The sequence below is a fragment of the Microvirga zambiensis WSM3693 genome (genome assembly GCF_016735695.1).
Taxonomy (GTDB): domain Bacteria; phylum Pseudomonadota; class Alphaproteobacteria; order Rhizobiales; family Beijerinckiaceae; genus Microvirga; species Microvirga zambiensis.
In genome coordinates, this window is record NZ_JAERQD010000005.1 from 112,252 (window position 1) to 168,946 (window position 56,695).

Annotated in this window: 56 protein-coding genes and 1 pseudogene (1 of these 57 cut by a window edge); 17 read left to right on the forward strand and 40 right to left on the reverse strand. The window is 59.9% G+C overall.

All coding sequences use genetic code 11. The features are described 5' to 3' along the window. Positions 1 to 185: 185 nt before the first annotated feature. The 11 genes from leuD to JKL46_RS06190 form a co-directional block, all read right to left on the reverse strand. Positions 186 to 812 carry a 3-isopropylmalate dehydratase small subunit gene (leuD, locus tag JKL46_RS06140; RefSeq protein WP_201830887.1) on the reverse strand — a complete coding sequence of 209 codons (627 nt, stop codon included), beginning with the start codon at positions 810 to 812 and terminating at the stop codon, positions 186 to 188. A gap of 12 nt (positions 813 to 824) precedes the next feature. Then, positions 825 to 2,258, reverse strand: coding sequence for a 3-isopropylmalate dehydratase large subunit (gene leuC, locus JKL46_RS06145; RefSeq protein WP_201830888.1), 1,434 nt, complete (start codon positions 2,256 to 2,258; stop codon positions 825 to 827). A 62-nt stretch (positions 2,259 to 2,320) separates the two neighbouring features. After that, positions 2,321 to 3,235: a methylisocitrate lyase gene (gene prpB, locus JKL46_RS06150; protein ID WP_201830890.1), complete on the reverse strand. Its 915-nt coding sequence runs from the start codon at positions 3,233 to 3,235 to the stop codon at positions 2,321 to 2,323. Positions 3,236 to 3,270: 35 nt separating this feature from the next. Next, complete coding sequence (locus JKL46_RS06155; protein WP_201830891.1) at positions 3,271 to 5,334, reverse strand: hydantoinase/oxoprolinase family protein; 2,064 nt, start codon at positions 5,332 to 5,334, stop codon at positions 3,271 to 3,273. Positions 5,335 to 5,350: 16 nt separating this feature from the next. Beyond that, entirely contained in the window at positions 5,351 to 6,265 is a 915-nt protein-coding gene (locus tag JKL46_RS06160; RefSeq protein WP_201830893.1) for an ABC transporter ATP-binding protein, read from the reverse strand. Beyond that, positions 6,262 to 7,290 (reverse strand): ABC transporter ATP-binding protein, encoded by a 1,029-nt coding sequence (locus tag JKL46_RS06165; protein WP_201830894.1) that lies wholly within the window; start codon positions 7,288 to 7,290, stop codon positions 6,262 to 6,264. Before JKL46_RS06165 ends, JKL46_RS06160 begins: the two co-directional genes overlap by 4 nt. Further along, entirely contained in the window at positions 7,280 to 8,086 is an 807-nt protein-coding gene (locus tag JKL46_RS06170) for an alpha/beta fold hydrolase (RefSeq protein ID WP_201830895.1), read from the reverse strand. Before JKL46_RS06170 ends, JKL46_RS06165 begins: the two co-directional genes overlap by 11 nt. Continuing rightward, complete coding sequence (locus JKL46_RS06175; protein ID WP_201830896.1) at positions 8,079 to 9,929, reverse strand: hydantoinase B/oxoprolinase family protein; 1,851 nt, start codon at positions 9,927 to 9,929, stop codon at positions 8,079 to 8,081. Before JKL46_RS06175 ends, JKL46_RS06170 begins: the two co-directional genes overlap by 8 nt. 12 nt (positions 9,930 to 9,941) lie before the next feature. Continuing rightward, entirely contained in the window at positions 9,942 to 10,850 is a 909-nt protein-coding gene (locus JKL46_RS06180; RefSeq protein ID WP_201830897.1) for an ABC transporter permease, read from the reverse strand. After that, a complete protein-coding gene (locus JKL46_RS06185; RefSeq protein ID WP_201830898.1) occupies positions 10,843 to 11,721 on the reverse strand; it encodes an ABC transporter permease subunit in 879 nt (292 codons plus the stop codon). The genes JKL46_RS06180 and JKL46_RS06185 overlap by 8 nt, the downstream gene beginning before the upstream one ends. Positions 11,722 to 11,756: 35 nt before the next feature. After that, on the reverse strand, positions 11,757 to 13,499 hold the full coding sequence (locus tag JKL46_RS06190; protein WP_201830899.1) for an ABC transporter substrate-binding protein: 1,743 nt from the start codon (positions 13,497 to 13,499) through the stop codon (positions 11,757 to 11,759). 1 nt (position 13,500) lies between these two features. Between JKL46_RS06190 and JKL46_RS06195 the strand changes: the two genes are divergently transcribed. Next, on the forward strand, positions 13,501 to 14,316 hold the full coding sequence (locus tag JKL46_RS06195; RefSeq protein ID WP_201830900.1) for a GntR family transcriptional regulator: 816 nt from the start codon (positions 13,501 to 13,503) through the stop codon (positions 14,314 to 14,316). 274 nt (positions 14,317 to 14,590) lie between these two features. Here the strand turns inward: JKL46_RS06195 and JKL46_RS06200 are convergent, their stop codons facing one another. From JKL46_RS06200 to JKL46_RS06225, 6 genes are all read right to left on the reverse strand, one after another. Next, positions 14,591 to 14,863 (reverse strand): hypothetical protein, encoded by a 273-nt coding sequence (locus JKL46_RS06200; RefSeq protein WP_201830901.1) that lies wholly within the window; start codon positions 14,861 to 14,863, stop codon positions 14,591 to 14,593. Between the two features lie 249 nt (positions 14,864 to 15,112). Beyond that, positions 15,113 to 16,174 carry an ABC transporter ATP-binding protein gene (locus JKL46_RS06205; RefSeq protein WP_201830903.1) on the reverse strand — a complete coding sequence of 354 codons (1,062 nt, stop codon included), beginning with the start codon at positions 16,172 to 16,174 and terminating at the stop codon, positions 15,113 to 15,115. 8 nt (positions 16,175 to 16,182) lie between these two features. Continuing rightward, entirely contained in the window at positions 16,183 to 16,977 is a 795-nt protein-coding gene (locus JKL46_RS06210; RefSeq protein WP_201830904.1) for an ABC transporter permease, read from the reverse strand. Continuing rightward, positions 16,974 to 17,855, reverse strand: a complete 882-nt coding sequence (locus tag JKL46_RS06215; RefSeq protein WP_201830905.1) for an ABC transporter permease — start codon at positions 17,853 to 17,855, stop codon at positions 16,974 to 16,976. The genes JKL46_RS06210 and JKL46_RS06215 overlap by 4 nt, the downstream gene beginning before the upstream one ends. After that, positions 17,852 to 18,892, reverse strand: a complete 1,041-nt coding sequence (locus JKL46_RS06220) for an ABC transporter substrate-binding protein (RefSeq protein ID WP_201830906.1) — start codon at positions 18,890 to 18,892, stop codon at positions 17,852 to 17,854. Before JKL46_RS06220 ends, JKL46_RS06215 begins: the two co-directional genes overlap by 4 nt. Before the next feature lie 43 nt (positions 18,893 to 18,935). Next, positions 18,936 to 19,859 carry a succinylglutamate desuccinylase/aspartoacylase domain-containing protein gene (locus JKL46_RS06225; protein ID WP_201830907.1) on the reverse strand — a complete coding sequence of 308 codons (924 nt, stop codon included), beginning with the start codon at positions 19,857 to 19,859 and terminating at the stop codon, positions 18,936 to 18,938. A gap of 167 nt (positions 19,860 to 20,026) precedes the next feature. Here JKL46_RS06225 and JKL46_RS06230 point away from each other — a divergent pair, with 167 nt between their 5' ends. Then, a complete protein-coding gene (locus JKL46_RS06230; RefSeq protein ID WP_201830908.1) occupies positions 20,027 to 20,779 on the forward strand; it encodes an IclR family transcriptional regulator in 753 nt (250 codons plus the stop codon). Positions 20,780 to 21,532: 753 nt separating this feature from the next. On the opposite strand, the gene JKL46_RS06235 is transcribed toward JKL46_RS06230, so the two are convergent. From JKL46_RS06235 to JKL46_RS06280, 10 genes are all read right to left on the reverse strand, one after another. Beyond that, positions 21,533 to 21,964 (reverse strand): cupredoxin domain-containing protein, encoded by a 432-nt coding sequence (locus tag JKL46_RS06235; protein ID WP_201830915.1) that lies wholly within the window; start codon positions 21,962 to 21,964, stop codon positions 21,533 to 21,535. A 26-nt stretch (positions 21,965 to 21,990) separates the two neighbouring features. Then, the gene (locus JKL46_RS06240) at positions 21,991 to 22,245 is read right to left on the reverse strand and encodes a hypothetical protein (protein WP_201830916.1); all 255 of its coding nucleotides are present in this window, start codon (positions 22,243 to 22,245) and stop codon (positions 21,991 to 21,993) included. Between the two features lie 244 nt (positions 22,246 to 22,489). After that, complete coding sequence (locus JKL46_RS06245) at positions 22,490 to 22,870, reverse strand: hypothetical protein (RefSeq protein ID WP_201830918.1); 381 nt, start codon at positions 22,868 to 22,870, stop codon at positions 22,490 to 22,492. Between the two features lie 59 nt (positions 22,871 to 22,929). Next, entirely contained in the window at positions 22,930 to 23,208 is a 279-nt protein-coding gene (locus JKL46_RS06250; protein WP_201830920.1) for a formate dehydrogenase subunit delta, read from the reverse strand. An 85-nt stretch (positions 23,209 to 23,293) separates the two neighbouring features. Further along, positions 23,294 to 26,137, reverse strand: a complete 2,844-nt coding sequence (fdhF, locus tag JKL46_RS06255; RefSeq protein ID WP_201830922.1) for a formate dehydrogenase subunit alpha — start codon at positions 26,135 to 26,137, stop codon at positions 23,294 to 23,296. A gap of 12 nt (positions 26,138 to 26,149) precedes the next feature. Next, positions 26,150 to 27,706, reverse strand: coding sequence for a formate dehydrogenase beta subunit (locus JKL46_RS06260; protein WP_201830924.1), 1,557 nt, complete (start codon positions 27,704 to 27,706; stop codon positions 26,150 to 26,152). After that, complete coding sequence (locus JKL46_RS06265; protein ID WP_201830926.1) at positions 27,703 to 28,179, reverse strand: formate dehydrogenase subunit gamma; 477 nt, start codon at positions 28,177 to 28,179, stop codon at positions 27,703 to 27,705. Before JKL46_RS06265 ends, JKL46_RS06260 begins: the two co-directional genes overlap by 4 nt. 194 nt (positions 28,180 to 28,373) lie before the next feature. Then, positions 28,374 to 28,952 carry an S-(hydroxymethyl)glutathione synthase gene (gene gfa / locus JKL46_RS06270; protein WP_201830928.1) on the reverse strand — a complete coding sequence of 193 codons (579 nt, stop codon included), beginning with the start codon at positions 28,950 to 28,952 and terminating at the stop codon, positions 28,374 to 28,376. 179 nt (positions 28,953 to 29,131) lie between these two features. Continuing rightward, positions 29,132 to 30,244, reverse strand: a complete 1,113-nt coding sequence (locus JKL46_RS06275) for an S-(hydroxymethyl)glutathione dehydrogenase/class III alcohol dehydrogenase (protein ID WP_201830929.1) — start codon at positions 30,242 to 30,244, stop codon at positions 29,132 to 29,134. A gap of 137 nt (positions 30,245 to 30,381) precedes the next feature. After that, on the reverse strand, positions 30,382 to 30,744 hold the full coding sequence (locus JKL46_RS06280) for a hypothetical protein (RefSeq protein WP_201830930.1): 363 nt from the start codon (positions 30,742 to 30,744) through the stop codon (positions 30,382 to 30,384). Positions 30,745 to 30,987: 243 nt separating this feature from the next. On the opposite strand from JKL46_RS06280, the gene JKL46_RS06285 reads away from it, so the two are divergent. After that, on the forward strand, positions 30,988 to 31,977 hold the full coding sequence (locus tag JKL46_RS06285; RefSeq protein ID WP_201830931.1) for an MBL fold metallo-hydrolase: 990 nt from the start codon (positions 30,988 to 30,990) through the stop codon (positions 31,975 to 31,977). Between the two features lie 44 nt (positions 31,978 to 32,021). Here JKL46_RS06285 and JKL46_RS06290 read toward each other — a convergent pair whose 3' ends face one another. From JKL46_RS06290 to JKL46_RS06305, 4 genes are read right to left on the reverse strand one after another with little or no spacing between them, the layout of a single operon-like run. Next, positions 32,022 to 32,228 carry a hypothetical protein gene (locus JKL46_RS06290; protein WP_201830932.1) on the reverse strand — a complete coding sequence of 69 codons (207 nt, stop codon included), beginning with the start codon at positions 32,226 to 32,228 and terminating at the stop codon, positions 32,022 to 32,024. 60 nt (positions 32,229 to 32,288) lie between these two features. Continuing rightward, positions 32,289 to 33,020: an ABC transporter ATP-binding protein gene (locus tag JKL46_RS06295; protein ID WP_201830935.1), complete on the reverse strand. Its 732-nt coding sequence runs from the start codon at positions 33,018 to 33,020 to the stop codon at positions 32,289 to 32,291. Beyond that, positions 33,008 to 33,772, reverse strand: coding sequence for an ABC transporter permease (locus JKL46_RS06300; RefSeq protein WP_201830939.1), 765 nt, complete (start codon positions 33,770 to 33,772; stop codon positions 33,008 to 33,010). The genes JKL46_RS06295 and JKL46_RS06300 overlap by 13 nt, the downstream gene beginning before the upstream one ends. A 1-nt stretch (position 33,773) precedes the next feature. Beyond that, entirely contained in the window at positions 33,774 to 34,763 is a 990-nt protein-coding gene (locus JKL46_RS06305; protein ID WP_201830940.1) for an ABC transporter substrate-binding protein, read from the reverse strand. 237 nt (positions 34,764 to 35,000) lie between these two features. On the opposite strand from JKL46_RS06305, the gene JKL46_RS06310 reads away from it, so the two are divergent. The 3 genes from JKL46_RS06310 (at position 35,001) to JKL46_RS06320 (ending at position 37,446) form a co-directional block, all read left to right on the forward strand. After that, a complete protein-coding gene (locus JKL46_RS06310) occupies positions 35,001 to 35,765 on the forward strand; it encodes an ABC transporter ATP-binding protein (protein ID WP_201830941.1) in 765 nt (254 codons plus the stop codon). Further along, positions 35,762 to 36,604, forward strand: coding sequence for an ABC transporter permease (locus JKL46_RS06315; protein WP_201830947.1), 843 nt, complete (start codon positions 35,762 to 35,764; stop codon positions 36,602 to 36,604). Before JKL46_RS06310 ends, JKL46_RS06315 begins: the two co-directional genes overlap by 4 nt. A 242-nt stretch (positions 36,605 to 36,846) precedes the next feature. Then, the gene (locus JKL46_RS06320; protein WP_201830948.1) at positions 36,847 to 37,446 is read left to right on the forward strand and encodes a hypothetical protein; all 600 of its coding nucleotides are present in this window, start codon (positions 36,847 to 36,849) and stop codon (positions 37,444 to 37,446) included. Between the two features lie 103 nt (positions 37,447 to 37,549). On the opposite strand, the gene JKL46_RS06325 is transcribed toward JKL46_RS06320, so the two are convergent. From JKL46_RS06325 to JKL46_RS06360, 8 genes are all read right to left on the reverse strand, one after another. Continuing rightward, a complete protein-coding gene (locus JKL46_RS06325; protein WP_201830949.1) occupies positions 37,550 to 38,020 on the reverse strand; it encodes a nucleoside deaminase in 471 nt (156 codons plus the stop codon). A 182-nt stretch (positions 38,021 to 38,202) separates the two neighbouring features. Next, positions 38,203 to 39,057, reverse strand: coding sequence for a substrate-binding domain-containing protein (locus tag JKL46_RS06330; RefSeq protein ID WP_201830950.1), 855 nt, complete (start codon positions 39,055 to 39,057; stop codon positions 38,203 to 38,205). Further along, positions 39,026 to 39,508, reverse strand: coding sequence for a c-type cytochrome, methanol metabolism-related (locus JKL46_RS06335; protein WP_246529181.1), 483 nt, complete (start codon positions 39,506 to 39,508; stop codon positions 39,026 to 39,028). The genes JKL46_RS06330 and JKL46_RS06335 overlap by 32 nt, the downstream gene beginning before the upstream one ends. Positions 39,509 to 39,665: 157 nt before the next feature. Beyond that, positions 39,666 to 41,540 carry a methanol/ethanol family PQQ-dependent dehydrogenase gene (locus JKL46_RS06340; protein ID WP_201830953.1) on the reverse strand — a complete coding sequence of 625 codons (1,875 nt, stop codon included), beginning with the start codon at positions 41,538 to 41,540 and terminating at the stop codon, positions 39,666 to 39,668. 315 nt (positions 41,541 to 41,855) lie between these two features. After that, entirely contained in the window at positions 41,856 to 42,335 is a 480-nt protein-coding gene (locus JKL46_RS06345; RefSeq protein WP_201830955.1) for a hypothetical protein, read from the reverse strand. Between the two features lie 97 nt (positions 42,336 to 42,432). Further along, on the reverse strand, positions 42,433 to 43,392 hold the full coding sequence (locus JKL46_RS06350; RefSeq protein ID WP_246529182.1) for a YVTN family beta-propeller repeat protein: 960 nt from the start codon (positions 43,390 to 43,392) through the stop codon (positions 42,433 to 42,435). Positions 43,393 to 43,438: 46 nt separating this feature from the next. After that, the gene (locus JKL46_RS06355) at positions 43,439 to 44,614 is read right to left on the reverse strand and encodes an ABC transporter substrate-binding protein (protein WP_246529175.1); all 1,176 of its coding nucleotides are present in this window, start codon (positions 44,612 to 44,614) and stop codon (positions 43,439 to 43,441) included. 200 nt (positions 44,615 to 44,814) lie between these two features. After that, complete coding sequence (locus JKL46_RS06360; RefSeq protein ID WP_201830961.1) at positions 44,815 to 45,426, reverse strand: DUF938 domain-containing protein; 612 nt, start codon at positions 45,424 to 45,426, stop codon at positions 44,815 to 44,817. A gap of 151 nt (positions 45,427 to 45,577) precedes the next feature. Here JKL46_RS06360 and JKL46_RS06365 point away from each other — a divergent pair, with 151 nt between their 5' ends. The 3 genes from JKL46_RS06365 (at position 45,578) to JKL46_RS06375 (ending at position 47,250) form a co-directional block, all read left to right on the forward strand. Further along, complete coding sequence (locus JKL46_RS06365; protein WP_201830964.1) at positions 45,578 to 45,973, forward strand: hypothetical protein; 396 nt, start codon at positions 45,578 to 45,580, stop codon at positions 45,971 to 45,973. A 365-nt stretch (positions 45,974 to 46,338) separates the two neighbouring features. Beyond that, positions 46,339 to 46,686, forward strand: a complete 348-nt coding sequence (locus tag JKL46_RS06370; protein WP_201830966.1) for a hypothetical protein — start codon at positions 46,339 to 46,341, stop codon at positions 46,684 to 46,686. 75 nt (positions 46,687 to 46,761) lie between these two features. Then, positions 46,762 to 47,250, forward strand: a complete 489-nt coding sequence (locus JKL46_RS06375; protein WP_201830968.1) for a c-type cytochrome, methanol metabolism-related — start codon at positions 46,762 to 46,764, stop codon at positions 47,248 to 47,250. A gap of 986 nt (positions 47,251 to 48,236) precedes the next feature. On the opposite strand, the gene JKL46_RS06380 is transcribed toward JKL46_RS06375, so the two are convergent. Then, on the reverse strand, positions 48,237 to 48,578 hold the full coding sequence (locus tag JKL46_RS06380) for a hypothetical protein (RefSeq protein WP_201830970.1): 342 nt from the start codon (positions 48,576 to 48,578) through the stop codon (positions 48,237 to 48,239). A 600-nt stretch (positions 48,579 to 49,178) separates the two neighbouring features. On the opposite strand from JKL46_RS06380, the gene JKL46_RS06385 reads away from it, so the two are divergent. From JKL46_RS06385 to JKL46_RS06415, 8 genes and pseudogenes are all read left to right on the forward strand, one after another. Beyond that, on the forward strand, positions 49,179 to 49,544 hold the full coding sequence (locus JKL46_RS06385) for a site-specific integrase (protein ID WP_201830972.1): 366 nt from the start codon (positions 49,179 to 49,181) through the stop codon (positions 49,542 to 49,544). Between the two features lie 283 nt (positions 49,545 to 49,827). Then, a pseudogene (locus JKL46_RS36815) lies at positions 49,828 to 50,244 on the forward strand (Arm DNA-binding domain-containing protein); the annotation flags it as partial. A gap of 57 nt (positions 50,245 to 50,301) precedes the next feature. Then, positions 50,302 to 51,282 carry a tyrosine-type recombinase/integrase gene (locus JKL46_RS35395; protein WP_343074024.1) on the forward strand — a complete coding sequence of 327 codons (981 nt, stop codon included), beginning with the start codon at positions 50,302 to 50,304 and terminating at the stop codon, positions 51,280 to 51,282. Further along, complete coding sequence (locus JKL46_RS06395; protein ID WP_201830984.1) at positions 51,283 to 51,876, forward strand: hypothetical protein; 594 nt, start codon at positions 51,283 to 51,285, stop codon at positions 51,874 to 51,876. Positions 51,877 to 52,065: 189 nt separating this feature from the next. Beyond that, positions 52,066 to 52,374: a helix-turn-helix transcriptional regulator gene (locus JKL46_RS06400; RefSeq protein ID WP_246529176.1), complete on the forward strand. Its 309-nt coding sequence runs from the start codon at positions 52,066 to 52,068 to the stop codon at positions 52,372 to 52,374. An 85-nt stretch (positions 52,375 to 52,459) separates the two neighbouring features. Next, on the forward strand, positions 52,460 to 52,600 hold the full coding sequence (locus JKL46_RS06405; RefSeq protein WP_201830986.1) for a hypothetical protein: 141 nt from the start codon (positions 52,460 to 52,462) through the stop codon (positions 52,598 to 52,600). Next, positions 52,597 to 54,507: an AAA family ATPase gene (locus JKL46_RS06410; protein WP_201830994.1), complete on the forward strand. Its 1,911-nt coding sequence runs from the start codon at positions 52,597 to 52,599 to the stop codon at positions 54,505 to 54,507. The genes JKL46_RS06405 and JKL46_RS06410 overlap by 4 nt, the downstream gene beginning before the upstream one ends. 1,278 nt (positions 54,508 to 55,785) lie before the next feature. After that, a protein-coding gene (locus tag JKL46_RS06415) for a class I SAM-dependent DNA methyltransferase (RefSeq protein ID WP_201830996.1) crosses the window boundary here: on the forward strand, positions 55,786 to 56,695 show its beginning. Its footprint extends 1,955 nt past the window's final position; the window shows 910 of its 2,865 coding nt (coding positions 1-910); its start codon is at positions 55,786 to 55,788; its stop codon lies off the right edge, out of view.

The window sequence follows — 56,695 nt, forward strand, 5'->3', positions numbered from 1 at the left end:
AAGCAACGAGGGTCGAGCCCGGGATATCGATGACCAAGGCCGCTCGTAGCGACCTATTAGCCTGACGCCGGAGTGCTAGAGGGCGCAGACTATTCAACGGGAATCGTCGCGTGTGTCCATGCGGCGCGTATCTTCATTGCCTTAACTTTGCGAGCTTGCTGCATTTCAGCCCCAGGAGGACTGGTCTACTGGCTATCCGGCCTTTCGCTCGGCTGCATCCAAGGCCGTCGTTCGCGGTCAACTTTTGCAAAATTTGCGATCACGGAGGTATAACTCTGCGTTAGATCGATATCGTCCCAACCGTTGAGCAGCTTGGTGCGCCATACCGGATCGACCGTGAAGGACAGGATGAGATTGGCAGACCAGATCGTCAGCGCTCCAAGGTCAACGGTCGCAGTCAATGCACCGTCACGTAGAACGTTGAGCAACGCTTCGCAATTTTCCTCACTGACAATCGCCGGCAAGAGACCATTGTTCACAGCATTGGAGGAAAAGATATCCCCGAAGGAAGGCGCAATGACGCAGGCGATCCCATAATCTACTAGCGCATAGACGGCAGCCTCCCGCGACGAGCCGCAGCCGAAATTACGGCGGGTGACAAGAATCCTGGCGCCCTGTCGTTCCGGATCGTTGAGCGGGGAATTTGACATTTCCGCGCCCGTTTCGTCGAACCGCAAGTCATGCAGCAGAAAGCTGCCATAACCGTCTGCTCGCGAGCGCTTCATGAAGCGGGCGGGAATGAGCTGATCTGTATCGACATTCGACAGCGGCAGTGGACAGGCTACAGCATCAAGGCTCTTGAACGGTTGCATGAGCATCCCCCTTCAATCCCGCGCCGGAACCGGTTCACGCATCAGAAGCCGCATGTCGGTCAGGTGTCCGGTAATGGCGGCTGCCGCGACCATGGCCGGGGACATCAGATGCGTGCGCGATCCAGGTCCCTGCCGGCCTCGGAAATTTCTATTGGTGGTCGAGGCACAGCGCTCGCCGGGAGGCACGAGGTCGCCGTTCATGCCGACGCACATGGAACAGCCTGGATCGACCCATTCGAGCCCGGCCTCAAGGATAATGCGGTCTAGCCCTTCGTCTTCGGCCTGTTTCTTGACCAGCATCGAACCGGGCGAGACCAGGCCCGGCACCTTGGCTTTGCGGCCGACAAGGATCGCTGCCGCCGCCCTGATATCCTCGATGCGGCTGTTTGTGCAGGAACCAATGAACACCCGGTCGATGCGGATATCCGTGAGGCTCTGGCCAGGCTTAATATCCATGTAGTCCAGCGCATCGCGGACTTGCGCGGCGCGGGCCGGATCGGGGATCTGCGCCGGATCGGGCACCCGGGCCGTAATCGGCGAGGCATCCTCAGGCGTGATACCCCAAGTGACCACCGGCGCGATCTCGGCGGCATTGAGCGTGATCTCGTGGTCGAACACGGCGTCAGCATCGCTTGCCAGAGCCAGCCAGTATTGCGCCCCACGCTCGAAGGCCTCGCCCTTCGGCGCAAACGGGCGATTGCGCAGGTATTCGATGGTTGTCTCGTCCGGCGCGATCATGCCGAAGCGTCCGCCGGCCTCGATGGAGAGATTGCAAAGCGTGAGCCGACCTTCCATGGAGAGGCTGCGGATGGTGGAGCCCGCATATTCGATCGCATGCCCGACCGCACCGCCCGTACCGATGCGGGCAATGGTCGAGAGCGCGAGATCCTTGGCCGAAACGCCTGGCGTGAGTTCGCCATCGACGCTGATCCGCATGCGCTTCGGCTTCTTCTGCCAGAGCGTCTGAGTCATCAGCACATGTGCAACCTCGGAGGCGCCGATGCCGAAGGCGATCGCCCCGAAGGCGCCATGGGTCGCAGTGTGGCTGTCGCCGCAGACGATGGTAAGGCCGGGGAGCGTGAGGCCCTGCTCCGGGCCGACGACATGCACGATGCCTTGAGCGGGATCGTCGAGACCGAAGCGACGAACACCGTGGCGCTGGCTGTTGCCGCGCAGCTGTTCGATCATGCCGCGGATGGCTGGGTCGATCCTGCCGAGATCGCGCGTGCGAGTCGGGACGTAATGGTCCTCGATGCCGAAGGTTAGGTCCGGGCGAGCGACTTCGGCGGAGCGTTCCTTCAGCTTGTTGAAGGCATGGAAGGAGCCCTCATGAAGGAAGTGCCGGTCGATCCAGAGGAGGCACTGGCCGTCCTCGCGCTCGACGATCACATGTGCGTCGAAGACCTTGTCGAAAAGCGTAACATGCTTACGGTTCGGGGTATACATTCTATTATACCAGTTCGGCGGGAGGCTCTACGGCTAGCAGTCGTCTGGTTGCCGCATCAAGGTCATGCCGTCGTGCCCGGGATAATGGTTCGCACAATCGAAGAGTCGAGACTCTCGTATCCCGAAAGATCGATCAGGTCGTAGAGCTCCGCGCGGGTGAACATCTCGCCGACTAGGCTGCTGGCGCTTCCACTCGCCGCCAATGAGCTGAAAAGTTTCTCCTGGGCACGGGTGGCAACGCGCAATGCCGAGACCGGCCAGATAACCATCTTATATCCCATCGCCTCAAATTCATCGGCAGAGAAGAAGGGAGTTCTTCCGAATTCGGTCATGTTCGCCAGCAGGGGCACACCCGGCAAACGCTGTGCGAACTCTTTGAACATCTCCGCTGTGGTCAGGGCCTCTGGGAAGATCGCATCGGCGCCGGCTTCCAGATACTTTTTCGCGCGATTGACGGCGGCATCCATCCCCTCTGAGGCAACTGCATCGGTTCGGGCAATGATGTAGAGCTGCTTCCGCGCCCGGACTGCGGCCGCGACCTTTGCGGCCATGTCCTCTGCAGACGCAAGTTTCTTGTCGTTGAGATGCCCGCATTTCTTCGGCAGGATCTGATCCTCGAGATGAACAGCGCCCGCGCCAGCCTCCTCGAATACGCGCACCATATGCATGGCGTTGAGCGCTTCTCCATACCCCGTGTCGCCGTCAACCAAAATCGGCAAACCGGTGGCTCGAGAGATCTGGCGGATGAAGAAGGCGACTTCATCGACTGTGATAATGCCCAGATCGGGAAGTCCCATCGAGGAACTCATGCCTGCGCCGGACAGGTAAACTGCCTCAAAACCGGCACGCGCTGCCTGAAGGGCGGCGAGCCCATTATGCGTACCCGGCATCCGCAGAATATGACCACGCTCGACGAGATTTCGGAATCTCAGGCCCGCGGGCTCCGAGCCCGTCGATTTCAAGGTGAGGTATGACATGACGTCTCCATAGTCCCCATGACGCGAAGGTCGCGCTATCTTTGCTCGCGGATGATCAGGTTGCCCGACTCCTCGACAATGCAGATCTGTCCGGCAAGAACAAAGGTCGTGGCATCCATCTGCTCAATGATGGCGGGGCCGGGGATGATCGTATCCGTCGCAAGCAGCGAACGGTCATAGATGGGACAATCGATCCACCCACCGGCGTGATAGACCTTTTGCTGTCCGGTCCTGGCGTCACCTGCATCGGGCTGCACAGTCTTGAAGTCGGGCTTCTTAAGCCTGCCGACGGCGCTGACGCGCAGGCCGGCGAGTTCGACCGGCGCATCCTTCTGGTCAAAGCTGTAGAGTTGACGATGCTGATCGTGGAAGCGCTTGATGGCTGCCATCAAGCTCTCACGGTTTGCAGCCCCTTCCCACGGCACATCCAGTTCATAACCCTGGTTTTCGTAGCGGAACGCGGCTGCCCAGCGCAGTTCCGCCTGATCTGGCGAGATGCCCTCGGTCTTCAGCCATGCCATGGCCTGCACCTGCAATTCGGAGAATAGGACCGAAAGCTGGCTGAGATCGTCATAGGGGGAACGCAGCAGCAACGTACGGCTGAAATCACTGCGCAGATCGGCGATGAGCAGGCCCTTGCTCGACAGAACGCCACATCCCTGACCGACGATGATCGACTTCATTCCCAATTCGCGAGCGATGAATCCGCCATGCAGCGGTCCTGCACCTCCGAACGGCAGGAGGGAGAACTCCTTTGGATCGTAGCCCTTCTCGACTGAGACGACGCGAATGGCGCCGATCATGTTGTTGTTCGCCACGTCTATGATGCCACGGGCGGTCTCATAAAGGCCAGTGCCAAGCTTTTGCGCGAGACGCTCGACGGCGCGCATGGCGGCGTCCTTGTCGAGCGTCATCGCGCCGCGCAGCAGATGCTCTGGCAGATGCCCCAGGACGAGATGAGCATCCGTGACGGTAGCTTCGATGCCCCCTCTGCCATAGCATGCGGGGCCGGGCACTGCGCCGGCGCTGGCCGGCCCCACGGCAAGCCCGCCGCTGGCCGAATAGGCGATCGAGCCTCCGCCCGCACCAATCGTGTGAATTGCGATCATCGGAACGTGAACGGGCCACGTGCCTACCGAGCCCTCCGTCGTGATCGCGGGCTCCGCGCCGTCGATCAAGCAGATATCGGCAGACGTGCCGCCGATATCCAGCGTAATGAGTTTCTGCTCCCCGGAAAGGTCGCCGGTATACCGGGCTCCGATCACGCCGGCGGCGGGCCCGGATAAGGCAGTCTGCACAGGTTCGTTGCGAATGGTCGCGGCGCCCGTCACGCCGCCATTCGACTTAACCAAAAGTAGCCGGGCATCCTTGATTCTTTCGGCGCGCAGCCCTTCCTCAAGCCGGCCGACGTAATCAGAAACAAGCGGCATGACATAGGCATTGAGTGCCGTCGTCATGCTGCGCTCGAACTCACGGTATGTTGGGAGGACTTCACTCGAGAGGGATATCTGGAACGAGGCGTCCTCTTCGAGGAGGATCTCGCGTGTCCGGCGCTCGTGAGCAGCATTCGCATAGGAGTGCAGGTAGCACACCGCAACGGAGCGAATACCCTTCGCTCTGATGCGCAGTGCAGCTTCACGAATATCCTCTTCCGAGAGCGGCGTGATCTCCTGCCCGTCGAACGACATGCGCTCCGTTATCTCGAAGATGCGCTGAGGAGGGATCGGGCGCTGCGGCTTGACCCAGGAAAACATATTCGCCTGCCGGGGAATATCATGCCTTCCGATCTCAAGAACATGCTTGAAGCCGCGGGTGGTTAGAAGCGCGCATTCCGCGCCGCGCATTTCCAGAATGGCATTTGTCGCGACGGTCGTGCCGTGGAGGACGTGGCTCACGCGCTCCGGCGTCACATTGGCAAGCTCGAGGACGCTGCGCACGCCGTTGACGAAGCCACGGGACGGGTCGTCCGGCGTCGATGGCACCTTGGCCTTCCATTCCTGCCCCGTGGAACGGTCGACGAGGGAAACATCGGTGAACGTTCCGCCGGTATCGATGGCGAGGGAAAAGGTGGGATCAGTGGAAAGCTCGTCAAGCGACATGGTGCGCCTTCTAATTCTAGAGAAATTCAGGGGTTGACGGGGCTGCGAAATGTCCGGCGCGGACTTCGGTCATTTCAGCCGGGTAGCGTCGCCGAATGAACGTTTCCGCGCTCCGCTGCCTGGTCATTTCGATGACAGGATCCGGGATGGGCGCCGCATCAAGCAGCGCTCGCGTGTAAGGGTGCTGGGGATGTGCAAACAGGGAATCCGTCGGCGCTAGCTCCACTAGCCGCCCGAGAAACATTACGGCAACTCTGTCAGCTACATGCCGCACGACGGCAAGATCATGAGCGATGAAGAGGCAGGCGAAACCAAGCTGGCGTTGCAGATTCATCAGCAGATTAATGATCTGCGCCTGGATCGATACGTCCAGCGACGACACAGCCTCGTCGGCGACGATCAGACGCGGGCGCAGAGCGATGGCACGAGCGATCCCGATGCGCTGGCGCTGCCCACCCGAGAATTCCTGCGGGTAACGCGACGCAGCACTTGCCGGAAGGCGCACCATATCGAGCAGTTCTTCAACGCGTGTCTTTATGGCAACCTTTCCGCTGAGTTCGCCTGCAATGATTTGGGGCTCCGCGATGATCTCAGCGACCTTCATGCGCGGGTTCAGCGACGATTGGGGATCCTGGAAGACCATCTGCATATCGCGCCTCAGGGGACGCAACGCGCTATTGGAAAGACTGGTGAGCTCAGTGCCCTTTAGATAAACCTTTCCGGCAGTCGGGCGGTCGAGCTGAAGCAGAGCGCGTCCGAGAGTGCTCTTGCCCGACCCGCTTTCACCGACAAGTCCGAGGGTCTCGCCGGGGGCGATCTTGAGGCTTACCTGGTCCACCGCCTGGACGGCCAGACTGGGATAGCGCCCAGACCGCGGTCCGGGAAAATATTTGCAAACATTCTCAGCGGTCAGGATGGGCTGCGTCTTCATGACCCGCTCCTCATGGCCGGAGCATCGGCTTGATCATCGAGAGGCAATGAAGCGATCTCTCGCGCGCGCCAGCAGGCCGCCTCGTGGCCAGCGGCTATCGATTCAAGAGGCGGCTTCTGGCTGCATTTGTCTATGCGGAAGGCACAGCGCGGCTGGAAGGGACACCCCTTGGGACGCGTGAGCACTGAGGGCGGCAGCCCTTCGATCGCGCTGAGTCTTCCCATGCGAGGACGGTCAAGGCGCGGCATGGAGTTCAGGAGACCGCGGGTATAAGGATGCGCAGGCTTGGCAAACAGCGAGTGGACGTCTGACCGCTCGACGATTCCGCCGGAATACATGACATTGACCTTCTGCGCATAGCGGGCAACGACACCCATGTCGTGCGTAATGAGCAGCGTTGCGGCGCCAAATTCTGCCATTCGCGCCTGCATGAGATCCAAGATCTGCGCCTGTGTCGTCACGTCGAGAGCCGTCGTCGGCTCGTCCGCGATCAGAACCCGTGGCCTGGCAGCGACTGCGATCGCCACCATCACCCTCTGGCGCATCCCGCCGGAAAGCTGATGCGGATACATGTCGATCCGGCTTTCGGGATTGGTGATGCCAACGCTCTTGAGCAAGGCTATGGCGCGATCCCGCACGCTGGATGCGGCAACGGGATTTCGCCTGATGCTCTCGGCAAGCTGGGTTCCGATCCGCAGCACGGGATTGAGTGAAGTCATCGGCTCTTGAAAGACGACGGCTATATCCCTGCCGCGAAGCTGGCGCATGCCTTTTTCACTGAGGCTGAGAAGGTCCTTGCCATTGAGCAGGACCTTGCCAGCCACGGTCCGAAGCCGAGGGCCGAGCAAGCGTGCGATGGAAAGCGCCGTGACGCTCTTTCCACTGCCGCTTTCACCGACAAGCGCAACCGTCTCTCCCTCGCGAAGCTCCAAGTCGACGCCGGTGACGACGTCAAAATTGTTGCCATCGCTTCCGAGCGCTGTGCGAAGTCCTTCGACCCGCAGCAACGGCGTGTCAGTCACCATGTTTTTCAAACCAGTCGAGAATGAGCGCCATGTATTCGTCGTGGCACTCGCCGGTATATCCATGCGATGCGCCCTCGAAGATTTTAAGGACCGAGTTCGGAATTTCCTCATGCACGGCCCGCGCATATCGGGGACCCGTGAAGAGATCTTCGACGCCACCGCAGGTGATGAGGGTGGGGCACTTGATGTTGCGGGCCCGGCCACGCAGATCGAGGGCCAGCATGGCATCCACGATCCTGTCATAGGAGTGAGGTGCTGGGAATGTATCCTCGCCCGCGCGTCCCCGGAACGCCGCCTCGGGAATCTCGGGCCGCTCTATGTAGGTCGCCGGCGTATAGCACCAGAGCGTGACTTCCTCCGCCCAGAGCTCCGGATCCAGCGCACGAAGCCGCTTCCACATCCGTGCAAGCGATGCGCTGAAATGGTCCGACTTGAGCACCGCCGATCCGAGTTCGAGCACCGAAATGCGATCGGGGTGGCGTATGGCCAACTCCATGGCGACGCGCGCGCCCATGCCGCCGCCGCCGATCATCCGCGTCCTGTCGATCTTGAGATGGTCCAGCAACCCGGCAAGGTCGTCCGCCATCTGAGCGATCGTCCACGGCCCATCGGGGGCATCGGTACGTCCCATGCCGCGATGGTCATGGCGGATGCAGGTGTACTTCCGGGACAATATCGGATGGCTCTTGCCGAAATTGCGTCCGGCAAGCGACCAGCCGCTGCTCATGAGAAGCGGAGGGCCTTCGCCCGCGACCTCATAATACATTTCGATATCGGAGACCTTTGCCTTAGGCATGGTGAGCGTCCTTCAGGTTGTATGATGCCTCGTACCAGGCATCTTCATCATAATATCCGTTTCGGTGGACGAGCTTCGTCGACCAGCGGCGATCACGCCGGATCGCCTTCGTTGCGGCGAGATCCACCTCATCGTTGTCGAGATCGACGACAACCCCGTAATCCTCAAGCGCGCTTTCGACGCTGATGAATTCACCAAGAACGTCGCGCAGCACCAGTTCGACCGGGCGGTCGAATGGATGGCCAACGCCGCCGCCGCCAGGAGTCTCGACCCTCAAGATGTCGCCACAGCGCATCGGCACGCCTTCTGCAAGCATCGGGAGCATTTCCTCCTGCGGCGTGCCCGGGTTCATGGTGAAGCGCCCAGCGCGACCCGACATGCCGCCGTTGATGCCGAAAGGTGGATGAACGCAGTTGGTCAGGCGAAGCATGAGGGAAGCGTCGTCACCGAGCAGCTCGATCTCACGCACGATACCGCAGCCGCCTCGCCAGCGTCCGGGACCGCCCGAATCCCGATGAATCCCGTATCGCCTGATTCTTACGGGGAAGTTCATCTCGGAGAATTCGATCGGGAAATTACGCTGAGCGATATAGTAGACGGCGTCGATGCCGTCGGCGTAGGGACGCGCTCCCTGCCCAACGCCGAAGCCCATCGTCTTGAGATAGGGCTTTTCACTGCCTTCGCGAAGACCGGATATCTTTCCAAGAGAGTAGGCCGAGCTGGACGCGTGACCCGCATCCGGATCGGCAACACCGACGAGTCCGTAGCAGGTGGTATGAACCCTGCGGGATACAGTCGCCCGCTGGCCCAGCGGCGCCGGAAACTTTGGCTTCAGAAGGCTGCCGGGACGTAGCTTTAGATCGTCGATGCACTGCAGCAACCCTTCGTTCGGCAGAAGGTCCGGCTTGTCGGCCGTCATGAACAGGCCGAACACCATGCTGGGGATAACACTGCTCATGAGAAAGTTGATCGGCCCGTCCGTCTGGTCATCCGACGCCGTTGCGTCCAGGACAAGGCTCTCTCCGTCGGACTCCATCGTCATGCGGATGGCCAGCGGTCCGGAGCCTTTTCCGTCGTCGTCGACCACGTCGGCGAATTTATACTGCCCTGGCGGAAACGCCGCATGCATGCGCTCCGTCACCGTCTGCTCGGTGTGGGAGATGAGGGCTGAGAAAGCCTTGTGAGCAGTCTCCGTTCCATATCGGCCGAGGACCTCGCGGAGGCGCTTTTCGCCGAGCTGAACGGCGGCGATCATCGAGCGCGTGTCGCCGCGGACAATTTCGGTGAAGCGCGAATTTCTGATGAATATTCTCAGAATATCATCGTTGATGACCCCGTTCTCGCAGAGGCGCACAACCGGAATGATGATGCCTTCCTGGAAGATATTCTCGGTGTCAGGCGTCGTGGAACTCGGATGCGACCCGCCGATATCGAGGAAGTGCGCCCATGCGAAGACGAAGCCTTCGACCTTGCCATCGATGAAGACCGGGTTCACGAAAACCATATCGGGGGAGTGGGATACCGCGCCGTCCGTGGCGTAGCAGTCATTGTAGAGAAAGATGTCGCCCGGCCGCATTTCCGAGATCGGAAACTGCTTCAGGACCGGTGGCACCACACGCCCTCCGGACGGCATGCGGGTGCCAATGAGAAGGTTCAGGTCCCGGTCAACAATGCCGGTAAAGTAATCCTGCTTCTCGCGGATGACCGGTGACATCGCAGTCCGCTCCAGGAGTGAACCCATCTCGAGCTGGGCGGAGCGCAGCGCACCGCGGATGATTTCCAGGGTAATCGGGTCGACGGACGCAGGCTGCAGGCTTGTCGCCTTGGATACGGAGATGTTCATAGCCATTCCTGATTAATCAATGTCGGAAGACGGGCCGACGCGCTTTCGAAGTGCTTCGCCGAGAATGTTGATGCTGAGGATCGTCCCCATGATCGCGAGCCCTGGGAATGTCGCGACCCACCACGCCTGCTCAAGAACGCTGCGGCCAGCGGCCAGCATCGAGCCCCACGAGATCTGGTCTGGCGGCAAGCCCAAGCCAAGGAAGCTCAGAGCTGCCTCATACATGATCATCTGAGGCACGGCGAAAGCCGCGACGACGATCAGCGGGGTCAATGCGTTGGGAAGGATGTGTCGGAAGATTATCCGCCCATGACCTGCGCCCATAGAAGTCGCCGCAAGCACAAAGTCGCTCGAGGCATGGCGCATGGCTTCGGCACGCGCGACGCGCGCATAGATCGGCCACTTCGCCACGATGAGGACAATAATGATGTTGAGCAGCCCCGGACCGAGGATGTACATGATCATGATAGCGAGCAGGATGAACGGGAACGCGAGCTGGACGTCGACTAGCCGCATGACGACTTCGTCCGTCCAGCCGCGTGCGTATCCTGCGATCAAACCGATGATGATCCCGAGTACGCCGGCGCCGAGCACTGCGGCGAGCGCGACAATGAGCGACACGCGCGTGCCGTAGACGATGCCGCTGAACACATCCCGGCCCAGCACGTCGGTCCCAAGAAGGTGGGGCGGTCCTCCGAACTCCGAACTCAGGGAGGGGCTCAGTAGATTGGAAAGGATATCAGCCTCAGTAGGATTGAACGGAACAATCCACGGGGATAGCAGCGCGAGCACGATCAACACCGCCAAAAAGGCGATGCTCAATATCTCGCTGAACAGCATGCGTGTTCCGTAAAGGCGTGGCAGGCGAACCCTGAAGCCCTGCTTCTGAGGATATGTGTTGATCTGCGTCGCATCATGCATAGCGGATCCTCGGATTGATGATCGCGTAGGTGATGTCGGCGATGAGACTGGTGAGGACGACGACGAGCGCTACGACGAAGGCTCCAGCCTGCATGATGGGAAAGTCGCGGTGGGAAATCGCGTCGATCATGAGCCGGCCCATTCCCGGCCACGCAAAGATGGTCTCGGTGACGACCGCGCCGCCCATCAATGTCCCGAAGTCAACGGCAATCACGGTCACCAAGGAGATCGCGATGTTGCGAAGGCAATGGCGCACCAAGATCAGCCACGGCGCGATGCCCTTGCTTCGCGCTGTCCTGATGTAGTCCTGGGAGAGAACATCGAGCAGCTCGGCCCGCACCAAGCGTGTCAGGCGCGCCAGTGGGAAGAGGCCCAAGGCAATCGCTGGCAGCACGAGGTGGCTCCCAGTCCCATATCCGGCTGGGGGCAGCAGATGGAAATGCACCGAGACCACCAGGACGAGCATGAGGGCGAGCCAGAAATTCGGCACCGACTGCCCGAAGAGCGTGAGACTCATCAACGTGCGATCGAGCATGCTGTCCCGTTTGATGGCGGCTAACGAGCCGAGCACCAATGCCAGCAGCAAGGCCCCCAGAAGTGCCGCCGACGTCAAAAGGAGCGTTGCCGGAAGGCTTTCAAGGACCAAGCCGAGAGCAGGCTGTCCCTGCCAGATGGAGAGGCCGAAATCACCGGTGAGGGCAGAGCCGAGAAATCTTATGAATTGCTCCGGTATGGGAGCATCCAAGTTCCAGATGGCGCGCAGTTCTTCGATATCGGCCACCGTCATTCCCGGCTGGATCATCAGGGCGATCGGATCCCCTATGAGTCGTGACAGGACGAAAATCACCGTCACGACTCCGAAGATGACCACGCCGGCACTCAACGTACGGCGGAGTATGAAACAGCTCATTTTTCGGCCGGTCCCATATCCTGAATAATGATCTGGTCGTCGGCCCGTGCCTTCCAGGCGATCTTGTTGCTGACGGCCCAGACAGAAAGCGGCTCATACAGGAACAGCCATGGCACATCTGCGCGGACCTTGGCCGAAAGCTTCTGAAGCGCTTCCTGGCGTGGTCCCTGGTCGAATGACTTTTGCGCCTGATCCCAATAAGCATCGACTTGGGCGTCGTGGTAATATTGCCAGTTCCAGTTGCCCTTGCTGTTGGTCAGGGATCGGATTGTGGTCTCGGAACCGGGCCCGCCCTGGTAGAAGTAGATGAACAGGTCGCCGACATCCTTGCCCTTGTTGTCGAAATCATAAAGCTTCGCCGAGAACTGAGATGCCTCGTCGATCCGGATCGATACATTAAAGCCCACCTGTTTGAGGTTGGCAGCAATGATCTGGGTGAGTTCGTTCGCCTGAGCGACCGGACCCTGCGGAGCATGAAGAGTGATCGACATGTCCTTCACGCCCGCTTCCTGCAGCAGGCTCTTAGCCTTCGCGGGATCGTAGGGCATCGGCCCGATGGCTGGGTCGTAGCAGTACATGGATGTCGCGCAGAGCTGCCCCATCGGCTTGCCATATCCGCGCAGCAACCTATCGACGATGGCCTGCCGGTTGACCGCCAGGTTCACGGCTTCCCGAACCCGCCGATCTTGGAAAATCGGACGGTTCATCATCATCCCACCCCAGATGGGACGGTTGCCACCCTCGCTGGCGGAGATCCGCGCCGTCGCCGAACTTTCGAAACGCGGCGCCTCGAGCGGAGCAATGGCAGTGCCAAGCGTTGCTTCCCCGTTCAGGACTGCGGCAGCCCGCGCAGAAGCATCCGGAACCACCCAGAAGACCACACCATCCGCTTTCGGCGCACCGCCCCAGTATTCAGGATTGGACTCGAGAACGATGCGGTCGCCGCGACGCCAGCTCACAAACTTGTATGGACCGGTTCCGACAGGCTTCAGACCGAATTCTTGAGCGCCGACCTGTTTGTAATAGGCAGGCGGCAATGCCGACATGCGGTCTGCAATTGTGTCGATGAAATAGGCGACAGGTCCGTCTGTGACGATGTCCAATGTGTGGTCATCGACGACCTTCGCTTCCGTGATCAGGGCGAGAGAGCCACGAGCCTGGGAATCAGCCTTCTTGCCTTCATCGATCCAGAGCTTTACCGCCTCAGCCTTGAACGGCTCGCCGTTCTGGAATTTTATGCCCTCGCGTAGCTTGAAGCGCCAAGTGTTATCGGCAATCCTTTCCCAGCTTGTGGCAAGTGCGGGCTTGATTTCGTTGTTCTCGTCGAGAGTGATGAGCGGGTCATAGATGTTGCGATAGACCCAGCGGTGCCATCCTGTGACGTTCTTGGAACTGTTAAGCGTCAGAAGATCGAGCTGTGTTGCGATCGTAATCGTACCAAGCTCCGCGGCGAGGGCCGACGTGCCGACCGATCCCATCATGAGCGATGCCACGAGGGGAGCGGATTTCAGCAGAGAGTATGCATGGTGAGCTTTCATATATCCCTCTCTTGTTGTGCTTATCAGCACGATTGTTGATCTATGAGAGCCGTTCACAGATATGGATGTCAAGCTGTATATACATATATATAGGTAAATATGTTGTTGCGTTTGGGGAAGGCTTGGCGCACATGCAACCGAAAGAGGAGCGAGCCAGAGGGGGCGGCTATTGGCTCGGCGGAATAAGGATCTGATTTTCAATATGAATTCCGAACCACAACAAACATCCCCGCTGCCAATCTATTGGCGGATCTACTCGATTCTGAGGGAAGAGATCATTGATGGACACTATAACGTGTCCGTAGCGCTCCCGAGTGAGGATGCCATAGCAGAGCGCTTTTCAACCTCGCGTTTGACTGTCCGCAAGGCAATGGACCTCTTAAAGTCCGAAGGCTATCTCGCCACCCGTCGTGGCGTCGGAACCTTCGTCGCTGCAACGCTTCCGCCGGGGAGCGAGCCCCATAGCTTCACGTCAAATCTTACCGATATGTGGAAGCAAACGGAGACAAAGCTCCTTGAGTTTGGAATGATAGCCGCACCAGCCGACGCCGCAGCAGCATTGGAAGTTGAACAAGGCGATTTGGTCCATAAGGCTATTCGGCTTCGGAGCTATAAGGGCCGCCCCATTGGATTGCTCACGACGTTCATCCAAGAACGTCTCGCAAAGAATTATACCCCCGATGACTTCATGGGAGCTCCGTTGTTCAAGTTGTTTCTGCGGGATGGCTCTCCATCGGTAACGGCTCGCCAGCGCATCAGCGCGCGTTCAGCGGATCCATTCTCTGCTGAACATCTGGAAGTCGAAATCGGCTCGCCCATTCTTTGCGTGCGGCGCATTTCCTACGATATTGACGGAAAACCAATAAGTTTCCTGCGCAGCCATTTCCGCCATGACCGATATGAAATCGAGTGGGACCTGGAGGTCGATACCGTATCCCAGAAAGCGATATGGCGGGGTGCAGGCTCTGACCAGAAGGATATGCCAAACACAGCGCTGTTCGATCTAGACCCGAATTAACTTCCTGGAGGCCGATCTGGCCCATGTGGGTGATCTAAAGCAATTTCGGTGATCATATCAGGAGAGTCCGACCAGTTCTGCCTGCTTCAACGTTAGACGGCAGTTCGCACGAATCCACCGTAGTTGATGTGGTTACACCGAGCTACAGCTTAGGAATCGAGGATTCGTCCCGTTGTTGCAATTTACGCAGATTACCAGTTTTTCAGCCATTCGAACGGCAGAAAGATGCGCAGCATAAAGCGAGCGAGATTGCAGCAGCAGTGGTGACGGGCACTTACGCCCCCACACCTGCGGTGGAAAACAATACGGCTGAAACGTTCTCTGCTTTCGGCTGATTAAAAAACCCGGATGGAACAACCTTTCCGCGATACTCATGGTTCGCGATCCTCTGAGGTTTAACGACCAAGCGGTCCTCTTCGAGCTCGTAAAGCCTGCAGTGATGGAGTTCTGGAGCCTGCAAGGCGGGTCCTGGACACAGAAAAGGTTGAGCAAAGAGGGGGATATCGTCAGCAAGCATGCTGAGGTGGCGCGCCAGAATGGCAAACATGGCGGGCGTCGCATTTTAAGCCGATTGCCTACGGCGCGTAAGGAGCACTTAGGTTTTCTGGACGTCCGTTTAGGGCGCAGCAGCAGACGGAACCCTTACGTCCGGGGAGTGCCAGGAAGAGACATTCGCGATTTATTACTACGCCTCGTGCTGAAGCTCTCTAATTTATGACCGATCCTATGCTGTTTGAACCGCTTAACATCGCTTCCACAGGACCCTCTGGACTCTTCACGTCTGAGTTCGCTTCAATCAATGCCTGAACACAGTGACGGACTCCGGCTGCAGCGACGCGAAGACTTTACCACCAGGACTCATCCAGCCGGCCTCACGCCCCTTGCACTCGGCCATCAGGGTCAGGCCGCTCGGCAGGCGTATGATCGCGTGCGCGGTCGCGCCCTGATAGGAGATCACGTCGACGACGCCCTGGAGGGATTGTAGTGCCGGATCAGCCGTCAGCACCACATTCTCCGGGCGAATCATCACCTCGACATGCCGGGCATCCCGCCCGACCTTTGACTCCGGCACAACCAGCGCACCCGCGGAGGACAAGTCGATCCTGACGCCCGAAGCCGATCGGTCGACAACCGAGCCCGTCAGGAAATTCGCCTTGCCGATGAATTCCGCCACGAAGCGGGTCGCCGGCGTTTCGTAGATTTCCGACGCAGACCCCAGTTGCTCGATGACGCCGCCGTTCATGACGGCAATCTTGTCGGCAATCGCCATGGCCTCGTTCTGATCATGGGTCACGAAGATGGACGTCAGACCGAGCTCCCGCTGAATCCTGCGCAGCTCGATGCCGGTGCTCTCACGCAGCTTCGCATCCAGGTTCGAGAAGGGCTCGTCAAGCAACAGGATTGCCGGATTGATGACGAGCGCACGCGCAACGGCAACGCGCTGCTGCTGTCCGCCGGAAAGCTGCTTCGGATAGCGCTGTTCGAGGCCCTTCAGCTTGAGCTTCTCGACCATGGCGGCGATGCGCGCCTTCTGCTCTTCGCGGGGAATGCCCCTCCGGTTGAGCCCGAAAGCGATGTTCTCCGTCACGGTCATGTGCGGAAACAGGGCGTAATTCTGGAAAACGAGGCCTGAGTCGCGCTTGTGCGGCGGCAGCCTCGTCACGTCCTGGCCGCGGACTAGGATGGCGCCGGACGTGGGCCCGATGAAGCCTGCCACCATGCGCAGAGTCGTGGTCTTGCCGCAGCCCGACGGGCCCAGGAGCGCGATCATCTCACCCTTTTCGAGGGAGAACGAAAGGTCGTTCACGACCTTCGTGGCGCCGAAGGATTTTGCGAGATTGCGAAGTTCGATTTCCATCTTATGCCTCAATCCTGTCGGGCCACGCCGAGTATCTGATACAGCACCATGAACACGCAGGTCAGAATCACCAGGAGGCCGGAGACAGCCGCGACGGTCGGCTCGAATCCCAACTGCACGGCGGAATAGATTATCACCGGAAGCGTCGGTTCTCCGGGGCTGGCTAGGAAGAGCGCGAGCACGACCTCGTCGAAGGAGGTGATGAACGCCATCACGCAGCCCGCAATGATCCCGGTCTTGATGACAGGCAGCAGGATCAGGAAGAACGATTGAATGGGCGACGCGCCGAGGTTCTGCGCGGCTTCCTCAAGGGTCCGGTCGAACCGTCGCAGCACAGGCAGCGTGACCCGAATGACATACGGCGTGCAGACGATGATGTGCGCAAGAACGAGACGTCCCGTGCCGGTCAGCAGGCCGGTCCTTGTGAAGAACAGCGAGAGGCTGACGGCCAGAACCAGTGTAGGAAGGATCAGCGGGGAGAGAAACAGCGCTTCGATCAGCGAGCGTCCAGGAAAGTCGTAGCGGCTCAGCCCGTAGGCTGCCAGGACGCCGATGATCGTCGACAGCAGGGCAACGGCACCGCCGATCTGCAGGCTCGTCAGGAAGCCGCTCAGATAACGAGTGTCGTCCAGTGCGGCCGCATACCACCGCAGCGTGAAGCCTTTTGGTGGAAATGCGAGATAGCCGGTATCGCCCAGCGGCGCGACCACCACTACGAGGATGGGCAGGATCAGATAGGCGAAGGCAATGATGCAGATCGCCGTAAGCAGAAGACCGAAGGGGGAACGCGGATCGATGGTCATGCCACAGACTCACTCTTTGCCCGCCGGTCCAGGGCGGCCCCATAAAGAAGCGACAATGCGAGGACAAAGACCAGGAGGACGGTCGCGAGCGTAGAAGCGAAGGGCCAATCCAGCATCTCGATCGTCTGCTCGTAGATCGCCGTCGCCATGACGTTCGCTCTTGCTCCGCCCACGAGCCCCGGCGTCGCGAAGGCGCTAATCGCGAGGGAGAACACGAGCAGGGATCCGGCGACGATTCCGCTGCGGGCCAGCCTCAAGGTCACGAGGCAGAGCGCCAGCGGGGGCGATGCACCAAGGCTCATCGCGGCGAACTCGAGATCGGGATCTATCGACTTGAAGACACCGTGCAAGGTGAGCACCATCAGCGGCAACAGCACCTGCGCCAGAGCGATGATGACGCCCGTCAGAGTGTACATGAGCTGGAGCGGGTGATCGACGAGGCCAAGTGCCTGCAGCGTGTTGCTGACGATGCCGTCCCTGAAGAAGAGAACCATCCAGCCGAAGGAGCGGACAACCGCGCTCACCAGCAAGGGAAACGTCGTCAGGATCAGCAGCAATGCGGCCATGCGCGACTGCATTCGGGCGAGAACATATGCGACCGGCACACCCAGAACCAAGGTGATCAGGGTCACGCAGACGCCGAGCAGAAGGGTGCGGCCCAACAGCTCCCAGTAATATTCATCGCCAAGAAACCGGACGTAGTGAACACCGGAAAGCTGGCCCTTGTCGAAGGCGCTGGTCGTAAGAAGGGACAGTTGCGGCCAGACAAATAGCACCAGATAGACGATCAGGCACGGCGCGAAGATCAACACGGGGACAACGGCTGGTGAAGGGCCGCTACGTCCCTTCTGCCGTGCCAGATCGCCTGTGGCCGTCATCGCGCGATCTCGCGGTTCCAGCGCTCGGTCCATTCAGGACGCTTCTCGTTGATGATCGCGCGGTCCAGCTTGGCAAGCTGTGCCACGTTCGGAACCTCCGAGGCGAGATCGTCCGGCAGCTTCGTGTTCGGGTTCGAGGCCGTCCATCGCATGTGGCGGGCGATCTCGATCTGGGCTTCCGGCCGCAGCATGTAGTCGATCGCGGCGTTTGCCACGTCCGCATTCTTCGCCCCCTTGGCAACCACTGCCGTGATGTTCACGGCCGGGCTGCCCTCCTCTGGGGTCGCGAAAGCAACGGGCAGGCCGCTGCTCTGCACCTTGAATGCGTTTCCGGTATCGTACGGCATGATCCAGATATCCCCCTGCCCGAACAGGGAAGGAAGATCGGACGCTGCCTTGAAGATCGTTTCGCCTTTGAGTTTGCGCATGGCCTCAAAGCCGGGCTCGATGTTGACTTCTCCGCCGCCGAAGGCACGTGCCAACATGACGAGGAAGTCCATGCCGTAACCGTTGGTGATGGCAGGAAAAGCAACGTGCCCCTTGTATTCAGGCTTGAGGAAATCCTTGTAGCTGCGCGGAGGCTCCTTGATCTTGTCCTTACGGTAGACGATGCCTTCGCCGATGACGGCCCACGTTACCCAATGGCCGTCGGGATCCTTCATCTCGGCAGGGATTGCGTTCAGCTGAGCAACGGAGGTCAGGGGCTGCGTCAGACCCTCCTTCTTGGCGGCGTCTTCCTGACCGCCGGAGAACTGGAACATATCGATCTGCGGATTACCTGCCTCGGACTTGAGACGTGCGAGAGCGGCAGCCGACTGCATCGGGACCTGGGTGCTCTTGGCGCCTGTCGCCTTGTCAAAGGGATCGAACACAGCCTTATGAATGATATCCATGGTCGAACCGCCGAAGCCCGAAGATACCAAGCTTCGTCCGGAAAAGCTCTCCGCGGCCGACAGCCGCGAGGACAGCAGCGGCAAGGTACCAAGAGCCGCCAACCCAGTTAGAACCTGGCGGCGGGAGATATGATCGAAAGTCATGACTTTTCCCTTCTCGTTCGATATTCGTGCCGGAATTCAAAGGTTAGGCTGGCTCATAGCCCTTGGTCTCGACGAGTTCGAAGACCTGATCGCCATTGTAGATCGGCATATGCGGGCGACGGATCGAGCCGACCCACGCATTTTTGAGCGGGCAGCGGATTTCCTGCACGACGTCGCCGAACAGATCCACGAGATCGGCAAGATGCTGCCCTTCCCTGACATCGTCGCCGGGGCCGACATAGGGAATGAACAATCCTCCACGCGTGCATTTGACATGGACGGCATCTCCGCCGAGGCGAATCCGGTCCAACTTCGGCGGGTCGCCGGGCAAGATGTTTATCGCTTTGCACACTCCGAAGATCGCGCCCGTCAGCCGGTCGAGATCCTCGGCCGTGACGCGGGCGCCGCCTCCGCTCTCCACGATGAGGGAAGGCTTCCCGCGCTTCGTATAATTCGCGAAATGGGCACCGCTCAGGAAAGGCTCTAGCGAGTTCCAGACATTGGGCGTGCCCGTCGCCCTCGCGAGCCGCTCCGATTCCACGCCGGCGGCTGTGCCGTCATTGTGGAACAGCGTGTAGTGGCAGGTGATTGTGAGATCGCCCCCGGAATGCAGGTCGAGCATCGCGTCGGAGTGCTCAAGCGACAATTCGAGGAGCCGGTGAGCGAGTTGCTGGCTGTGATGCCCCGCCGGATCACCCGGGAACACGCGGTTCAGGTTGAACCCGTCCTGCGGGGTGAGCCTGTTGTAGCCACGAAAACCTAGCGGATTGGCGAGCATCAGGCATATGACGGTGCCGGCCATCTCCGTCAGGTCGACCGTCTTCAGGAAGCGCTGGATGCTCAGCGGACCGACGACCTCCGGACCATGAATGCAGCTCTGGAGCCACAATGTCGGCCCGTCCTTCTTCCCCGAGGCGATGACCACGGGCGAGGTGAGAGGGCCGTCGGGATATGATCCCAGCTCCACATGACCTCGTGTAATGCTTCCCGGTTCCCGATGTGCTGTTCCGACCACCATGATTGCCTCTTCTGAACTCCTGTAACGACCGGCTAGGTCCGGCCCGGCCTTTGTGGTACCAGATATATTAGTTTCACCTGAGTCAACACAGGTGATGTATATGGAACGACCAAAGTATGAGCTCGATTGACAACGGATTGCGCATTCTTGCCCTTTTGGCAGACAACCGGCCCTGCCTGAGGGTTGGGGAAGTGGCGCGCGATCTCGACCTGCCGAAGGCCTCAGTTTCAAGGCTGCTGAAGACGCTCGCCGATTCCGGCCTTTTGGAGCGTGACGACCATGAGGGAGGATATTACATCGGCCAGCGGGCGTTGGACCTGGGCCGGCTGTACTTGGCGCGACACACGCTGCTTGAGTTGATCGGCGATGCGCTCGACGATCTGGTGGCTGAATTCGGCTTTACCGGCCATGCCGGCATCGTCTCGGCGGGCGATCGCGTTCTTCTGATGGCGAAGCAAGGTTCGTACCCGCTTCAACACACCGGCGCGATTGCTGAACGAAAGCCAGCCTATGATTCGATCATCGGCAGAGCCATCCTTGCTCGCATGCCCGACGAGCAGGTCCTGCAACAACTGGGATACGTCGACGTGGAAGATACGAAATCAGGAATAACGGGGCACCAGGTGCTTAAGGAGATGCATACGATCCGCGAACGCAGGATCGCCTATTCGTCAAGTCTGGTGACGCCGGGCATCTCGTCTGTCGGTGGTGCAGTCGCGGATCCAGGTCGCAATGAGATAGTGGGTCTTTGTCTTTCCTACCCGACTGCCGCGGCAGATGATCGATTAAAAGATCGAATGACGGAAACAGTAAGCGGTAAAATCATGGAAATCGGACGGCGCCTTCGCGATCCTTTCTGGCTGTCATGACTGCGTGTGTCTAAGCGAGACATAGAGCCCACGTTCAACAGAGGCAAAATTCGGCTTTGGATCAAAGAGTAACGAACAGCAGGTGAAATAAAAGTCTGCCCCTCATGAGCAGACCATAGTATTTCTTCCGGAATGTGCCAACAGGAGACCTTCCAAACCCTCACTCAGCTTACGGCGGTTGTACTCCCGTAGGAGTGAATGGCATTACCCTTTCGGCCAACCTCCATCTGAGAAGAAGCCGTTAAATTGGACTCATGCAATTCCATTGCCGGTCGGAAAAACTCATGTGAAAGCTACCTTCATTTAGCAACATGGCCAGGTCCCGCAGACCACAGGCGGTATGTCGATACAAGTGCTCCTTCGCTCGCACACCGTTCCAGGAATCCCCAGCACGTCCTTGCACCTCGCTCAGAATCAAGATTGAACCCGCTGGCGCAGATAGGATCTCTGAATGCTGACGGCGACGTTCCCAATGACATCCGCCATACAGAGAAGGTAAGCAGAGTCAGATGCGATCTGAACCAAAGTATGGCCAGGAGTTTGACCGGCTGTGGCAATGGTCGTGATGCTGGTAATCACCTCACCGCCCCGCTTCACCGTGCGAGCGCAGCCCTTAATCGCTGTGATCGTCTTTATGTTCGGTTGAGAAACCGGTTACCAGAAGACGTCAATCGTCAGCGAGCGCTACGGCTGCATCCAGAGGGTCCGCTCCATAGGTGCGTTACATCGCCGCAAACTGCCTCGGTGTCCCCATCAACCCTTTACGTTGAAGATCACCCGCTGGGATTCGCCGGTCGTGCCCGGGGTTCGCAACTCGAAGGTGCCGGGCCGGATCGGCACGAACGTGATGGTGGCCTCGCCCTCGGCATCGAACTCGATGCTGTCGAGCCCTAACGGGCGCACCTCGATCTTGTTGATGACGACCTCGTTGATCCACACGTTGCGGAAGAACTCCGGACCGACGAGTTGCAGTTCCTGGCTCCCGTCCGCCCGTATGGGAAGCCGATAGTACTTGCCGGCCTCGATCTCATACGGGGCTTCGGCGAGCGGCTTTCCAGCCGCCAGTTCGATCGGAGCAAGCCGCGTCACCCGTCCGAGGAGCCCGGCCTGGGCCCAGGTCGGAGATGGCGGCATCATTAGGAAAAGGGCGGCGGCCAGAACGCTCACTCGAAAGACGGTCATCATGGGCTCCTCGTGTCAGTTGGACGGCATCAGCGGCCCAGCGCCTTCTTGGCGTCGTCGACGGCGTCGACACACTCGTCGAACTCCGCCTCCTTCAACTCGCGCTCGGCGCTCCTCAGCGCCCGCTGTAGTGCCGTGAGTGTCGTCTGCGGCGGCTTCTTGTCGAGTTCCGCCTTGATCATGGCGATGCCGGCGGTGCAATCGGCCTGGTCATCGGCGACGGCCGGCATGACCGAGGAGGCGAACGTCGTCAGGACAAGGCACGACATTAACAAAGGACGCATGAGAGTACCCCGCTTGCGATTGAACGAAGCCTGATACGCTGTGCGGCGGACGATCACGCAGGTCGGTGTCCGCGACCCTCGCCGGCCCGGCACCCCGACCCTGGACGGGCGCTGTCCGCAATCACCTCTCTACCTTCGAATACAGCATAGCATGGATTTCCTACCCCTCAATCTGTCGCATGCTCTCACAGAGGAACGGTACGGCCGCGCGTAACATTCCTCATCCGCATCATCACCTTTCCCCTCAGGACTTGTTCAGCATGGCCTTGCGGCAACTGACCCGAGCGCTCGGAGCAGTCTTTCCTCCGACGCTGGGTTCGAGGACGATGTCCTGGTCCGATCCAACGAGGCTCCAGATCTCCGCGTTGGCCCCTGGGCAAAGTTCTGTGAGTGCTGCGATCATCCTCGAAGGCGCGTACCAGAGCTCGAAGGCAGTCTGGTAGGGTTGCGGCATGATCGTTGCGAGGAGCCTGCCGTCCCGCCAACGCACGCGGACCTCCCACTCGGACGGCGCATGCTCCTTCAGGTCCTGGGCCAGAGCCGCCACCGCCCTGTCCTCCGCCGCCCCGGCAGGAAGACCAATGCAGAGCCAGGCGAACAGTAGAACCAAGGTTTTTTGGGCCATGTCGGACTCCTGCGCAGGCGAAGTCGGTCCCCGTGACCGATGTGGCGAAGAGAGCAACCTTACCCGGCATCGCTCCCCAACTCGCCGACCTTCTCCGGTCCGGCGAGTTGCTTCTCGATCGGGTTCTTCGCCGATGGAGCCCCACGCATCGCCTTCACCACAAGCGGATCGAGCTTTCCGTCATCCTGGCTTGCGTAGGTGAGAAGCGCGTTACGCATCCCCGGCGTCCAGAAGGCCACGAGATGGTCATGGATGCCCTTGAGCGCCTGATCCTCCGGATACGACCGGAAGAAGCTGGCGATCTGGTTGGCCATGCGGACGAGCTTCTCGACACTCATGCAAAAACCTACTCCATCAGCAAAAGCGCAGACCGCTGGCGTCGGTGGCGGGCGCATCGCCGCACCGCGGTCGAACGCATTGTCTCTATTCAGCAGCGTCGGCCCTGGCATCGATACGCTTGAGTGCCAGATCCTCCTCATAGAACCGGGCTTGCCAATCGGATTGACGGTTCGTACGCCGGACCTGCACTGCAGTGACCTTGTATTCCGGGCAGTTCGTTGCCCAGTCGGAATAGTCGGTGGTGATCACGTTCGCGCCCGTCTTCGCGTGGTGGAACGTCGTGTAGACGATGCCGGGCTGCATGCGTTCACTGATCTGTGCGCGCAAGGCGATGTCGCCGGATCGACTCTCGAGAGAGACGAGATCGCCATCGACGATCCCTCGGCTCTCCGCGTCGAAGGGATGGATCTCGAGCACGTCCTCCTCGTGCCAGCGGCTGTTCTCCGTGCGCCTCGTCTGCGCCCCGACGTTGTACTGCGACAGGATGCGGCCCGTGGTCAGGATCAGTGGGAAACGCGGCCCCGTGCGTTCCTCGGTCGGGACGAAGTCCGTCATCATGAACCTGCCCTTGCCGCGGACGAAGCGATCCACATGCATCATCGGCGTTCCGGCAGGCGCGGCCTCGTTGCATGGCCACTGGACCGAGCCGAGCTGGTCGAGCTTGGCGTAGGACACCCCGGCGAAGGTCGGCGTCAGGCTTGCGATCTCATCCATGATCTCGCTCGGATGCGTGTAATGCATCGGATACCCGAGGGCGTTCGAAAGTGCGACAGTCACCTCCCAGTCCGCCAAACCGCCCAGCGGGGGCATCACCTTGCGCACGCGGTTGATGCGCCGCTCCGCGTTGGTGAAGGTACCGTCCTTTTCGAGGAACGATGAGCCGGGCAGGAAGACATGGGCATACTTGGCGGTCTCGTTCAGGAAGATGTCCTGAATGACCACGAATTCCATGCCCTTGAGGCCGGCGGTCACATGCTGCGTGTCGGGATCGGACTGGGCGATGTCCTCACCCTGGATGTAGAGAGCCTTAAAGGAGCCGGATACCGCCTCATCGAGCATGTTGGGAATGCGAAGGCCAGGCTCGTTCAGGAGGTGTACCCCCCAGAAAGTCTCGAACATCTGCCGCGTCGCATCGTCGGAGACGTGCCGGTAGCCGGAGAACTCATGCGGGAAGGAGCCCATGTCACAGGAGCCCTGGACGTTGTTCTGCCCGCGCAGCGGGTTCACGCCGCAGCCGGGCTTCCCGATGTTCCCGGTCGCCATCGCGATGTTCGCCATGCCCATCACCATGGTCGAGCCCTGGCTGTGCTCGGTGACGCCGAGCCCGTAGTAGATCGCCGCATTGCCGCCTGTTGCATAGAGACGGGCCGCGGCGCGCACATCCGATGCCCGCACGCCGGTCAGATCCTCGACGGACTCGGGAGCGTGGCGATCATCGGCTATGAAGCGGGCCCACGACTCGAAGGCGTCTAGCTCACACCGCTCGCGCACGTATTCCTCGTCGACCAGTCCCTCAGTCACGATCACATGCGCAATCGCGTTCATCATCGCCACGTTGGTCCCGGGCTTCAGGGGCAGGTGGTAGTCCGCCTCGATGTGAGGCGATCTCACGAGATCGATGCGGCGCGGATCGATGACGATGAGGCGGGCTCCCTCGCGCAGGCGCCGCTTCATGCGGGATGCGAAGACTGGATGCCCGTCGGTCGGATTGGCCCCGATCACGATGATGACGTCCGCATGGTCGACCGATGCGAAGTCATGCGTGCCGGCCGAGGTGCCGAGGGTCGTCTTCAAACCGTATCCGGTCGGCGAGTGACAGACGCGGGCGCAAGTATCGACATTGTTGTTGCCGAATGCGGCGCGGACGAGTTTCTGGACGAGGAATGTCTCCTCGTTCGTGCATCTGGAGGACGTGATGCCGCCGATGGAGTCGCGACCGTACTTGGACTGGATCCGTCTGAACTCGCTGGCAGCGTGCCCGATCGCTTCCTGCCAGGAGACCTCACGCCATGGGTCCGTGATCCTCTCGCGGATCATGGGCTTGGTGATGCGGTCCCTGTGCGTGGCATAGCCCCAGGCGAACCGTCCCTTGACGCAGGAATGCCCTTCGTTCGCCTTGCCGTCCTTGTAAGGCACCATGCGAACGACCTTGCTCCCTTTCATCTCGGCCTTGAACGAGCACCCGACGCCGCAATAGGCGCAGGTGGTGATGACCGAATGCTCCGGCGTGCCGAATTCGATCACGCTCTTCTCATTGAGCGTGGCCGTCGGGCAGGCCTGCACGCAAGCACCGCAGGAGACGCATTCCGAGCTGAAGAAATCCATTCCGCCCGGCGAGACGCGCGAGTCGAACCCCCTCCCCTGGATTGTGAGGGCGAAGGTGCCCTGAACCTCCTCGCAGGCTCTCACGCAGCGCGAGCAGACGATGCACTTGGAGTCCTCGAAGGTGAAATAGGGATTGGACTCGTCCTTCGGCGCCTTGAGGTGGTTCTCGCCGTCATAGCCGTATCGGACATCGCGCAGACCGACCTTGCCCGCCATGTCCTGCAACTCGCAATCGCCGTTGGCCGAGCAGGTGAGACAGTCGAGGGGGTGATCCGAGATATAGAGCTCCATCACGCCGCGCCGCAGCCTTGCGAGCCGATCGGTCTGCGTGTGCACGACCATGCCCTCTTCGGCGGGTGTCGTGCACGACGCGGGCGTTCCGCGCCGCCCCTCGATCTCGATGAGGCAGAGGCGGCAGGAGCCGAAAGGTTCAAGCGAGTCCGTGGCGCAGAGCTTGGGGATTTCGGTCCCCAGCATCATGGCCGCGGCCATGACGGAGGTGCCGTCCGGAACCGTGACAGGCTGGCCGTCGATAGTCAGCGTAACCGCCTTCTCCGTCCGACGGATCGGCGTGCCGTAATCGACGTCCTTGATCAGAGCCATAATCGCTCTCCGTCAATCGGCAGCCGCGGGAACACGCGGAGCCTTGTCGAAATCCTCGGGAAAATGTCTCAACGCGCTCATCACAGGCAAGGGCGTCAGTCCGCCCATGGCGCAGAGCGAAGCATCGGTCATCAGCGTGCAGAGGTCCTCAAGGACCTCGAAATTCTTCTCGGGCTCGACACCGGCGATGATCCGGTCCATGACCTCGACGCCACGCACCGCGCCGACGCGGCAGGGCGTGCACTTGCCGCAACTCTCTGCGGCGCAGAACTCGAAGGCGAAGCGGGCCTGCCCTGAGAGATCGACGGTATCGTCGAACACGACGATGCCGCCGTGACCGAGAAGGCCCTTCTCGGCAGCGAGCGTCTCGTAGTCCAGGGGAAGGTCGAGCATGGAGGCCGGGAAATAGGCTCCGAGAGGTCCGCCGACCTGCACCGCCTTGACCGGGCGCCCCGTCGCGGTTCCACCCCCGAAATCCTCGACGATCTCCCGCATGGTGGTCCCGAAGGCCAATTCGATGAGCCCTCCGCGCCTGACATTGCCCGCGAGCTGAATCGGCAGGGTGCCACGTGAACGTCCCATGCCAAAATCGGCATAGGCCTGCCCGCCATTGGCCAGGATCCACGGCACCGTCGCGAGGGACAGCGTGTTGTTGATCAGGGTCGGCTTGCCGAAGAGCCCCTTGACCGCTGGCAGTGGCGGCTTGGCCCGCACCATGCCGCGCTTGCCCTCGATGCTTTCCAGGAGGGACATCTCCTCGCCGCAGATGTAAGCCCCGGCACCGAGCCGCGTCTCCAGCGCGAAGGCACGACCGGATCCCATCACCGATGGTCCGAGGTAGCCGGCCTCCATGGCAAGCTCGATCGCTTCCGTCATGGTCCGGTAGGCGTGAGGGTATTCCGATCGAATGTAGATGAAGCCCTTGGCAGCGCCGAGGGCCAGACCCGCAACGGTCATGCCCTCGATCAGGCTGAAGGGATCCCCCTCCATGAGCATCCGGTCTCCGAAGGTACCGCTGTCACCCTCGTCCGCGTTGCAGACGATGTACTTGCGGTCGGCCTGCGCATGAAGGACCGTGCCCCACTTGATCCCGGTCGGGAAACCGGCCCCGCCGCGCCCGCGCAATCCGGAAAGCTTGATCTCGTCCACGATGGCTTGCGGTTCCAGGGTCAGCGCGTGTCGGAGTCCCGCGTAGCCGCCATGGGCCTCGTAATCCTCGACGGATAGCGGGTCGACGATCCCGCACCGGGCAAAGGTCAGCCGCTGCTGCCGGGCAAGGTAAGGCTGGTCCTCCAGGCGCCCCAGGCGCAAGGGATGACTCCCACCCGACAGAAAATCGTCATCGAACAGGCGGGCGAGGTCGGATGGGCCGATCGGCCCGTAGGCGATGCGTCCCTCGGGCGTCTCGACCTCGACCAGGGGCTCGAGCCAGAACAGGCCGCGGGACCCGGTCGGCACGATCTCCAGTGGCAAGCCTCTGGTGGTGGCCTCTGCACCGATCAGCCTGGCGATCCGCGCCGCGCCGAGGGACAGCGAGGCGGCATCATGCGGGATGAAGACCCTGGTCATGTTCCTCGCGCCTCCCGGACGATGCCATCGAGACGGTCCCGGTCGATCCGTCCGATGGGTTCGCCGTCATAGAGCGCGGATGGGGCGCACGCGCACAGCCCGAGGCAATAGACCCCTTCGACGGTCAAGGCGCCGTCAGGCGTGGTTTCGCCCCAGTCGATCGCAAGCTCATGCAGAAGGCTGCGTGCGATCCGCGGACCGTTCATGGATTGGCAGGCTTCGGCACGGCACAGCTTGAGAACGTGCCTGCCCGCGGGCCTCCGCCGGAAGTCATGGTAAAAGCTGACCGTTCCGTGGATCTCCGCCCGCGAGAGGTTCAGCTCCGAGGCCACCAGGGCTATGGCCTCGTCGGGAATATGCCCGAACTCGTCGAGGAGCGCGTGCAGGATCGGCAGCACCGGGCCTTCCAGAGAAGCATGTGCCGCGATGATCGCGCGCGCGCGACGTTGATCCCATTCGCCGAACCTCGGCATTTCCACACCTGGATACTATTAGTTGGCCCGAGACTGCTCGTCTTGGCAGCGGTATGCAACCGAGAATTTCGCGAGGATCGGACAGCCGGAAGCCAGGCCAGGCTCGCTTTCGGGCCTGACCTGAGCACATGCTCGAGGTGCGGCACGGCCTTGTCGGGGCCGCGCGCTTACCTTCACCCGTTCCTCGCCCTGCCTCAGGCGGCAGCCGCCTGCTTGGCCTTGGCGGTATGGGTCGCTATGAGATCCATCAGCTCGGGGGACAGGCAATCGTAGGGCTCGAGCCCAAGTTCCCTCAACCGGGCGCGGATCTGCGGCATCTGGGCCGGATCCACACCCGACTCGATGACCGATGAGACGAACGCGGCAAATCCAGGCGCCGACCATCCACTTGTCGGAGAAAGCTCGGTATGGATGAAGTCGAAGCCATACAGGGGATGGTTCTTGTTCTCGATGCGGCCATACATGTGAACGCCGCAGACCTTGCACGCATGACGCTGGATCGTCGCGGACGGATCGACGACCTGCAACTTATCCTCGTTGGCCGTGACAGTCACGTTGTCGCGCGGCGCAACGGCAATCATCGCGAATGTGGCACCGCTCGGCTTCCAGCACTTTGTGCAGCCGCACATGTGGTTGAACGCACTATTGCCCTTGATCTCCACGACGACCGGATCGCTGGTGCACTTGCATGTGAGCCTGCCACCGGCGAAGTTCGCATCACCGGGGGTTACGCCGTTGTCGACTGCCGGGTGGATCGAGAGAGTTGCATTCATTGGACGCTCCTTTCCCCGTGAAAGTCCGTTCGGTTACCTTGCGCGGCGTGGCATCTTAGATGTCATGCCAGGAGGGCCGAGCGGGAATGTTTCGTTAGATCACGCAACTAGGCACGCAACTAAGAACGAGGTTGCCTCAAGCATTTCGGAAGCGAGTCCGGAGCACGGTGAACGTCCGATCAGTAGACGATCACGGATCGGATCGACTTGCCCTCGTGCATGAGGTCGAAGGCGGTGTTGATCTCGTCGAGCGGCATCGTGTGGGTGATCAGGTCGTCGATGTTGATCTTGCCCTCCATGTACCAGTCGACGATCTTCGGCACGTCCGTGCGCCCGCGCGCGCCGCCAAACGCCGTGCCCTTCCACACCCGCCCCGTGACGAGCTGGAACGGGCGGGTGGCGATCTCCTTGCCCGCTTCCGCCACCCCGATGATGATGCTCTCGCCCCAGCCGCGGTGGCAGCATTCGAGCGCCTGACGCATCACGTTCACGTTGCCGGTGGCATCGAACGAGAAGTCGGCGCCGCCGCCGGTGAGATCGACGATCGCCTGCACCACCTTGTCGGGGCCGATCTCGCTCGGGTTGATGAAGTCGGTCATGCCGAACTTCTTCGCCATCTCGACCTTGGCCGGGTTGATGTCGACGCCGATGATCTTGTCGGCGCCGACCATGCGCGCGCCCTGGATCACGTTGAGCCCGATGCCGCCCAAGCCGAACACCACCACGTTGGCGCCCGGCCACACCTTGGCCGTGTAGATCACCGCGCCGATGCCGGTGGTGACGCCGCAGCCGATGTAGCAGATCTTGTCGAAGGGCGCGTCCTCGCGCACCTTGGCGAGTGCGATCTCCGGCAGCACGGTGAAGTTGGCGAAGGTCGAGCAGCCCATGTAGTGGAACACGGTCTCGCCGTCGCAGCGGAAGCGGCTCGTGCCGTCGGGCATGACGCCCTGGCCCTGGGTGGCGCGGATCGCGGTGCAGAGATTGGTGCGGCGCGACAGGCAGGATTTGCAGTTGCGGCATTCGGGCGTGTAGAGCGGGATCACGTGATCGCCGACCTTCAGCGTCGTGACGCCGGGGCCGACCTCGCGCACGATGCCCGCGCCCTCATGGCCGAGGATCGCCGGGAACTTGCCCTCGGAATCGAGACCGGACAGGGTATAGGCATCCGTGTGGCAGACGCCTGTTGCCATCACCTCCACGAGCACCTCGCCCGCCTTCGGGCCTTCGATGCGGATGGTCTCGATGGTGAGCGGCTTGCCAGCCTCCCAGGCGACGGCGGCGCGCATGTCCATGGCGTTTCCCCTTTCGTAGAGTTGCTCCAGGCATTCGAGTAGGGAATGCCTAAGTTTATAGCGTAAAGGGGAGCTTCAAACCACTGGGATGATGCCTCCCTCCGTTACGCCGGAATTACTAAAAAGAGGCATCGGATTCAGGGAAAACACTCCACTTCCGCTTCGGCCTGCGCGCGGCGGAGATCGGCGACAAGATCCCGCATGTAGGGATTGTTGCGAAACAGTTCGGAACTCTCCCCCGGGCGCTGGCCTACGCTGAGGGCGGTTTCCGCCTGGACATAGCGCTCATACGGGAAGATCGATGCGATGACGTCGATGGAACATGAGCAGCGTTCCAGCGCCAGCCGCGATCCCCCATTGGCCGCCATGCAGGCAAAGACGTAGTCGGCACGGGCGGTCGTCGGATAGTCGTTGACGCCCTCATCCTGGGCTCCCGCCGGACAAGTCGTCAGCAGCCCCAGAAGGAGGCTGCACCTCCAGCCAACATTCGCCCAGGACATGCGCAACTTCCCCTCGGGATCCGAGCGCAGCATATCAAACACTTCGGTGCGGGTGAATGCCGGGCAATCGTGGCGCTTTCCCGCTATGAGGGGAAGCCGTGAGCGGGGACCAGACCCTTCGGTTATGCTAGGATGGTCGCTCCACAACCGTGGAAGTTGAGCCGAACTGCGTCTGCGGAGCGGCAACCGTATTCTCCGCGATCTCTGCCGCCTCGCTGCAATGCTGCATCAAGGGAGGCGAGGATGATGTTGGATCGTCGTGACTTTCTTGTTGGTGCCGGAGGTGCCGCAACCGCGCTCCTTGTTGGCACGCCGGGTGGCGATGCCGAAGCCCGTGCCCTAACGTCAGGTGCACAGGTGCCGGGCTTCTATCGGTTTCCCCTCGGGCAGTTCCAGATCACGGTGGTGAGTGACGGAACGATATCGTTTCCTTGCGAGGCACTCTGGCCGGAAACGGCCAAGGCGGACCGCGACATGGTTCTCGCGGGAGACTTCCAGCCGACGGACAACGCGACCTTGCAGGTTAACGTCCTGGCGGTGAACACGGGCGATCGCCTCGTGCTGGTCGATGCCGGTTCCCGCGGCAAGTTCCAGCCAACGGCGAGCCGCCTGCTCGAGAACCTGGCCGCGGCCGAGATCAAGCCGGAGCAGGTGGACACGATCCTGATCACCCATTTCCATCCGGATCATATGTGGGGCGTGACCGATGATGGTGATGCGGAGCGCACATTCCCGAACGCGGAATACGTCGTCGGCGAGGCGGAGTGGAACTTCTGGATGCGGCCTCAGCATCCGCTGGCCAATGATGCCTTCTGGGAGCAGATCTACCACCAGAACATGAAAACGGTTGCGGCGATCAAGGACCGCATCCGCACGGTAAAACCTGGCGGCGAGGCGGCCACGGGCATCACGACCATCGCAACGCCCGGCCATACCCCTGGACACACCTCGGTTGAAATCGCCTCCGGCTCCGATCATCTCCTCTGCACAGCGGACGTCGTTGGGAACCGTGCAGTCGCGCTACAGCGCCCGGACTGGCGCGGCGGATTCGATCTTGATCTGGAGCAAGGTGCCAAGACGCGCCGGGCATTCCTGGAGCGGTGCGCGAGCGAAAAGGCGCTTATCTCGACCTACCACCTGCCGTATCCAGGTCTCGGCCATGTCACGAGAGCTGGTGGGGCTTTCGCGTGGATTCCTGTCGACTGGCAGTGGAACGACGTAGATCCAAAGTGACGAAGGCGGCCAAGCTTCCCGTCAGAAGCTTGGTGCCGGATCTTTCAGATGTGGTGCTCCTCCAGATCCAGAGGAATGCACTTCCAGCGAGCGACGCGCCAACCGGGATGCGTATTCGTCCACTCTGCCATCCTGGGCTGCGCTCCCGTCATGCAGCCGAGCTCGCTGGCAGCTTCAAATGCCAGACTGAAACGCTCCTCCTTGCAGGTATCGGGCGATGAAATCAGACAAACAAGGAAGATCAACGCCATAGAGAATTCCTATCCGAACGGCCAGCAAGCCGCCAAAGGTTGGTGCCAAGGCTATCAGAATCATTGAGATTGCGCCAGAAAGCGGCCTCTGAAGGCCTCGATCGCTCCCTTGTCCAAGCGTTCCCCATGGCTCAGCCCGACCTGGATATCCTTGACGGCATGAGCCGGAGAGCCGGACAGGACGATGATGCGGCTTGCCATCCGGATGGCGTCCCGGCTGTCATGCGTGACGAACAGTACGGTGACTGGCCTCTGCGCCAGCATCTCGATCAGGAGATCGCGAAGCTTGTCGGCCGTGGTCTCGTCCAACGATACGAAGGGCTCGTCCATCAGCAGGATATCGGGCTCGAGGGCAAACGCGCGCGCAAGAGCAACGCGCCGTTGCATGCCAAGGGAAAGACGTTCCGGATAGATATCCTGGGTGTCGGACATTCCCATGTCGGTGAGCAGGTTGACCGCTGTCCGCCTTGCGGCCTCCGTCGACGGCAAGGGGAGAAGGATGTTCTCGAGCACCGTCCGCCAGGGCAGCAGGCGTGGCGTCTGAAACACGTAACCCATGCGCGGGCGCGGCTCGCCACGAAATTCGATCCGGCCCGAGTAATCCGTGTCCAGTCCTGAGATCATGTTCAGCAACGTGGTCTTGCCGATACCGGACGGACCGAGCAGGCACACGAACGCTCCCGGATCGACCGTCAACTGAAACCCATCGAAAATCCGGCGCGTCGGGGCGCTCGCCAACGGCGCATATGTCTTGTCATCGATCTCGATCTCAAGACCTGTCATCGCCGCCATCGGTTCAGTCTCCGCTCACATGGCTGGAGGATGAGAAACTCGATCATCTGGATGACGGCGACGAAAGCGAGGGCGTAGGCGAGGATGGTGGAGACATCGAAGAGCTGGAATGCCGAGCCGATGACGAAGCCAACCCCGCTGCCGCGGCCAAGGAGCTCGACCACGAGCACGATCTTCCACACGAGTGCCAGACCCGAACGCACGGCACCCATGAAGTAGGGTGTCAGTTGGGGCAGGATCACATGGCGCAAGGTCCTCCATCGGCCAATCCTGTACACGGAAGCCATCTCGAGGAGATCTCGGTCCAGCGCCCTGCCCCCTTCGCGCAAGGTGACTGCCACGTTGGGGATCTTGTTGATGGCCACGGCGATGATTGCTGCCACCTCGGTCAAGCCCAGCCAGATGTAGCAGAGAATGATGATGACGAGAGCCGGAAGGTTCAGGAACAGGATCAGCCAGGGATCGAAGAAGCGGTTCAACAGCACGACGCGTCCGAGGGCGATGCCAATGGCCGAACCGATCGTCATTGCCAGCACGAAGCTCGCGAATACTCGCGCCAGCGTGATACCGATATTCGTGAAGAGGGATCCATCGAGCCCGGCCGCGACCAGCGTTGCGCCGACCCGGCCGGGGCCCGGCAGCAAACGCGGATCCGAGAAGGAGGCCGCGACTTGCCAGGCAGCGACCAAAACGACGATTGACAGCGCCGACCAGGCAAGATGCGTCGATCGCCTGGCCGATTGCTTCTTCATGCTAGCCCTTCGGCATCCAGAACAGGGTCGGATCGAAGCGCGTCCTGGGGCCGACCAATTCCGGCCCGCCGAGTTCGCTCAGAATTCCGAAGAGGCGCTCTGCTGCCTTAGTCTCGGCATCACCCCATGGCGTCGGGATGCCTGCCCTGAAGTACTCCTTCAACCGCACGAACTCCGCGTCGGTTTCGATGCTCATTGAAGGCCTGAGACGCTCCCACGCGGCATCCTCGGTCTTGAGGATCTGGTTGGCGCCGCTCACCGCACGGAAGAACGCCGCTATCTGATCCGGCTTGCTGCGCAAAAGCTCCTCACGCCAGACGAAGCCGACGAGTGGGGGCGAAGGGGTCACGCCGAGCTCGGTCAGGACGTCGTCCATGTCGATCAAGGGCTGATAGCCCGCGGCATCGAGGCGGGCCGCGAAATTCCAGAATGTCAGGACGCCGTCCAGTCGTCCGAGCCTCAATTGCTCGGACAGCAGCGGCGGGGCACCATAGACCGGCTCGGCGATATCCGCGAGATCGGCATGGAGCTTGTTGCGGGAGAAGGCCCGCAAAAGGAGCCAGCTCTTGTCGAGGGCGCTGCCTGCCACCCCAAGCCGCTTTCCCTTGAGATCCGCGAGAGACGAGAAGCCCTTGTCCCTTGGCACCATCAGCGCACCCAAGGCATTCGAGTACGGCCTGAAAAGGAGGCTGTCGCCTTCAGCCCTCTGGCGCATGGCCCAGAACCAGTCACTGACGATTAAGTCGACCGCGCCAGCTTGCAGGGCGACGGTCGTTGCCTGATTGGAGGCAAGCTCGAGCCTCTCGAGCCTCACTCTCTCCCTGACGTCGACCTTGTCTCCGGCAATGGTGTCGAGGAGCCAGTTGACGGTCCCGAACTTGAGTGACCCGACCTTGAGGGGTTCAGAGGTCTGTGTTGCCGCAGGCGATGCAAGGGGCATGGCGGCAAGGGCTGCAAGACCTCCAAGGAGCACACGCCGAAGTGGATCCATAGAAATCTCCTAGAGCCACGGGTTGGATGCCCCACGATGAGCGGCTTTCTGACGAGCTCTCGGTTTCCGGTCGGAAGATTACGACGAGCCGCACCGCACCTCAAGATCAACGCTCAAGCCGGAACCTGTCTTTACGGACCTGAACGCCTATTTGACGTCGACAGGCTGGGAATGTTGATATCCTCCCCGGCCGACGGACATCGTGTCGTGTCCCTCGTAGGACCAGGAACTGGGGTGATGACGCAGCCCGCACTCCGCATCGATGGCGTGAGCCACTCCTTCGGCGCACGGACGGCGCTCGATCACGTGAGCCTGACGGTGCCTGCCGGTTCCTTCACGGCCCTGCTGGGCTTGAACGGCGCAGGCAAGACAACGCTGTTCTCGCTGGTAACACGCCTCTATGACAGCTCGTCCGGCACGATCGAGGTCTTCGGCTTCGACGTCCGGCGGGATTCGCCTGAAGCCCTGTCACGGCTTGGCATCGTGTTCCAGGCACGTACCCTCGACCTCGATCTTTCCGTACGCCAGAGCCTTCTGTATCACGCCGCCCTGCACGGCATCGGCCGAAGCCGGGCAAGCGCGCGGGCTGCCCGTGTCCTGGAAAAGTTCGCCCTTTCCGATCGTATCGACGAGAAGGTCCGCAATCTCTCCGGTGGGCAGATGCGCCGGCTCGAGATCGCCCGCGCGCTGATCCACGATCCCGCCCTCCTCCTTCTCGACGAACCGACGGTCGGCCTCGACGTCGAGGCTCGCCAGGGCCTCATCCTGGAAGTGCGGCGGCTCGTGGCCGAGGAAGGCCGCGGGATCCTCTGGGCGACGCACCTGCTGGACGAGATCGAGATGTCCGATCGGCTCGTCGTGCTCCACAAGGGGCGTGTCCTCGCACAGGGACCCGTGCAGGAGGTGCTGGACCAGGCGGGCGGCACAGATCTGCAAACGGCCTTCCTGAAACTCGTCAATGCTCCCGGAAAGACCGCTGCCGGTCGGGAGGCCGCCGAATGAGCGGCCGTGGGAGGACAAGCCCTCTGTCACCGGGCGGCTATGCGACCTGCTTCGCCGGGATCGTGTGGCGGGAAGCCTTGCGGTTTTTCAGCCAGAGAGGCCGCTTCCTGTCTGCGCTGGTCAGGCCGCTCGTCTGGCTGTTCATCTTCGCGGCCGGGTTCAGGTCCGTCCTCGGAGTCTCGATCATCCCGCCTTACGAGACCTACGTGCTGTATGAGGTCTACGTGACGCCCGGTCTCGTCGCGATGATCCAACTCTTCAACGGGCTGCAATCATCGCTTTCGATGGTCTACGACCGCGAGGTCGGCGCCATGCGGATCCTGCTGGTCAGTCCGTATCCGCGCTGGTTTCTTCTCAGCGCGAAGCTCCTCGCTGGGGTCTTCACTTCCATCCTGCAAGTCTACGCGTTTCTGCTCGTGGCATACTTCTGGGAGGTCGAGGCTCCCGTCATGGGCTATCTCACGCTTCTCCCGGTCCTGGTGGTGACCGGCCTGATGTTCGGGGCGATGGGGCTGCTGCTGTCTTCGCTGTTCCGGCAGCTCGAGAACTTCGCCAGCGTCATGAACTTCGTGATCTTCCCCATGTTCTTCGCCTCCTCGGCGCTCTACCCGCTCTGGCGCATCCAGGAGGCAAGCCCCCTGCTCTACGAGATATGTCGGTTCAACCCGTTCACCTACGCGGTCGAGGCGATTCGGTTTGCGCTTTACGCAAGATTCGACGGAACCTCACTGGCGGTCGTCACCGGCGTTGCCGTTGCCTTTCTCATCCTGTCGCTGTTCGCGTATAATCCATCCAAGGGCCTCATCGCCCGGCGCGGCACGCCGGCCATGGCCGACTAGCGCATCGTGCGGACCCAGCGGGCCGCGCAAGCGAAAAGTGGATCCGGTTTTCCGCGAAGAACGATGCGCACTTCAAAGGGTGGAACATCGGATTGGGTCCCAAAAGTGGGTCCACTTTTGGGTCCGATGCTCCAGAGCATTTTTCGGCGAAGCGGATCCGGTTCGCGGTCAAAAATGCGGCAAAGCAAAGAGGGGAGCTGATTCCACGCAAGTAGAAACGGCTCTAGGTGTCGGAGGAGTCCATGCCATTACGCTGGAGCTGCGGAATTGGTCTCGTCATGGTCGGCCTGCTGTCCGCGGAGACGGTGGTGGCAGCGGAGGCGGACTGGCCCTGTGTCCAGCGCCGGGTCGTGGAGCTGAGTGTCGCCCAGATGTGGGCCGGGCCGCCGATCGACCCGGCAACGAGCCTTTGGCGTGACGATCAAGCCGTCGCATCCCTTGTACGATCACTCGCATCACGCCGCACGAGCCTCGAGGAGGCGAGCACCGCGATCGAACGCTTCAGCAATGCTTTGGGAACGGATAAGGATGCAAAGCTGGCCCTGCTCTTCGCGGGGGTCTTCGAGCTCATCAATACGGAGCGACGTCGCCTCATCAACGGTATCGAGCGATTTGCCCGCAAGCAGAAATCCCTTGCCGACCAGATCAGCGAGACAGGCCGCATCCTCGCGCAGAGCACTAATCCGACTCCGGAGAGGATCGCGCTGGAGCAGAAGCTGCAATGGGACACGCGCATCTACGATGACCGCAATCAGGCGCTGACATATGTCTGCGAGAGTCCGGTCCTGCTGGAGCAACGGGTCTACGCGTTTGGCCAGGAGATCTCACGCCATCTCAACTGAAAGCGTTTGAAACAGGTCTGTCCGTGCCGCACATCGGTTCGTCGAGGGCGCCGCAGGTGCTACGGCAACTTCATCGACACCAGGCCATCGACCATGAGTTCCGTCACCAGAAATCCTTGTGGTCCTTTACGATCTCCTCTTCGAGTTCAGGGTATGGGCCACGGACCGCTACATTACGCCGTCCGGCGGCGAACACTTGGCGACAGCTCAGATTGAGGGTCAGATTCCTCGGGTTGTCTCCGGTCATCTCGTCCAGCCGACTTTCACTGAGCCCGTACACCACGGTACCGATGCCAGCCCAGTAGCACGCCCCGGAGCACATGCAGCACGGCTCGACCGAGGTCACCAGCGTGCATTGCTCGAGAAAAGCCGGGTCGTATTGAAGCGCGGCCGCGCGGGCCACGTTTGACTCTGCATGGCCGACGCCGCGATCCCGCGCGAAGGTGTTGCCCGATGAAATGAGCACTTCGCCTTCCGGGCCGACCAAGAGCGCCCCGAAGGGATGATTGCCAGTGGCCCGGCTCTCTTTGGCGATCTCCATGGTGAGACGTAGATATTCGGTGTCGCTCTTCATGGCCGCCTCGTTGGGATGCTCATTCGGACCGCAAGCATGGAGGCTCTTCGCATGGATGCTTCAACCGCCTGCTAGGGCATCGGACGGAGAGGTGGATCCGGTTTTCCATCCGATGCCCTCATTCAAGAAGAAAGCATCGGATTGGGACCCAAAAGTGCAAATCCACTTTTGGGTCCGATGCTTTAGGGCTGCGTAATCGCTTTGTCCTGCTCATCGAGAAGCGGCACTCCATATTGCAGGAGGATGGACTGGATCTCCGGTCGGTGGGCATCGAGGAAATCGTTGAGGCGATGTTTCCATTCGGTCTCGCCATGCCGCAGGCCGAGCGTGATCCTGTAGGTCATCGGAACCGACTTCGTCTCATTCAGCAGAGGTGCGACTGCGAGCGGCATGCCGGACTTCTTCACGTAGTAGCCTGCGATCGGCCCCCATAGGATCCCCGCGTCGATCTCACCCGTCTTGATGTCCCTGAGCATCTCCTCGGCGGGAGACTCGTAGCGGCGGTCGACCATGAGGGCGTAGGGCTTCGCATGGGCCATCAGTCCGTTCGTCGCCATGACGGTGGCCGGAGGGGCCCCTGCAACGATGCCGACGCGCTTGTCCTTGAGGCGATCGTCGTTCAGAGAAGCGACGCCGTTCAAGCTTCCGTCCTTGGGATAGATCAATGACCATGCTGACTTGTAGTAGGGATTGGTGTTCTGGATGACCTCGCCCGCAGCGACGTATCCCATCACGAGATCGCAACGCTTGGCGCCGAGTGTGTTGCGCACGAACCCCGTCACCTGCGGAAACCATGTGTATTCGAGCGGCAGCTTCAGATCAGCGGCCAGCAGTTCGGCAATCTTGTTCTCGAACCCCTCGCCTGCCTCGTTCGAGAACGGCATGTTGGCTGGATCCGCGCAGACGCGCAAAGCCGTCCTCGACACGAGATCCGCCGGCTGCGCGGCAGCCGAGCTCGGCGGTATGAGGAAAGCGGCCAGCGAGATGCCGACCGCTGCGATCAGATCAACCGCCGCGTCCGAGACATGAATCTTCATTTTGCGTCGCCAACTTGGGTTTGTCTTCGCGCTTCGCCGGGCGTCCACGAGGAACAGCATCGTCCGCCCGCGCTTTCAGGTAGACGTAGAGATCATCGATGTAACACATGACATTCACGTTCTGGGCGAATGCCGGCATGACCTGGTTCTCCGCGACGTCGACCTTCTGGCGTCCGTTGACGACCACGTCCATGAACTGCTCGTAGGTGAGTGTCTTGAGCGAGTGCGCCAATGCCGGCGCATAGCTGCTTCCTTGCCCGTCCGGGCCATGGCACGTGTGGCAGTCGGCATGGTATCGCCGATAACCGCTGTAGGTGTACCAGTCCACGGTACCATCCGGCCCGACGTTATAGGTCGGCGTGCCGTCGGCGGTCATGTACTTCCCGTCCTCACCCTTCTTTGCCGTTTCCGCTGAGTACAGGGTGGCAGGTGAAAACACGACGACTGTCATTGCCGCCAAAGCCGCAACGCTGCCCCAACCGCGATTATTCGCCATCGCTTCTACTCTTTCGCTCCAGCCTTCGGATTGTTTAAGCCTGCCGCTGAGCGGACAACGCCTAGCATCGGCTCGCGATGCTAGGCGTCTCATCCTCAGCCGTGCTCCGGCTTCATTGCGTCGGCAGGGCGAACACGGTCAGTGTGCCGCCGAGCGTGGTGTAGTTGGAAAGCGCCGCATAGCCGCCGACCGCGCCGAGGCCGGCCGTTTCGATGGCCCTGTCGCCTTTCTCCTCGCGACCGGGATTGACGGCGGTCTGCCAGGCTCCGGCTCCCTGCTCACCCATCAGGCCAGCGGCGAGACCGATGCCGGCCCATCCGCCGACGCCGGACAGAACGGCAACGTACTGCCGTCCCCTGTGCTCGTAGGTCGTCACGTTGCCGATGATGCCGGACGGGGTCTTGAACTTGTAGAGTTCCTTGCCCGTCTGGGCGTCGACGGCCTTGAGGTAACCTTCGAGCGTTCCGTAGAAGACCACGTCGCCTGAAGTCGCCAGGGCACCCGACCAGACCGAGAACGGCTCCTTGTTCGACCAGGCGATCTTGCCCGTCCGGGCGTCCCACGCGATGAAGTTGCCCATGTTGGTCTCGCCCGGAGGCGGGAACATGGACAGGATCGCACCGACATAGGGCTGACCCGCCGTGTAGTTCACACGGAACGGCTCGTAATCCATGCAGACGTGATTGGTCGGAACGTAGAACAGGCCCGTCCGCGGCGAGAACGCTGCCGGCTGCTGGTCCTTCGTGCCGAGCGCGGCGGGGCAGACGTTCTTGGTGTTGACGTCCTCTCCCTGCTGCTCGGTGGAGAATTGCGACACCACCAACGGGCGTCCGTAGTTCGGACTGTTCTTGTCCATTTCGACCTTGGAGACCCAGTTGACGGCCGGATCGTACTTCTCCGCGACAAGAAGTTCGCCGTTGGTGCGGTCCAGGGTGTAGGCGAGCCCGTTCCGGTCGAAATGCACCAGGAGCTTGCGCGGACGTCCGCCGATCTCCTGATCGACCAGGATCATCTCGTTCACGCCGTCATAGTCCCACTCATCATGGGGCGTCATCTGGTAGAACCAGCGGGCCATGCCGGTGTCCGCGTCGCGGGCCATGATGGTCATCGACCACTTGTTGTCGCCGGGGCGCTGCTTCGGGTTCCAGGTGGAGGGATTGGCGGTCCCGTAGTACACGAGATTCGTCTCGGGATCGTAGGAGTACCATCCCCAGGTGGTCGAGCCGCCGACCTTCCACTGCTCGCCCTGCCAGCTCTTGAGGCTGGAATCCTTGCCGATCGGCTTGCCGAGATGGGTCGTCTTGTCCGGATCGACCAGCATCTCGTTGTCCGGTCCGGTCGAGTAGGCCCGCCAGACCTGCTTGCCCGTCTTCATGTCATAGGCGGTCACGTGACCGCGCACGCCGAATTCGCCACCCGAGATGCCGACGAGCACCTTGTCCTTCACTGGCATGACGGTCGCCGTGTTGGTCTCGCCCTTCTTCGGGTCGCCGTTCTTGACGGACCAGACCGGCGCACCGGTCTTCGCGTCCAGCGCGACGAGCGTCGTGTCCGCCTGGTGCAGGAAGATCTTTCCGTCCGCATAGGCGAGCCCGCGATAGACGGTATCGCAGCACATCACCGGGATGACGGTGGGATCCTGCTTCGGCTCGTACTTCCAGAGGATCTTGCCGTCATTGTTGAGGTCGAGGGCAAAAACGTTGTTGGGGAATGGGGTGTGAACATACATCACGTCCCCAATCACGAGCGGCCCGCCCTCATGTCCGCGGAGGACGCCCGTCGAGAACGTCCAAACGGGTTGAAGCCTGCTGGCATTGTCCTTCGTAATCTGATTGAGCTTGGAGAAGCGGGTGTTGGCGTAGTCACCCGTCTGGATGGCCCACTGCTTCGAGTCCTGGGTCATCTTCATCAGGTCTTCGTTGGCAGAAGCCGGCGCAAAGGCCGACGCCGTGCCAAGCAGCACGGTCGCAAGTACGACTCTCCGCATTTGTTTCCTCCCAATGCACGCATTATGCCAAGACGCGGCCGACAAATTGCCGACCGCTCACGCGGCGTACTCATGGGATCATTCGGCTTCGGTAGCGTTTGCTGCCTTATGCGGCGTCTCGCCAAGGGGAGAATTGAGCTCAGCTTGGCTGGCGTCGGACGGCGCAGCTAACGCCAGCCCGGCTTAACCGAAGATTAGCCTAATGTAGAATAATTCGCCCAGTTTAGCAATTTTTGCTGTCGACCGCTCACATTGCTTAATTGCAAGATAAGCGTGCAAGTTTCGCCCTAGGGAACTGTTCTCCGTCGAGCGCGATCACTTCATTCCGAAAAGTCTGTCAGCCTCTTGCACTGCACTCATGCAGTCGGCCTCCTTGCCCTCGCGATCGAACGTGCGGGCCCGGTCGAGGGTCGCCATCGCCTGACGCACGTTGTCCGATCCGGTAGCAGGCGCTGCCCCCTGCGCAACCTGCGCGCTCGTGGGCTGGCCCTGCGACTGGGCGCGGGCATCCGAAGGCGATGTTGCGAGGCCTTGGGTGAGGGTATTCATCGCGGGCGTCGCCGCGGTTCCCGGTGCCTCTCCGGCCTTTGGCACCTGGATGGCGCCAGTCGTGCTGACGTTACCGCCTGGCATCGTCTGGGAGGCACCGGGGCTGGTCGGACCGGAGCCGGCGTCACGACTGGCCAATTGCTTCGAAAAGCCGTCGATCCGAGCCGTGCAGGGTCCAGCTACCGCTGTACCGACAGTCGCTACCAGGGAAAACGCACTGACAAGCAGGAATGTGTTCATCCTCATGTGCGCTCCTCCTCTAAGGAATTGCACGCCATGACAATCGCCTCTTGCAAGGGCGGTTCCATCGGGACTCCAGGCTTGCTCCGTAAGAGACCGCCGCTCACTTCGGCCCTACCACGACTCCCCAGGGGTATCCCCCGACCTTCACGCTCTTCAGCACTTTCTCGGTCTCCACGTCGATGATCGAGACGTCGTTGGAGACGCCGTTCGTCGAGACCAGAAGCTTCTCGTCGGGCGTGAAGCCGAGCTGCCAGACGCGCTGGCCGACGAGCAGGTATTTCTTGACTTCCATGCTCTCGGTATCGATCACTGCCACGCGATTGGCAGGACCCAAGGCAACGAAGGCCCTCTTGCCGTCCTTGGTCAGCCGCACGCCGACCGGCTGGATTGCCTCCTTCGTGATGCCCGGGATCTGAAAGCCGATTTTCTTGATGATCTGGCGAGCGTCAGGATCGATCACGCTCACCGTTCCTCCCACCTCGGAGGAGACCCATAACCTCTTGCCGTCGGCAGAGAATTCAGCGATCCGCGGCCGCGCATCGACCAACACGTTGGCGACGATCCGATAGCTCGTCGTATCGATGAAGTGGGCCATGTTGGTGGTCTCGGAGGTGTTGACGAGGATCGTCCCGTCCGGGCTGATCCCCATCCCTTCCGGCTCGACCCCAACCGGAACCTCGGCCAGGAGTTTGTTCGTCTCCACGTCCACCACCGTGACCATGTTGTCATCCTCGTTGGCGATGTAGAGCGGGTTCCCCTTCGGGTGCAGGACGAAGAGCTCGGGGTCAGGCCCGGACCTGAGATTGCGTACCACCTTGCCAGTCGCGGTATCCACCACGTCCACGCGGTTGTCGTCGCTGGCGCAGACGTAGAGCCACTTGCCATCGAGGCTCAGGGTGATGCCTCGCGGGCGGCGGCCTACCTTCCAGGTGGCGACGACGGCGAGCTTGTCCGAGTCGATCACCGAGACGGTGTTGTCCTTCTCGTTCGAGACATAGATCGGATAGGCGCCTGCATCTGCGGCTGCGCCCAGCCAGGCCAGCCCTAGGACAGTGAGCATTGTCCTCCGGCCGGCGAAACTCCACGACATGGCGATCCTCCCCTTCTCATTGGAGTTTGCAGGCGGTTTCCGGCTGATCGAAGCCAAGAGTGTCGAGCGGGGTGCGCTGGTGCAGGAAGCCTTGCTCTGGGGCAACCGAGACGAGAAAGCGGGGCTGCACGAGGAGCAGCGGCTGGCGGAGCTGCTGGTCCCATGGCCGGAAGGTCAGCGAGACCCCCTTGTAGGCCGGGAGGCCAAACTCCGCTCCCCTGATGAACTGTCTCAGCGTGCCGGGATCGGCCGCCTTCGTCTGGGTGACGGCCTCCCCGATCGTCCGCACTGCCATCCAGACCTGGTAGTCGAGGGGACGCATCGCTCGATTGGCCGTTCGACGGAAGCGGGTCTGTGCCTGCGCCGCCCCCCAAACCTCGAATGTCGGGTGCCATGTGGTTGGAGTCAGACCCTGGGTGCCCACGACGAGTCGCGGATCCCAGGTTCGATAGGTGAGGTAGTCGCCGAAGTCGCCCGCCTCGTCGGCCACGACGACGATGTCGTAGTCGAGGTTCTGGGTGAAGGTAAGCGCCCCGGCCGTGGTCGGGCTGTCGGCCTTGGCGCGAGCCAGAGGGCCGAACTCCCAGGGCTTCTCTGCCGCGATCACGAGCCCGAACTTGCGGGCCGCTCGCTTCATGGCGTCGGCAAAGAGCTGATCACCCGGCTGCGGGCCGACAACCAGGAAGAGCCGACGCCAGCGCTTGAAGGCGAGGAACTGGGCCAGGGCTTCCGTCAGCATGGCGCGGCTCGGGACCATGTGGAAAATGTTGGAGCGGCAATCGGCGCCGCGGAGGCGGTCGTCGGTTGCGTTGACATTGAACAGCAGCACGTTCTCGCCCTTGAGCCCATCTGCGATGGCCAGAAGCTCGGCAGCCGGCAGATTGACCGCCAGGAACCTGACACCGCGTTCGACGAGGGATCGCGCGGCCGCAGCCGCATCCTGCCCGTCTTCGAGAGTCTCCTCCTCGAGGGCGTATCGTTGTCCCGTGAACTGCCCGGTCGTGTTGTTGTCGCGCACCGCCAGGCGTCCGCCCGCCAACCCCTCGTCCTCGGGTATCGGATCGAACTCGTATAGCGGGGGCGGTGGCTGCTGCCGGGTGATCAGCGCGATGCGGATATCGACTGGCTGCGGGGTCTGCGCCCATGCCGGGAGGGCGACTGCGGCTAAGGCCACGGCAGCGCCCAAGATCATCAGGCATGCTGCTTGATGAACCCACAGGTATTGCCTTGCGCGAAGCGGTACCATGGGATGGTGCCCTGTTCACACGAGGCCGAAGTGCATAGCCGTGAAAACGCAGTACCTGACGCACTACCGCTTCGGCTGGTGAGGAAAATTAGCGCATAAAGGCTACGCTGAACAAGGCTTTGAGACCTCACATTCCTATCAACAGGTCATTTCCGGAAGATGACGCTCAGGTTATTGGCCGGCATCGGAATGCGCTCAGCGAGGCTCAAGCCATTGGCTTGGCCAAGTTCGACGACCTCCTCGAGATCGCGCACACCCCATTCCGGATTGCGCCGTCTCAGATCCCTATCGAAGGCAGCATTGCTCGGTGCCGTGTGCGCGCCGGCCTCCCTGTAGGCCCCATAGAGATAAAGCACGCCGCCCGGCTGGAGCACCCGCCCTGCTCCGGCCATCAATCCCTGCGTCGACCGCCAGGGGCTGATGTGAACCATGTTGATCGCCACCATTGCGTCGGCCTGTCCAACGGGCCATTCGGGAGCGGCGGCATCGAGCCGGATGGGCGGCCGAAGGTTGGCCAGCCCTGAGATCGCCCGATGGGCAGCGATGCTCCTCAGGGCCAGTTCGTCCTGATCCGAAGGCTGCCAGGTCAACCCTGGGAATGCGGACGCAAAATACACGGCATGCTCGCCGGTGCCGCTGGCGATCTCCAGAACAATCCCTGTCGGCGGGAGGGCCCTGCGCAGCACAGCGAGGATCGGATCCCGGTTACGGGCCACAGAAGGTGAAGCCTGGGCATCTTGTGAGGAGAATGTCGTCATCGAGGATATACATATCGCAGCTCGGGGCCCGCGGTGCAATTTTCCATGCGCCCGATTCGACCGAGTTCGCCGCAGCGCCGCGGCAGCGCTGCCGGAGAAGAGGTCGAGGCGGCGCGCCGAGACCATGGACGTCTCTTGCCGGGAGGCAAAGATGATCGACACCCCGCTCAAGGACAATTTCGATGGCTTGGGAGCATCACGCTACAATGCCGGGGTAAGGCAGCACTGGGGTCTGATCCAGGAGGGAAAAATGGGCGAGTGGAAAACGGTCTATGCGGATGAGGTCGAGGGGCGCTGGGTCATACTCAAGGTCTACGAGACCGAGATTGACGAGGATGGAGACAAAGGTGTGGCCGTTCGAGCAACCGTGGCACCCGGCAGGACCGCGGAGCAAGACAATGAGCAAAAGCCGCCGACCGAAGCAGATGCGGAAGACAGCTCGATCACGCTTGATCCTGATCAGGTTGGGGATCTCGAAGAAGAGTTGGTTGAGATCGGCTTCAGCGCTGAGGCGGCGGCGCGTATCGTTGGCAAGGTCCCGGTTTGACCTCCTTGGCTGCGGCGGAAAGGAAAGCAGGCATCACTGCCCACCCTTGTCCCCGAGGCCAAGCAGCCAAGGCAGCGGATCTAAGCGCTTTCCATGACAGGAGAACGATGCACAATTGATCGAAATACAGCATTGAAACATCGAACAAAATCGCTTCATGTATCGTTATGCGTGGCAGCCACGCAAAAGCAATTTGCTCCGTGTGGCGGCGCACATCGGATGCCGCACAGTGAGCGTACACGAATAACCAGTATCATTGTCCGATGTGGGCGATTTTCCGGAGTGCTGCTCAAGCTGAGCGCGATATTCCCCATGTCCGCCGCGAGGCAGTCAATCCAACTCATCGGTACATAAGGAGTATGATCATGCGCACCTTCGCTATGCTCCTTTCCGCTTTTGCCATCACGTGCATCACGGGCTCCGCAAACGCCGCTGAACTCGCGCCGACTGAGGGCTTGAGTATCAAGCTCGCCAATGTGGCGGGCAATGCCTACTACACCGTTGAAAGGGATGGTTACCGGGTGGTGGCGACCCTGGCCTCCGGCGAGGACGCGACACCTGTTCGGTTCATCGCAACCCTTCTATCCGGTCAGAAAGTCGTTGTGTCGATACCGCGAGCTTTCGGACAAAACGCAATTGAGCTTGAGATCAAGCGCATTGAGGATCGTGTGTTCGTGAGCGGCGACAAGCAGCTTAGCAGCCTGGATCAGTGATCAGGTCTTCGGCGGCCGACTCGCCACGATGCATCGCCTCCCGACCCCAATTCACGATGTCACATGGGCGCAACCATGCACAGAGTGGGTGTACAGAGATGGCGCGCCGCATGCGCGCTCATCCCGATTGCTGGTTGGGTCCCGCTCCAGGCAGCTGCACAAGCGATGAAGGGCGAGGATGGGCGCTACTACGCTGAGAACGGCGAGCCGACCTATCGCGTAGCGCAGGGCGGACAGGTGGATTGGTATACGTTCGACGGCTATCGCCGCTATCACGCGGCGTGTCATATGTGCCATGGCCCGAGTGGCGAGGGCAGCACGATCGCCCCACCTCTGTTGGTCCCTCTGAAAGCAATGGACTACGCGACCTTCCAGGACATCGTCATTCACGGTCGGCAGACGGTAGGCCCAGCCCAGCAATGGGTTATGCGGGCGATGGGAGAGGATCAGAATGTCGTGTGCTATCTACCCGACATCTTTGTCTACCTGAAGGCCCGTTCCGACGGCGCTCTGGGGCCGCTCAGGCCCGACAATCATCAACCCAAACCGGGGCCGCGGCTTTGAACGCGGCTGTTTGCCGAGAAGCCGGTAGGCCATGGCGATGAACCGGACCTGCGCCAAATGCAGGCCGCAGTGAAGCCATAGCCGACTCGAACTCACCCATCGCGTTCACGACCCCAGTCAGCAGGCTGGCTTGGACATACTCATGCCGTCAATGCTCATGATGCTGCGTTTGGGCGTTCTGTGGTCCAAGGACAAGCCGGGCCGAAGTGATTGAAACAAGCCGAGCCGGATTGGCAAGGGTCGGAATGGGTCAAAGTGTAACGTAGAGCGTGACCAATTAAGGTCCGCTTAGACCACTGACGCTGAAATTGAGATCGTGACCACCATGAGCTGAACCACGCTCCCAAAATGGCTTGAGGGGGTTGTAAGATTACTGAAACGAACACCCCTCGCGTGAGTTCTCGATGAGCAACCGCCAAATTGCCGCTCGCAGCTCGAACGACAGTTGCAGGCTATCGGGTTCCTTATCCGTGTTCAGAGCTGACAGGAATACACTCAGAAGGCGGACAGACTTGTCCTACGGGCAAGAACTTCAGAAGGTCGACGTTGGAGTCGGCCGAGGCCAGATCGGTTCTCGACATAGCCCGCTAGGGTCCGGCTATGGGTGTTTTGCTAGGGGGCGGAAAACTTCACCTTGAGCGTGACCGTTCGCCCGCGCACGCCGGCTCAAGTTCAGTTAGAACCAACGCAAGTTGAACTTACAGTGATGTCATAAATGAAGACATTACTGTCAGCTCGTACGGTCTAAGGCTAGGCTGTGACTGCTACAATCATGCTGGTAGATTTGAGCTTTGAAAGTGCCAAATCTACTAAGCGGTCATGAAATAGGCGTAGCTTCCTCTCAGCAGATTGTGAGCCTTCCTGGCCAAGTCTGAAGACCATTCCGTACATCCTCTACGGTGGGCCTAACATGGCGATGACAAACAAGCCAGTCGACCGTGGCTAGCAACTCCATTGCCAATGGTGATTGGAAGCCATCGATTGCCTCAGTTGTTGCTTCCAAAGCCTGCCGATAACCTTTCGCCTCGGGGAAAGTGAGATATGCCGAAAACCTTTTCCTTCTTGCTATCTTCTAACCAGATAACGTCCAGAGGGCCAGCGTCCGCCAACCGCTTCTCGCAGTGTAGATAGCTGCCATCCAGCGCATTCAGAAGATGTGTTAGTCTCGGTGCATATGGACCAAACTTGTTTGCCTCGAAGCGGAGATCGAGAGGATTGTCGAGATTAGTTGTTGCGATGCTTCCCTCTAAGGAATACGCAAGTTTTTGGATTTCCAATAAGGTGCATTCGATGCCTAGAATCCAATAAGGGTGCACAAGTTCTGCCACTGACGCTCGTGCGGGGGTCGGCTTTTCTACACTAGAGCGCTTTGCGACGTTCTGGTACTTGGAAGTTGCCTCGTGTACGATGATCTCCACATCCGGGAGATCACCAAGATCAGATTCGATACGCGGACGCCCTTCGCTCCAGTCAAGTCCACCATTGCCGCTTCCAAGCGGAGGTAGAGCAACTGAGCGGATCTTATATTCAACGATAATGCGCTTTGCGCCTCTCTCAGGGGTATCCCTGGCCCGTTTCGACCGCCCCCTTGTGGTGAAAATTCGAGATAAGGCAACAAAGCAAAGGCAGACGGTTTGCCAATTACATGAGATCCTTTCTCTCCACGCTGTTCGCTTGGGGCGCTGAGCGCGGATACCTGAAGGGCAACCCTGCCGAGAAGATCAAAGGCATTCGCCGTCCTCGAGGTATGCCGGACGCAAACCGGCCATAGAGCGACAGTGAGCGCGAGGCCGTCCTGGCGTCCGTGCCGGCCCACATGAAGTCTGCCATTGCTCTGATGATGTTCACAGGGCTTGGACCAACGGATGCTCTCACCCTCCCCCGCTCTTTCTGGAGAGCCGGTCTTCTGGCCGGCCCCTGCCCCGCTCGTGGAGATTCTGAACGAAACACGCTTTCATTCAGCGATTATCCTTTGCGCCAACTCCGCGGGCGTGCCGTGGACGGACAGCGGCTTTCGGGCCTCTTGGCGCAAGGTGACGCTGCAGCTCGAAAGGGATGGCGAGATCGGCTCTGGCCCTCCTCTCGACGGCCTGCGGCATACGGTGGCCGTGATTCTCAGAGAGATGGGCCGCAGCGAACGCGACATCGCGGATGCCCTCGGCCAGAAGACGATCGAGATGGCCAGGCACTACGCCAAAGGGGCCGATCTGCGGCCGAAGATGCGCAGCATGGTCAAGGATTTCGAGTTCGAGCTGAACAAACGGCGGACAAAGATTGTCAAACCCACTGCCTGAAGGTGTCAAACCCTCTGCCTTAACAGCACAGATGGAGCAGAGAAGGTGAGCAACCATGAAAGCTTAGTTGGCGATCCCGGGAAGACTCGAACTTCCGACCTTCGGTTTAGGAATTGGTGATCTAGGGTTCACGAAGCCCAACGGAACATCACTACCCATAACAGCTATGTATCTGAAGGTTCTATGTTTTTCATGTTTTGATGTGGTACGTTGAGTACACAGGATAACGGACCATACCCCTTGGTTTTGATTACCCTGGGTTTACCCGAAGACAGGGGTACTTATGCCGAAGCCAGGGAATGTATTGCGAGTGTACCCGGTAGATGCCGGGGTAGAGACGGCTACAGGAACACAGCTGACTTTGGTGCAAGCTGCCGCATTGGACTTCGATGAACCTGTAGCCCGCCGGGCGCTGAAACCCCTTACAGCCGCAGCTGTGGCGCGGTATCAGCCGACGGCTAAGCGCCGCGAGATACCTGATGGCGGCTCACAGGGCCTCCGGCTGGTTATCCAGCCGAGCGGTGCAAAATCTTGGGCTATGCGCTTCCGCCGCCCCAATGGAAAAACAGCAAAGATTACACTTGGCCCTGTCGATCTATCCGGAACTGAAACTCCTACGGAGCCAGTCTTAGGTGGGCCGCTTACCTTGGCAGCAGCACGCCGTCTAGCAGCTGAGCTTCAGCGGCAGCGCGCCATCGGCCGGGATGTAGCCTCTGACTGCGTAACATTGAAGCGACAGCATCGTACGGCTGCACGGGTGCGTTCAGAGAATACATTTTCCAGCGCGGCCCAGCAGTTTGTGAAGGAACACGCGAGTGCCAAGACGCGCCGCTGGAAGGAGACGGCTCGGCTGCTTGGATTGAGCCCTCTGGATCTTGAAACCATACCGGGCGGATTGGCGGATCGTTGGCACGACAAGCCCATCACAGAGATCAGCACCGACGATGTCTATGCCTTGGTGGATGAAGCTCGGCGGCAAGGCATTCCAGGCATAGGCCGGCGCAACACAGGTCTGTCTGAAGCGCGAGCCCGTGCCATGTTCTCCTGCCTATCGAAAATGTTTGCCTGGTTAGTCGGCCACCGGCGGACCAAAACTAATCCGTGTATCGGCATTTCTCGTCCGGCAGCGCCTCCTGCCCGGGAACGTGTACTTAGTGATTCGGAGATCCGCTGGTTTTGGAGAGCGTGCGACACACTCGGCAGCCCATTCGGCCCGTTACTGAAGATCCTGTTGGTGACAGGCGCGCGGCTAAATGAAGTCGCACAGATGACCCGTCATGAGCTTTCGGAAGATGGCTCTACTTGGATGCTATCGGGAGCCAGGACCAAGAACAGGCGCTCGCATACCCTCGTATTGCCTCAACTCGCACAGGAGATCCTAGGGGAGGTCAAGGTCATCTCCAGCGAAGCAGCCATTCTCTTTTCCACCAATGGCCGCACACACGTGTCAGGCTTCAGCAAAATGAAGGCGCGGCTCGACCGTGAGATGCAAGCCTTGGCCGGCAAAGAGATTCCGCAGTGGCGCTTGCATGATCTGCGCCGAACGGCAGCAACTGGTATGGCCCGCGCTGGAGCTGATCTCCATGTGATTGAACGTGCATTGAATCATGTGTCGGGAAGCTTTGGCGGGATTGTCGCCGTTTATCAACGACACAAATTTGAGGTGGAGGTGAAGGACGCACTCGGGGCATGGTCACGCCTGCTTTGCAGCATCGTGAACACAGAGCAGGAGATTTGAATGCCAACAGACAAGCTACTTTCCCGCGCTGAATTGCTGCGGCGTGGCGAAAAATACGGCATAGATTCCAACGATCTTGCGAAAATTCTTGACAAGATGGATCGCGCAAGAGCGGCGCACGATAGATCGCAGGCGGCTCACGGGAAAGATGCAAGAAAATGGGCACGTGCCTTGGACAGCAGCATACACCGTCTGAGGAATATATATAATGCGCGCCCGTCAGCACTCAATGACGCACCGGCTCTATCGGAGCCTATAAAGCAGTTGGAGAAAGCACGGGTGCTTCTCTCACCACTTGTGGAGCTTGGCAAGCCAAAACCCAACGAACACATCAAACATCTAGCAGCACAGGCAGCAATGTCTTTTGCCTCTGAGCTTGAGAGCCGTCGGGGCTCGAAGCGCAAATCCAAGAAAACAGCTGGGCCAGACCTCGAGGTTTGGACTGAGATTGCTGCTATTATCTACGGAACCGGTCGGGCAGCCGATGTGAGCCGAGCCTGCCGAACGGTGCGGGATTCATACACGGATCAGATGCGATATCTCGAGCAGAATCCCGAAAGGCCTCATGCAATGGTTGTCTATAGCTTCGATTGAATTTGCAGCAGAGATAGGCACGTAAATATCTGAGGCACTGTGCATATGCATTCGAGCGGCACCATCTGTCAGTTGAAAAGGCGCTTCAACCATCGCCTGTGCTGCTGTCAGGTAGTGTTCACGTCTCCACGACATAAAGCTCCAAACCACCCAGCATAGATGGCTGAAATCTAGCACGATATCAGCGCCTTGCTGCCGCTCCGCGCCGATGCGAAACCAGGAGATAAATATTTCCGGTTCTGCATCGAGCACGCAGTTATAAAGGCTTTGCATCGTTTTAACGAGGAGCCTCAAGTAATGGATGGTGAATGGTTGACAGGTACCCAGGTTGCGCGTCGCTTCGGGATCTCATCGATGTCGCTTTGGCGATGGATGCATGATCCTAAGCTAGGCTTCCCTATCCCAACACGAATTCGCGAGCGCAATTATTGGCGCTTGTCCGAAATCATCGAATGGGAGCGGCACACCGCAGCTAAAGCGTCTCTTAGCAAAAGCTGAATCATTTTTCCGGCTCAATGCTGAACGGTTGATACCGTTCATATCTGGATCTGCAGCCCAGCCTCTATAAACAATCGAGATCGACATGAACGACCACCGCAGCAAGTGGGCGAACGGCACCGCTTTGCATCATTGCATCCCCGCGATGCATCTAGATTTCTTCAACTGTAGGATCAGCATCAAAATCATTGCGGAGAAGTCAGCACTGGTGAGAGCGAAGCAATGACTCAGGCACTCTCGGCCAGCGTTATCGCAACGGCGCTCGGAAAAGCTCGTCGCAAGAACAACTATTTCACCTGCTGCTGTCCGGCTCACAACGACAGACATCCGTCTTTCACAATCAGTGATACCGATGACGGTGGGATACGGTTCAAATGCTTCACAGGTTGCACGCGCGAACAGATCAAAGCTGCCCTTGAGGCACGGGGCCTGTGGCCAAACGCAAGAGATAGTGCGCGTCATGACACCTTCCGCCCACTTCAGGAGAACAGTGATAAACAATACATAGCCCTATCACCACTCCCGCCTGATACTCCCAACCCGTTCGTTGCAATGATGGACCAGGGGCTGATCGATTCCTGCTACTTCTATTTCGATCAAGACGGACGAGGTCTAGGCGCGGTTACGCGCAAGAATAAGCCAAGTGGGAAGCAGATCCTCCCCTATATTTATGTAGAGTACGAGAGTGGTGAACGCCAATGGATCCCCGGATCCTTTCCGAAGCCATGGCCTCTGTATGGTCTCCGTGAGCTGACCCATCGACCCAACGCTCCCGTTCTGATCGTTGAAGGCGAAAAGTCGGCGGATGCTGTACATAAGCATATTCTGAGTCATGTCCCGATCGCGTGGCCTGGAGGCTCCAGTGCAGTCGATCAGATCGACTGGAGCCCCTTACGTGGCCGTGACATCATCCTCTGGCCGGATGCAGATAGAGCCGGACGAGGAGCCATGGAAAAGGTAAGAGCGCAGGCTATCGCGGCAGGCGCACAGAGCGTCCGCTGTGTCCAGCTTCCACCTCACCTGCCGGAGGGCTGGGACCTCGCGGACGAAATACCTGATGGTCTCGATGTCCAACAACTACTTCGGGAGGCCGCCGATGTCGGAGGGCGGCTGAGGCGCCATATCCAGTCTGCTCGGGAGGTTTCGGTGCTCAACCTTCCGCCGAAAAGCTACCTGGTTGACAACTGGCTTCCACGGGGCGGCTTGGCAATGGTCTGGGCGGCGCGTGGCCTTGGAAAGACTTGGTTCTGCCTTGAGCTTGCCGTTTGCGTGGCGGAAGGCGACGACTTTCTTGCCTATGGGATTCCTAGCCCAGAGACGGTTCTGTACGTCGATGGCGAGATGCCACTGGTCGACATCAAGGAGAGACTTAACCAGCTCCGATCGGAACTGCCAGAGAACCTCCATATTCTATCGTCGGAGCGCCTCTTCGCGAATGACACACCTCTTAACATCAATGATGAGGCCGACCAGCAGCGCATTATCGACGCAGTCGAAGACATGACGCGGGAGGGCATTCGCCCATCACTGATTATCTTGGATAATCTGTCATCACTGGCTGCCGGACTGGACGAGAATGATAATTCGGCTCTGGATAGAATTCTGAAGTTCCTCCGTCAGCTCCGGCACGGAGGAGTCACGGTTCTGCTCGTGCATCATGCCAATAAGACAGGTGACCAGCGGGGAGCATCGCGTCGTGAAGATCTGTTGGATACGTCAATCAAGCTTGTGCTGCCTACGAAGGACCAAGCCGCACCACACGACGGCGGGCACTTCGTGATGGAATTTACGAAAACCCGGGGGCGCACACCAAAACCGAGCAAGCTTGAGATCAAACTCGTGCCCAAACCCGGAGGGCTTGTGGGACTCTCGTGGTGTCAGGATCGCGTGATCTCACCTCTTGATCACATCCTGCGTGTGATTGCGAAAGAACGCCCGAGAACACAGGCGGAGCTCGTGGCCAAGCTCGGGCGTGTAAAAAGCACAATAAGCAAAGACTGCACGAAGCTTGAAAAGCAGGGCCTTATCACGCGGCAGCCAATCGCATTGACCCCGAATGGCAGGAAGCGTGCACTCGACGTCTTTCCGGATTTATATAGCATCCTCGCTGAACAAGACGATGTTCCCTTCTAAGGTTCTCTAGAAAAGGCAAGTGTTTCCAGTTTCCCCGCCTAGCGGGGGAAACTGAAACCGCCCCTGAAACACGGGTTTCCAACCTCTCTGAAACATACTCTCATGCGCGGGAAAGTTTACAGGTAGCGGGTGTATTTCAGATAATCGGTTCGTATGTCGCGGGTGGCAGCTATTCAAGCGGGTCAATAACTTTTCGAAATTTTTATAATAAGCGGGTCGATGGCTGTATCTTGGCCTAAAGGGCAAGCCGTGAAACAAGGCCCCTTAAGGGGGGCGATCCTTCCTCAAGGGCAATCCTGGTGAAATGATTTTTTGTCGTACCCCTCTGACCAGAACAAGCTCCCGCTTCGAGGAGAATCCCTTCGACGGGCAATGACGCAATAATTTTGCGGGCTGGCTATCACGAAAGGCCTATCAATGTTTCGCTTCTAAATCTGTGCGTGAGCGGCCGCCGTTGTTGTCGGTTCTTGTACCCTGCTTAGCCTGAGTTAGCCTCCGGCTCACGTAGGCGCTGCCGCTTTAGAAGCTCATCGTTATTGCTAGTGGCAGCCCAAAAAGAGAGAGGCGCCATTAAGTTCGCCGCTTCGAAGACCAAGTTCTCGTCTTAACATGAAGCTGCGCTGCCGATGGTGGAGCTACTAATACCCAGTACGCTGCTCCCATTTTTAAATTGACTTATTTTCCTAATACTTAGGTCTTGGGATAGCAACAAGGAGCTGCGTGGGGGTAACAATGGGGTTTCAGAATAATATGGGTTTGCCCACATGGTATACTATAGCGTTTTGACAGCCCGCGAATGGGGAGTAAAAGATTTACCGGGTGACAACACCACAACCCATCTCCGAGGAACTCAACTTTAAGATGTAGGTTCGGGCAGTTACGAATATGCTGCTGAGCAGAATTATCTCGCCATGCTTCAAAGAGAATTCCACCTTTCAATTCTGACAGGATCTCAGCAAAATTCCCGGGCCAGCGAGCTCAATCGGGCCTTTGGAATTTGAGCCCTCTCCCAACAACAGCACGGCACATCGATGCTTATCTCCTGTACACAATCCAGGAGAAATGGCAGAAGGTTGTAACAATCGAGGCGTTAATGATTTTTGTGTCAGCATACATTCTTTCAATCGAAGGCAGTTGGGTGAGACCACAGCGAATGTCGCAGGAGCTTTCTACCTGTATGGGCTCTCGGGCTGAAGCGGTATTCTTAATATTAGTGCCTTCTATGTGAGGTCGGAACCCACAGATCAAACATCCCGAAAAGGGAGATGGCCATAAACAATGACTCCAGAAGCGTTTATCAGCAAATGGCAATTCTCTACCTTGAAAGAGAGCTCCGCAGCACAGTCCCACTTCAACGATCTGTGCCAACTGCTGAATGTTCCCAGTCCTACCGACGCTGACCCTAAGGGTGAGTGGTACTGTTTCGAACGTGGCGCCTCCAAAACCGCGGGCGGCGAAGGCTGGGCGGACGTTTGGATGCGCGGCCACTTCGGGTGGGAATACAAAGGCAAGAAAAAGGACCTCCGCACAGCGTATGCCCAGCTGCAGCAGTATTCAATTGCACTAGAAAATCCGCCACTATTAATAGTGTGTGACATGGAGAGCTTTGTCATACACACGAATTGGACAAATACTGTCTCTGAAATACATGTAATCCGAAACGAAGAGCTTGTTGATCCTGATAAAAGGCAAAAGCTTAAATGGGCATTTACGGATCCCGAGCGACTAAAGCCAAGCACTAGTGTTCAGTCTATCACTCGCGATGCTGCAGATACCTTTGCGTCACTGGCAGTTAGGCTGATTGAGCGCGGCCATGATTCTCAAGAGGTGGCTCACTTTGTAAACCGCCTTGTGTTCTGCATGTTCGCAGAAGATATCGATCTTCTCCCTCGGAGGCTTTTTAACCAGATTTTGGATCGGTCCGTTCAACGGCCAGATGTTGCTCAACAGATGTTCACGCAGCTTTTCTCGGCAATGAAGAGCGGTGGGTTGTTTGGCGTTGAGGAAATTGAGTGGTTCAATGGGGGATTGTTTGATGACTCAGCGGCGCTTCCACTCACAATACGCGATCTCCAGGACGTGCGTTCAGCTGCTGCCTTGGATTGGTCAGGAATTGATCCGTCAATCTTCGGCACTCTGTTTGAACGAGGCCTTGATCCCATAAAGAGGAGCAAGCTGGGCGCCCACT

Bases quoted from the DNA above. Each gene is read 5' to 3' on its own strand.
- JKL46_RS06155 (WP_201830891.1), bottom strand. From the start codon at position 5,334: ATGTCGCTTGACGAGCTTTCCACTGATCCCACCTTTTCCCTCGCCATC.
- gfa (WP_201830928.1), bottom strand. From the start codon at position 28,952: ATGAATGCAACTCTCTCGATCCACCCGGCAGTCGACAACGGCGTAACC.
- leuD (WP_201830887.1), bottom strand. From the start codon at position 812: ATGCAACCGTTCAAGAGCCTTGATGCTGTAGCCTGTCCACTGCCGCTG.
- fdhF (WP_201830922.1), bottom strand. From the start codon at position 26,137: ATGGCTCTGATCAAGGACGTCGATTACGGCACGCCGATCCGTCGGACG.
- JKL46_RS06175 (WP_201830896.1), bottom strand. From the start codon at position 9,929: ATGAACATCTCCGTATCCAAGGCGACAAGCCTGCAGCCTGCGTCCGTC.
- JKL46_RS06355 (WP_246529175.1), bottom strand. From the start codon at position 44,614: ATGATCTTGGGCGCTGCCGTGGCCTTAGCCGCAGTCGCCCTCCCGGCA.
- JKL46_RS06235 (WP_201830915.1), bottom strand. From the start codon at position 21,964: ATGATGACCGTCTTTCGAGTGAGCGTTCTGGCCGCCGCCCTTTTCCTA.
- JKL46_RS06265 (WP_201830926.1), bottom strand. From the start codon at position 28,179: ATGCCGAGGTTCGGCGAATGGGATCAACGTCGCGCGCGCGCGATCATC.
- JKL46_RS06305 (WP_201830940.1), bottom strand. From the start codon at position 34,763: ATGGATCCACTTCGGCGTGTGCTCCTTGGAGGTCTTGCAGCCCTTGCC.
- JKL46_RS06275 (WP_201830929.1), bottom strand. From the start codon at position 30,244: ATGGACATGCGCGCCGCCGTCGCCTGGGAGGCTGGCAAGCCGCTCACC.
- JKL46_RS06195 (WP_201830900.1), top strand. From the start codon at position 13,501: ATGAATTCCGAACCACAACAAACATCCCCGCTGCCAATCTATTGGCGG.
- JKL46_RS06300 (WP_201830939.1), bottom strand. From the start codon at position 33,772: ATGAAGAAGCAATCGGCCAGGCGATCGACGCATCTTGCCTGGTCGGCG.
- JKL46_RS06325 (WP_201830949.1), bottom strand. From the start codon at position 38,020: ATGAAGAGCGACACCGAATATCTACGTCTCACCATGGAGATCGCCAAA.
- JKL46_RS06205 (WP_201830903.1), bottom strand. From the start codon at position 16,174: ATGGAAATCGAACTTCGCAATCTCGCAAAATCCTTCGGCGCCACGAAG.
- JKL46_RS06310 (WP_201830941.1), top strand. From the start codon at position 35,001: ATGACGCAGCCCGCACTCCGCATCGATGGCGTGAGCCACTCCTTCGGC.
- JKL46_RS06350 (WP_246529182.1), bottom strand. From the start codon at position 43,392: ATGCTCACTGTCCTAGGGCTGGCCTGGCTGGGCGCAGCCGCAGATGCA.
- JKL46_RS06360 (WP_201830961.1), bottom strand. From the start codon at position 45,426: ATGACGACATTCTCCTCACAAGATGCCCAGGCTTCACCTTCTGTGGCC.
- JKL46_RS06365 (WP_201830964.1), top strand. From the start codon at position 45,578: ATGATCGACACCCCGCTCAAGGACAATTTCGATGGCTTGGGAGCATCA.
- JKL46_RS06375 (WP_201830968.1), top strand. From the start codon at position 46,762: ATGCACAGAGTGGGTGTACAGAGATGGCGCGCCGCATGCGCGCTCATC.
- prpB (WP_201830890.1), bottom strand. From the start codon at position 3,235: ATGTCATACCTCACCTTGAAATCGACGGGCTCGGAGCCCGCGGGCCTG.
- JKL46_RS06315 (WP_201830947.1), top strand. From the start codon at position 35,762: ATGAGCGGCCGTGGGAGGACAAGCCCTCTGTCACCGGGCGGCTATGCG.
- JKL46_RS06330 (WP_201830950.1), bottom strand. From the start codon at position 39,057: ATGAAGATTCATGTCTCGGACGCGGCGGTTGATCTGATCGCAGCGGTC.
- JKL46_RS06240 (WP_201830916.1), bottom strand. From the start codon at position 22,245: ATGCGTCCTTTGTTAATGTCGTGCCTTGTCCTGACGACGTTCGCCTCC.
- leuC (WP_201830888.1), bottom strand. From the start codon at position 2,258: ATGTATACCCCGAACCGTAAGCATGTTACGCTTTTCGACAAGGTCTTC.
- JKL46_RS06160 (WP_201830893.1), bottom strand. From the start codon at position 6,265: ATGAAGACGCAGCCCATCCTGACCGCTGAGAATGTTTGCAAATATTTT.
- JKL46_RS06215 (WP_201830905.1), bottom strand. From the start codon at position 17,855: ATGACGGCCACAGGCGATCTGGCACGGCAGAAGGGACGTAGCGGCCCT.
- JKL46_RS06210 (WP_201830904.1), bottom strand. From the start codon at position 16,977: ATGACCATCGATCCGCGTTCCCCCTTCGGTCTTCTGCTTACGGCGATC.
- JKL46_RS06220 (WP_201830906.1), bottom strand. From the start codon at position 18,892: ATGACTTTCGATCATATCTCCCGCCGCCAGGTTCTAACTGGGTTGGCG.
- JKL46_RS06370 (WP_201830966.1), top strand. From the start codon at position 46,339: ATGCGCACCTTCGCTATGCTCCTTTCCGCTTTTGCCATCACGTGCATC.
- JKL46_RS06280 (WP_201830930.1), bottom strand. From the start codon at position 30,744: ATGTCCTGGGCGAATGTTGGCTGGAGGTGCAGCCTCCTTCTGGGGCTG.
- JKL46_RS06395 (WP_201830984.1), top strand. From the start codon at position 51,283: ATGCCAACAGACAAGCTACTTTCCCGCGCTGAATTGCTGCGGCGTGGC.
- JKL46_RS06260 (WP_201830924.1), bottom strand. From the start codon at position 27,706: ATGACCAGGGTCTTCATCCCGCATGATGCCGCCTCGCTGTCCCTCGGC.
- JKL46_RS06245 (WP_201830918.1), bottom strand. From the start codon at position 22,870: ATGGCCCAAAAAACCTTGGTTCTACTGTTCGCCTGGCTCTGCATTGGT.
- JKL46_RS06295 (WP_201830935.1), bottom strand. From the start codon at position 33,020: ATGGCGGCGATGACAGGTCTTGAGATCGAGATCGATGACAAGACATAT.
- JKL46_RS06345 (WP_201830955.1), bottom strand. From the start codon at position 42,335: ATGAGGATGAACACATTCCTGCTTGTCAGTGCGTTTTCCCTGGTAGCG.
- JKL46_RS06200 (WP_201830901.1), bottom strand. From the start codon at position 14,863: ATGTTTGCCATTCTGGCGCGCCACCTCAGCATGCTTGCTGACGATATC.
- JKL46_RS06250 (WP_201830920.1), bottom strand. From the start codon at position 23,208: ATGAGTGTCGAGAAGCTCGTCCGCATGGCCAACCAGATCGCCAGCTTC.
- JKL46_RS06320 (WP_201830948.1), top strand. From the start codon at position 36,847: ATGCCATTACGCTGGAGCTGCGGAATTGGTCTCGTCATGGTCGGCCTG.
- JKL46_RS06340 (WP_201830953.1), bottom strand. From the start codon at position 41,540: ATGCGGAGAGTCGTACTTGCGACCGTGCTGCTTGGCACGGCGTCGGCC.
- JKL46_RS06405 (WP_201830986.1), top strand. From the start codon at position 52,460: ATGAACGACCACCGCAGCAAGTGGGCGAACGGCACCGCTTTGCATCAT.
- JKL46_RS06170 (WP_201830895.1), bottom strand. From the start codon at position 8,086: ATGCCTAAGGCAAAGGTCTCCGATATCGAAATGTATTATGAGGTCGCG.
- JKL46_RS06180 (WP_201830897.1), bottom strand. From the start codon at position 10,850: ATGCATGATGCGACGCAGATCAACACATATCCTCAGAAGCAGGGCTTC.
- JKL46_RS06285 (WP_201830931.1), top strand. From the start codon at position 30,988: ATGATGTTGGATCGTCGTGACTTTCTTGTTGGTGCCGGAGGTGCCGCA.
- JKL46_RS06290 (WP_201830932.1), bottom strand. From the start codon at position 32,228: ATGGCGTTGATCTTCCTTGTTTGTCTGATTTCATCGCCCGATACCTGC.
- JKL46_RS06230 (WP_201830908.1), top strand. From the start codon at position 20,027: ATGAGCTCGATTGACAACGGATTGCGCATTCTTGCCCTTTTGGCAGAC.
- JKL46_RS06335 (WP_246529181.1), bottom strand. From the start codon at position 39,508: ATGACAGTCGTCGTGTTTTCACCTGCCACCCTGTACTCAGCGGAAACG.
- JKL46_RS06165 (WP_201830894.1), bottom strand. From the start codon at position 7,290: ATGGTGACTGACACGCCGTTGCTGCGGGTCGAAGGACTTCGCACAGCG.
- JKL46_RS06410 (WP_201830994.1), top strand. From the start codon at position 52,597: ATGACTCAGGCACTCTCGGCCAGCGTTATCGCAACGGCGCTCGGAAAA.